This window comes from Ensifer sp. Root423 (assembly GCF_001426275.1).
GTDB classification, from domain to species: Bacteria; Pseudomonadota; Alphaproteobacteria; order Rhizobiales; family Rhizobiaceae; genus Ensifer; species Ensifer adhaerens.
On the sequence record NZ_LMEG01000046.1, the window covers coordinates 171,647 to 223,785 of the forward strand.

At 58.7% G+C, this 52,139-nt stretch carries 46 protein-coding genes and 11 pseudogenes (1 of these 57 cut by a window edge); 16 read left to right on the forward strand and 41 right to left on the reverse strand.

Going from position 1 to position 52,139, the window contains the following annotated elements:
* The 6 genes from ASD01_RS32920 to ASD01_RS32945 all read right to left on the reverse strand — a co-directional run.
* On the reverse strand, nucleotides 1-3,329 hold the 5' portion of the coding sequence (locus ASD01_RS32920; protein WP_162251062.1) for a PAS domain S-box protein. It extends 46 nt beyond the left edge of the window; the window shows 3,329 of its 3,375 coding nt (coding positions 1-3,329); it begins with the start codon at nucleotides 3,327-3,329; the stop codon falls past the left edge of the window.
* A gap of 285 nt (nucleotides 3,330-3,614) precedes the next feature.
* Nucleotides 3,615-3,869 carry a hypothetical protein gene (locus tag ASD01_RS32925; RefSeq protein WP_156623725.1) on the reverse strand — a complete coding sequence of 85 codons (255 nt, stop codon included), beginning with the start codon at nucleotides 3,867-3,869 and terminating at the stop codon, nucleotides 3,615-3,617.
* A gap of 267 nt (nucleotides 3,870-4,136) precedes the next feature.
* Nucleotides 4,137-4,535, reverse strand: coding sequence for a hypothetical protein (locus tag ASD01_RS32930; RefSeq protein WP_200954167.1), 399 nt, complete (start codon nucleotides 4,533-4,535; stop codon nucleotides 4,137-4,139).
* A 982-nt stretch (nucleotides 4,536-5,517) separates the two neighbouring features.
* Nucleotides 5,518-6,483: an HD-GYP domain-containing protein gene (locus ASD01_RS32935; protein WP_060644962.1), complete on the reverse strand. Its 966-nt coding sequence runs from the start codon at nucleotides 6,481-6,483 to the stop codon at nucleotides 5,518-5,520.
* A gap of 179 nt (nucleotides 6,484-6,662) precedes the next feature.
* Nucleotides 6,663-6,887 carry a hypothetical protein gene (locus ASD01_RS32940; RefSeq protein ID WP_060644963.1) on the reverse strand — a complete coding sequence of 75 codons (225 nt, stop codon included), beginning with the start codon at nucleotides 6,885-6,887 and terminating at the stop codon, nucleotides 6,663-6,665.
* Nucleotides 6,888-7,073: 186 nt separating this feature from the next.
* Entirely contained in the window at nucleotides 7,074-7,589 is a 516-nt protein-coding gene (locus ASD01_RS32945; RefSeq protein ID WP_060644964.1) for a YybH family protein, read from the reverse strand.
* Between the two features lie 86 nt (nucleotides 7,590-7,675).
* Here ASD01_RS32945 and ASD01_RS32950 point away from each other — a divergent pair, with 86 nt between their 5' ends.
* Nucleotides 7,676-8,632 carry a LysR family transcriptional regulator gene (locus tag ASD01_RS32950; protein WP_060644965.1) on the forward strand — a complete coding sequence of 319 codons (957 nt, stop codon included), beginning with the start codon at nucleotides 7,676-7,678 and terminating at the stop codon, nucleotides 8,630-8,632.
* Between the two features lie 1,152 nt (nucleotides 8,633-9,784).
* Here ASD01_RS32950 and ASD01_RS32955 read toward each other — a convergent pair.
* Nucleotides 9,785-10,786 carry an IS30 family transposase gene (locus tag ASD01_RS32955; RefSeq protein ID WP_060644966.1) on the reverse strand — a complete coding sequence of 334 codons (1,002 nt, stop codon included), beginning with the start codon at nucleotides 10,784-10,786 and terminating at the stop codon, nucleotides 9,785-9,787.
* Between the two features lie 194 nt (nucleotides 10,787-10,980).
* Here ASD01_RS32955 and ASD01_RS32960 point away from each other — a divergent pair, with 194 nt between their 5' ends.
* From ASD01_RS32960 to ASD01_RS32990, 7 genes are all read left to right on the forward strand, one after another.
* On the forward strand, nucleotides 10,981-11,439 hold the full coding sequence (locus ASD01_RS32960; protein ID WP_060645007.1) for an MgtC/SapB family protein: 459 nt from the start codon (nucleotides 10,981-10,983) through the stop codon (nucleotides 11,437-11,439).
* Between the two features lie 213 nt (nucleotides 11,440-11,652).
* On the forward strand, nucleotides 11,653-12,039 hold the full coding sequence (locus ASD01_RS32965; RefSeq protein ID WP_060645008.1) for a response regulator: 387 nt from the start codon (nucleotides 11,653-11,655) through the stop codon (nucleotides 12,037-12,039).
* Nucleotides 12,040-12,268: 229 nt separating this feature from the next.
* Nucleotides 12,269-12,448 (forward strand): hypothetical protein, encoded by a 180-nt coding sequence (locus ASD01_RS32970; RefSeq protein WP_060644967.1) that lies wholly within the window; start codon nucleotides 12,269-12,271, stop codon nucleotides 12,446-12,448.
* Nucleotides 12,445-13,245: an exodeoxyribonuclease III gene (xth, locus tag ASD01_RS32975; RefSeq protein ID WP_060644968.1), complete on the forward strand. Its 801-nt coding sequence runs from the start codon at nucleotides 12,445-12,447 to the stop codon at nucleotides 13,243-13,245. Before ASD01_RS32970 ends, xth begins: the two co-directional genes overlap by 4 nt.
* A complete protein-coding gene (locus ASD01_RS32980) occupies nucleotides 13,242-13,484 on the forward strand; it encodes a hypothetical protein (RefSeq protein ID WP_060644969.1) in 243 nt (80 codons plus the stop codon). The genes xth and ASD01_RS32980 overlap by 4 nt, the downstream gene beginning before the upstream one ends.
* Before the next feature lie 39 nt (nucleotides 13,485-13,523).
* Nucleotides 13,524-14,774 (forward strand): cation:proton antiporter, encoded by a 1,251-nt coding sequence (locus ASD01_RS32985; RefSeq protein ID WP_034803260.1) that lies wholly within the window; start codon nucleotides 13,524-13,526, stop codon nucleotides 14,772-14,774.
* Nucleotides 14,775-14,888: 114 nt separating this feature from the next.
* Entirely contained in the window at nucleotides 14,889-15,572 is a 684-nt protein-coding gene (locus ASD01_RS32990) for an alpha/beta hydrolase (RefSeq protein WP_244495329.1), read from the forward strand.
* A gap of 318 nt (nucleotides 15,573-15,890) precedes the next feature.
* Here ASD01_RS32990 and ASD01_RS32995 read toward each other — a convergent pair whose 3' ends face one another.
* On the reverse strand, nucleotides 15,891-16,286 hold the full coding sequence (locus ASD01_RS32995; protein ID WP_063979551.1) for a hypothetical protein: 396 nt from the start codon (nucleotides 16,284-16,286) through the stop codon (nucleotides 15,891-15,893).
* Between the two features lie 207 nt (nucleotides 16,287-16,493).
* Between ASD01_RS32995 and ASD01_RS37705 the strand changes: the two are divergent.
* Nucleotides 16,494-16,898: pseudogene (locus ASD01_RS37705) on the forward strand (transposase); the annotation flags it as partial.
* A 155-nt stretch (nucleotides 16,899-17,053) separates the two neighbouring features.
* On the opposite strand, the gene ASD01_RS33005 reads toward ASD01_RS37705, so the two are convergent.
* Nucleotides 17,054-18,916 (reverse strand): adenylate/guanylate cyclase domain-containing protein, encoded by a 1,863-nt coding sequence (locus ASD01_RS33005; protein ID WP_060644973.1) that lies wholly within the window; start codon nucleotides 18,914-18,916, stop codon nucleotides 17,054-17,056.
* Between the two features lie 118 nt (nucleotides 18,917-19,034).
* Nucleotides 19,035-19,440 (reverse strand): annotated as a pseudogene (locus tag ASD01_RS35145) (IS21 family transposase); the annotation flags it as partial.
* A gap of 176 nt (nucleotides 19,441-19,616) precedes the next feature.
* On the opposite strand from ASD01_RS35145, the pseudogene ASD01_RS37105 reads away from it, so the two are divergent.
* Nucleotides 19,617-20,561 (forward strand): annotated as a pseudogene (locus tag ASD01_RS37105) (PAS domain S-box protein); the annotation flags it as partial.
* A gap of 492 nt (nucleotides 20,562-21,053) precedes the next feature.
* Here ASD01_RS37105 and ASD01_RS33030 read toward each other — a convergent pair.
* The 18 genes and pseudogenes from ASD01_RS33030 to ASD01_RS35165 form a co-directional block, all read right to left on the reverse strand.
* The gene (locus ASD01_RS33030) at nucleotides 21,054-21,557 is read right to left on the reverse strand and encodes a response regulator (protein ID WP_082584729.1); all 504 of its coding nucleotides are present in this window, start codon (nucleotides 21,555-21,557) and stop codon (nucleotides 21,054-21,056) included.
* 90 nt (nucleotides 21,558-21,647) lie between these two features.
* A complete protein-coding gene (locus tag ASD01_RS33035) occupies nucleotides 21,648-22,079 on the reverse strand; it encodes a CHRD domain-containing protein (RefSeq protein ID WP_060645010.1) in 432 nt (143 codons plus the stop codon).
* A gap of 312 nt (nucleotides 22,080-22,391) precedes the next feature.
* Nucleotides 22,392-23,413, reverse strand: a pseudogene (locus ASD01_RS33045) (extracellular catalytic domain type 1 short-chain-length polyhydroxyalkanoate depolymerase).
* 123 nt (nucleotides 23,414-23,536) lie between these two features.
* Nucleotides 23,537-23,734 (reverse strand): hypothetical protein, encoded by a 198-nt coding sequence (locus ASD01_RS37710; protein WP_458574516.1) that lies wholly within the window; start codon nucleotides 23,732-23,734, stop codon nucleotides 23,537-23,539.
* On the reverse strand, nucleotides 23,679-23,867 hold the full coding sequence (locus ASD01_RS37715) for a hypothetical protein (protein ID WP_458574517.1): 189 nt from the start codon (nucleotides 23,865-23,867) through the stop codon (nucleotides 23,679-23,681). Before ASD01_RS37715 ends, ASD01_RS37710 begins: the two co-directional genes overlap by 56 nt.
* A complete protein-coding gene (locus ASD01_RS37720; RefSeq protein ID WP_457579605.1) occupies nucleotides 23,864-24,001 on the reverse strand; it encodes an oxidoreductase in 138 nt (45 codons plus the stop codon). Before ASD01_RS37720 ends, ASD01_RS37715 begins: the two co-directional genes overlap by 4 nt.
* Before the next feature lie 176 nt (nucleotides 24,002-24,177).
* On the reverse strand, nucleotides 24,178-24,408 hold the full coding sequence (locus tag ASD01_RS37115) for a hypothetical protein (RefSeq protein WP_060644980.1): 231 nt from the start codon (nucleotides 24,406-24,408) through the stop codon (nucleotides 24,178-24,180).
* A 44-nt stretch (nucleotides 24,409-24,452) separates the two neighbouring features.
* Complete coding sequence (locus tag ASD01_RS37120; RefSeq protein WP_244495331.1) at nucleotides 24,453-25,016, reverse strand: hypothetical protein; 564 nt, start codon at nucleotides 25,014-25,016, stop codon at nucleotides 24,453-24,455.
* A 79-nt stretch (nucleotides 25,017-25,095) separates the two neighbouring features.
* Nucleotides 25,096-25,374, reverse strand: a pseudogene (locus ASD01_RS37125) (Gfo/Idh/MocA family protein); the annotation flags it as partial.
* A 219-nt stretch (nucleotides 25,375-25,593) separates the two neighbouring features.
* Nucleotides 25,594-25,650, reverse strand: a pseudogene (locus ASD01_RS37725) (putative quinol monooxygenase); the annotation flags it as partial.
* A gap of 156 nt (nucleotides 25,651-25,806) precedes the next feature.
* Nucleotides 25,807-26,646, reverse strand: a complete 840-nt coding sequence (locus tag ASD01_RS33070) for a type 1 glutamine amidotransferase domain-containing protein (RefSeq protein ID WP_060645012.1) — start codon at nucleotides 26,644-26,646, stop codon at nucleotides 25,807-25,809.
* Nucleotides 26,647-26,729: 83 nt separating this feature from the next.
* Nucleotides 26,730-27,422 (reverse strand): annotated as a pseudogene (locus ASD01_RS33075) (type 1 glutamine amidotransferase domain-containing protein).
* Between the two features lie 143 nt (nucleotides 27,423-27,565).
* Nucleotides 27,566-28,129 (reverse strand): SDR family oxidoreductase, encoded by a 564-nt coding sequence (locus ASD01_RS33080; protein WP_156623727.1) that lies wholly within the window; start codon nucleotides 28,127-28,129, stop codon nucleotides 27,566-27,568.
* A 452-nt stretch (nucleotides 28,130-28,581) separates the two neighbouring features.
* Nucleotides 28,582-28,923 (reverse strand): hypothetical protein, encoded by a 342-nt coding sequence (locus ASD01_RS33085; RefSeq protein ID WP_060644982.1) that lies wholly within the window; start codon nucleotides 28,921-28,923, stop codon nucleotides 28,582-28,584.
* Nucleotides 28,924-29,572: 649 nt separating this feature from the next.
* Nucleotides 29,573-30,364: a hypothetical protein gene (locus ASD01_RS33090; RefSeq protein WP_060644983.1), complete on the reverse strand. Its 792-nt coding sequence runs from the start codon at nucleotides 30,362-30,364 to the stop codon at nucleotides 29,573-29,575.
* A 112-nt stretch (nucleotides 30,365-30,476) separates the two neighbouring features.
* On the reverse strand, nucleotides 30,477-31,793 hold the full coding sequence (locus tag ASD01_RS33095) for an alpha/beta hydrolase (protein ID WP_082584730.1): 1,317 nt from the start codon (nucleotides 31,791-31,793) through the stop codon (nucleotides 30,477-30,479).
* 14 nt (nucleotides 31,794-31,807) lie between these two features.
* Nucleotides 31,808-32,260 (reverse strand): annotated as a pseudogene (locus ASD01_RS33100) (hypothetical protein); the annotation flags it as partial.
* A pseudogene (locus ASD01_RS35165) lies at nucleotides 32,261-32,711 on the reverse strand (SUMF1/EgtB/PvdO family nonheme iron enzyme); the annotation flags it as partial.
* A 642-nt stretch (nucleotides 32,712-33,353) separates the two neighbouring features.
* On the opposite strand from ASD01_RS35165, the gene ASD01_RS33105 reads away from it, so the two are divergent.
* Nucleotides 33,354-34,379: an AraC family transcriptional regulator gene (locus ASD01_RS33105; protein ID WP_244495332.1), complete on the forward strand. Its 1,026-nt coding sequence runs from the start codon at nucleotides 33,354-33,356 to the stop codon at nucleotides 34,377-34,379.
* A 63-nt stretch (nucleotides 34,380-34,442) separates the two neighbouring features.
* On the opposite strand, the gene ASD01_RS33110 is transcribed toward ASD01_RS33105, so the two are convergent.
* The 5 genes from ASD01_RS33110 to ASD01_RS37130 all read right to left on the reverse strand — a co-directional run bounded on the left by ASD01_RS33110 (nucleotide 34,443) and on the right by ASD01_RS37130 (nucleotide 41,873).
* Entirely contained in the window at nucleotides 34,443-36,428 is a 1,986-nt protein-coding gene (locus tag ASD01_RS33110; RefSeq protein ID WP_060644987.1) for a mechanosensitive ion channel family protein, read from the reverse strand.
* 202 nt (nucleotides 36,429-36,630) lie between these two features.
* Nucleotides 36,631-38,073 carry a DUF1254 domain-containing protein gene (locus ASD01_RS33115; protein ID WP_060644988.1) on the reverse strand — a complete coding sequence of 481 codons (1,443 nt, stop codon included), beginning with the start codon at nucleotides 38,071-38,073 and terminating at the stop codon, nucleotides 36,631-36,633.
* 46 nt (nucleotides 38,074-38,119) lie between these two features.
* Nucleotides 38,120-38,389 (reverse strand): hypothetical protein, encoded by a 270-nt coding sequence (locus tag ASD01_RS33120; RefSeq protein ID WP_458574518.1) that lies wholly within the window; start codon nucleotides 38,387-38,389, stop codon nucleotides 38,120-38,122.
* Nucleotides 38,390-38,442: 53 nt separating this feature from the next.
* The gene (locus ASD01_RS33125; RefSeq protein WP_060644990.1) at nucleotides 38,443-39,189 is read right to left on the reverse strand and encodes a DUF2092 domain-containing protein; all 747 of its coding nucleotides are present in this window, start codon (nucleotides 39,187-39,189) and stop codon (nucleotides 38,443-38,445) included.
* A gap of 2,471 nt (nucleotides 39,190-41,660) precedes the next feature.
* Nucleotides 41,661-41,873 (reverse strand): hypothetical protein, encoded by a 213-nt coding sequence (locus tag ASD01_RS37130; RefSeq protein ID WP_082584738.1) that lies wholly within the window; start codon nucleotides 41,871-41,873, stop codon nucleotides 41,661-41,663.
* An 838-nt stretch (nucleotides 41,874-42,711) separates the two neighbouring features.
* On the opposite strand from ASD01_RS37130, the gene ASD01_RS33140 reads away from it, so the two are divergent.
* Complete coding sequence (locus ASD01_RS33140; RefSeq protein ID WP_034796848.1) at nucleotides 42,712-42,972, forward strand: hypothetical protein; 261 nt, start codon at nucleotides 42,712-42,714, stop codon at nucleotides 42,970-42,972.
* Between the two features lie 524 nt (nucleotides 42,973-43,496).
* Here the strand turns inward: ASD01_RS33140 and ASD01_RS33145 are convergent.
* Nucleotides 43,497-44,132, reverse strand: a 636-nt coding sequence (locus tag ASD01_RS33145) for a hypothetical protein (protein WP_244495333.1), incomplete at its 5' end; no start/stop codon positions are given.
* Nucleotides 44,133-45,197: 1,065 nt separating this feature from the next.
* Between ASD01_RS33145 and ASD01_RS33150 the strand changes: the two genes are divergently transcribed.
* Nucleotides 45,198-45,398, forward strand: a complete 201-nt coding sequence (locus ASD01_RS33150) for a hypothetical protein (protein WP_034800025.1) — start codon at nucleotides 45,198-45,200, stop codon at nucleotides 45,396-45,398.
* A gap of 395 nt (nucleotides 45,399-45,793) precedes the next feature.
* Here ASD01_RS33150 and ASD01_RS33155 read toward each other — a convergent pair whose 3' ends face one another.
* The 3 genes from ASD01_RS33155 to ASD01_RS35185 form a co-directional block, all read right to left on the reverse strand.
* Nucleotides 45,794-46,027: a hypothetical protein gene (locus tag ASD01_RS33155; protein ID WP_029742822.1), complete on the reverse strand. Its 234-nt coding sequence runs from the start codon at nucleotides 46,025-46,027 to the stop codon at nucleotides 45,794-45,796.
* A gap of 273 nt (nucleotides 46,028-46,300) precedes the next feature.
* Nucleotides 46,301-47,413, reverse strand: a complete 1,113-nt coding sequence (locus ASD01_RS33160) for an exo-alpha-sialidase (protein ID WP_060645013.1) — start codon at nucleotides 47,411-47,413, stop codon at nucleotides 46,301-46,303.
* A complete protein-coding gene (locus ASD01_RS35185) occupies nucleotides 47,397-47,684 on the reverse strand; it encodes a SemiSWEET family sugar transporter (protein WP_049811000.1) in 288 nt (95 codons plus the stop codon). The genes ASD01_RS33160 and ASD01_RS35185 overlap by 17 nt, the downstream gene beginning before the upstream one ends.
* Nucleotides 47,685-48,616: 932 nt before the next feature.
* Between ASD01_RS35185 and ASD01_RS37730 the strand changes: the two are divergent.
* Nucleotides 48,617-48,781 (forward strand): annotated as a pseudogene (locus tag ASD01_RS37730) (helix-turn-helix transcriptional regulator); the annotation flags it as partial.
* A gap of 162 nt (nucleotides 48,782-48,943) precedes the next feature.
* Here ASD01_RS37730 and ASD01_RS37735 read toward each other — a convergent pair.
* Nucleotides 48,944-49,147: pseudogene (locus tag ASD01_RS37735) on the reverse strand (site-specific integrase); the annotation flags it as partial.
* A 118-nt stretch (nucleotides 49,148-49,265) separates the two neighbouring features.
* Between ASD01_RS37735 and serA the strand changes: the two are divergent.
* Nucleotides 49,266-50,504, forward strand: coding sequence for a phosphoglycerate dehydrogenase (gene serA / locus ASD01_RS33165; protein ID WP_060644991.1), 1,239 nt, complete (start codon nucleotides 49,266-49,268; stop codon nucleotides 50,502-50,504).
* A gap of 261 nt (nucleotides 50,505-50,765) precedes the next feature.
* On the opposite strand, the gene ASD01_RS37740 is transcribed toward serA, so the two are convergent.
* Nucleotides 50,766-51,107, reverse strand: a complete 342-nt coding sequence (locus tag ASD01_RS37740) for a DUF982 domain-containing protein (protein WP_060529915.1) — start codon at nucleotides 51,105-51,107, stop codon at nucleotides 50,766-50,768.
* Nucleotides 51,108-51,198: 91 nt separating this feature from the next.
* Here ASD01_RS37740 and ASD01_RS37330 point away from each other — a divergent pair, with 91 nt between their 5' ends.
* The gene (locus tag ASD01_RS37330; protein ID WP_280138799.1) at nucleotides 51,199-51,327 is read left to right on the forward strand and encodes a hypothetical protein; all 129 of its coding nucleotides are present in this window, start codon (nucleotides 51,199-51,201) and stop codon (nucleotides 51,325-51,327) included.
* Nucleotides 51,328-51,388: 61 nt separating this feature from the next.
* On the opposite strand, the gene ASD01_RS33175 is transcribed toward ASD01_RS37330, so the two are convergent.
* The gene (locus tag ASD01_RS33175) at nucleotides 51,389-51,610 is read right to left on the reverse strand and encodes a DUF982 domain-containing protein (RefSeq protein ID WP_420829019.1); all 222 of its coding nucleotides are present in this window, start codon (nucleotides 51,608-51,610) and stop codon (nucleotides 51,389-51,391) included.
* 59 nt (nucleotides 51,611-51,669) lie between these two features.
* Complete coding sequence (locus ASD01_RS36370; RefSeq protein ID WP_167550739.1) at nucleotides 51,670-51,840, reverse strand: hypothetical protein; 171 nt, start codon at nucleotides 51,838-51,840, stop codon at nucleotides 51,670-51,672.
* Nucleotides 51,841-52,139: the final 299 nt, after the last annotated feature.

Consider the following 52,139-nt stretch of genomic DNA (forward strand, 5'->3'; position numbering starts at 1 on the left):
GCCTTTAGTATCATCGATGCCGTGAAGGGTTTCCCGATCGAGACGGTGCGCTGATCCGTTAATGATGAAACTGAATCATCACTGCCAGTCACGACGATCGGGATATCCAGGTCAATCGTGCGAATTTCACTCAGCAGCGACCGCCAATCCTTGTCTGGCATATTGGCATCAATGACGATCGCGTCGTATCTGCCTTGTGCGGCCCTCAATTTGCCGATTGCTTCAGTTGAGGTCGCCGCGGGTTCGGGATGATATCCGGCTGACGCCAGAGATTCTTCGGCAAGGACGCGCACGGACGGGTCGGCTTCGACCAGAAGTATCCGCCTGGCTTTCCCTGCATCCAGGAGATCGCGCACGCGCTCGGCCAGTTCCCGCGGGGTGAAGGGCTTGGGAAGCAACGCCACGCCGGCATCGAGCCGGCCGCCATGGACGATGGCATTTCGCGTGTACCCGCTCGTGTAGAGCACCTTGAGGTTTGGTCTCGTCCGATGAACTTCGTCGCTCAGTTCTCTGCCGGACATCCCCGGCATGACTACATCGGTGAACAGGAGGTCGACTTTTAGCGAAAGCTCCTCGAGTATGCGCAAGGCAGCCTTGCCGTCAGCCGCTTCCAGAACCGTGTAGCCGAGCTCGCGCAGCACTTCCGCGGAAAAAGCACGAACTTCCTCGTCATCCTCGACAACCAGGATCGTCTCGCCGTTGATGCCACGGCTTGCGGGGCCAGCGAAGTCAGCCGCCTCATCCGAGACGACGTCTCCCGTAAACCGCGGAAGATACATCTTGATCGTGGTCCCACGGCCTTCTTCAGAATAGACGCTCACGTGACCGCCTGACTGCTTGACGAAGCCGTAGACCTGGCTCAATCCCAAGCCCGTTCCCCGACCGACCTCCTTCGTCGTAAAAAACGGCTCGAACACACGGGCGAGGTTTTCCTTGGGCATGCCAATGCCGGTATCGCTGACCGCGACGACCACGTAGTTGCCTGGCGGGACCTCGGCATGCGCCGCCGCATAACCACTGTCGAGATGCGCGTTGGCCGTCTCGATGGTGAGCGTGCCCCCGTTCGGCATGGCGTCCCGAGCGTTGACCGCAAGGTTGATGAGCGCGTTCTCCATCTGGTTGGGATCCGCCTCTACCGGCCAAAGGCCGGGACTGGTCACGACCTCCAGTTTGACGAGTTCACCAAGCGATCTGTTGAGAAGCTCCGACATGCCGGAGACGACTTTGTCGAGGTCAAGGATCTTTGGCGCCAGCGGCTGGCGTCGCGAGAATGCAAGCAGGCGCTGGGTGAGCGTTGCGGCACGTTCGGCGCCCTTCATCGCATTCGCCATGGCGCGTCGGGCCCGCGGCGCGCCCTCCGGGTTGTCGAGCGCACGGGCAGCCATATCCATATTGCCGGTGATGATCGTCAGGAGATTATTGAAGTCGTGGGCGATCCCGCCGGTGAGCTGGCCGACCGCCTCCATTTTCTGCGACTGGCGCAGTTGCTCCTCGACCGCGCGCTTTTCCGTCAGATCGCGGGTGATCTTCGCGAATCCGATGATCTCGCCACTCTCATCCCGGATCGCGTCAACGACCACGCTTGCCCAGAATTCGGTTCCGTCCTTGCGGACGCGCCAGCCTTCCGCTTCGAATTTGCCGGTCCGGGTTGCTGTATCGAGCGTGCGGGCGGGCATGCCTGCCTCGCGGTCTCGCTCGGCATAGAATGTGGAGAAGTGCTGCCCGATGATTTCGCTGGCGGAATAGCCTTTGATCCGCTGCGCACCCGCGTTCCAGTTGGTGATGATGCCTTGCGGGTCGAGCATGTAAATCGCGTAGTCCGTGACGCCGTCGACAAGTATGCGAAAGCGCCGTTCAGTCTCTTCCAGCCGGTCGAAAGCGGCCTGGATCTCGCGCGTACGCTCCGCGATGCGGCACTCCAGCGTGGCGTTCAGGTCCTTGAGCGCTGCCTCGGCCTCTCGCTGCTCTGTGATGTCCGTGTGGACGCCGACCCATTGCTCAATCTGGCCGTTATCATCCATGACCGGTACAGCGCGAATGCTATAGTTGCGCCACACTCCGTCGCGGCGCTGCAGCCGGTGCTCGAACACAAACGGTCGTTTGGTTGCAACCGACGCATTCCACGCATCGACGGTCGGCTGCGCGTCATCAGGATGAACCCGCCTGGCCCACCCATAGCCTTCATACTCTTCCTGGGTTTGACCCGTAAGTGCGGTCCATCCAGGCTGCTCACCTTCCATGCGGCCCTCAGGCGTGTTCGTCCAGAGGATACCCTGGACCGCCTCGACCGCGGCTCGAAAACGTCGGTTGCTTACGCGGAGCTCCGCTTCTACGGACCGGCGCGCTTCCAGTTCCTGCAAGGAAAGACGGTTCAGACGCGCATTGTCGATCGCCGTGGCCGCATGGCCAGCAATTCCCAGCACGATATTTTCGTGCTCCTGCCCGAACTGCCCCTCAAGCCGGTGGCCGAAGAACAGCCCGCCATGTACCTCGCCCGACCGGGAGACGACAGGCACTGCCAGATAGCTCGCCACCGGCAGATGGCCATCGGGCATTCCTTTCCAGGGGCTGTTCTGTCCATAGCGAGGGTCCAGCCGGATATTGTCGGAGCGGACGACCCCATTCCCGGCAAAGGTAGGCGCGAAAACGGCGGTGTTGCGCGGATGCGGAAATTGGGAGAAAGCTTCGCGGGGAACGCCGGAGAGGCTGTAGAGCATGTAGCTCTCGCCTTGGTCGTTGACCTGGTTGTAGAAGAAGGCTCCGAAATTCGCGCCGGTCAGTTCGACGCCCGCGTCTGTCACCATCTGGACGATGCGGTCAAGCTCGCGCTCCGCCGCGACTTGGGCGCCGACCCGATTGACGATCTCGAACGAGTTTTGCAGTTGGAGATTACCGATTGCCGAGCCGACGAAACCCGACAGCATCCCGAGCATCGATACCGCCTGCGGATCGGGCTGACCAACGGTTTGCCAATAGGCACCTATTGCCGACTTGGATCCGCCCGCCACGACAGGGAAAATCGCCATGCTCCTGACGAAAGTCGAACTGTACGCAGCTTGTGGCACCCGTTCGTCAGCTCGGATGTCTGCGATGATTGCTGGTTCGTCATGTAGCATCACCCAGCCGGAGACGCACTCCGCCAGCTTGAACCTTTGCCCTTGCCATAACGGCTCGATCGCATCCTCGGCGATATAATGGCATTCGTCGCCCTCAGCGCGGACAAAGGAGATGCCGTCCGCTCCGACGATCTCGCGCGAAGCGGAGCGCACGATCTCAACGACCTGATCGAGATCGCGCGCCCGCGCGAGGCGGTCGGCGACGTCCAACAAGGCAAGCAGTTCTTCTGTTTTTGATCCCGGGCTCATAAATTCCGAATATCACCAAAGCTCTGGCATTGCGCAATGCGTGCGTACGGTTTCGGCAATAAATTCACATGATTAAGTAAGCTCCGGGCTTGAGGGACGGCAAGGCGCCGCCGAAATCTCCATTTCTCGACAAGTGCAACCGTTCTTCGCCATGCGGTCGTTGTGAGGACGCCACAAATTTGTTACGGTCCCCGATGCTAGTTTGTACGCCGGGGCGGCCCCAATCCCTCCTGGCCGGATCAGGTATATTCATTCGACAGCGGTGCGCCTGACGATTGATTGTGGCACCAGATCTAGAGTTGTTGAAAAGCCGAAGTAATATCCCTGCAACTCGCTGCAACCCTCCTCGGTCAGAACCGCCATTGCTCGTTGATTTCGACGCCCTTTGCCAAAAAACCTTCTTGCCAAACCGGGGGCATCCACATACGCCCCGCCGCGATCCGTTCCACAGACTTGGAAGCTCGTCTGCGCAAGGTCGATCGCAACTATATGCACCTGTGCCATCTGCCTTCCCTCCGTGAGCGCCACCATGGCGTTAGGTAGGCATCATACGCCGATGCCGGCGGGAGGAGCATCCCCTCCATCAGTTCCCTTAGCGCAAATCCAACCTCCCTAGATTGCCTGATCCAGGTACGTCGCCGGAGCGCAATGCAGGGGCGCGCGCTTGAAGGAGTCAAGGGTTGGCAAAAGCACCGGAGCTGCTGAACTAGTTCCGTGCTCCTGTTCAGGGAACACGGAACCATTTTGAGTTATCAGGAGCACAGCCTAGGGTCAGGACTCGTTGATCAGAGCCAGAAGATGACGGTTGCGGCCAGAGCGAGGGCGGACGAAGGCGGCATTTGCGGTCAGGAATAGCGAGGTCGCATCCATCAGCTCTGAGAAGATCGCGACATCGCCGGGATTGACGCCGAGACTTGCGAAGCCCTTGACAATCGCCAGAGCTGACGCGCCACGGAAGCTGTTGTTGTAGACATCGAGCGCGCGTGTGAAGTCGAGCGCATCGTATACCTTGTTGGCGGTTTCGGCGGTCGGGGCGCCATCCTTGAACTCCAGTGTCCCGATACGCGTTTGCACCGCATCGGGTGCGCCAAGCGATAGCACGGTCTCGGGTGCTACCTGTGCAACGGCAGCGCCTGAAGACAGGGCGGAGGCAGCAATTAGTATGGTCAAAGTCGATTTCAGACAGCGATTCATGATTTTCCCTCGTCCCAAACGCACTGCGCGGAAATCTCAACCATTGCTAGAACGGTGTCCAGATGAAAACTTCTCGCAGTCTCCTCTTCGTGGTCGGAAAGGTGCTGCCCTGACGACATACGATGGATGCAGATCGCGCTTCTCAACGGGTGACCGCAAGTTCGTATCCCATCACGACGCGAGGATCGAACCGCGTGACTGTTGGCTTGTCACCACTCATGTAATTGCTCCGCGGCTCGACTAGGCGATCTCGGTGCAGACGAAGTGCCGATCGGATAAGTGGCCTTGAGCGCGTCGAGGACCGCAAGTCACAGCCACAGGGTTCGGTCCGAAGGGCAAGCGGCCCCTGATTAGTTCCTGGCGGCTTTCACGTGGATAAAGAAATGGCGCAGAGAGCGGGGACCGGGGTCGGCATAGCGCCAATCGGCTCCTTCCGGGGGTAAAGGGAGCTTGGCCGAGACGTCGGGGTTGGGCTCAGTAGGAGGGCGTTGAACCTGGTGTGAAAAAGGTTCCGGCAACAAAACAAAAATAGGCCACGCCAGTTGGCAGGCCACGCACGTGGGCAGGGCCGCCGTTGCGAAGCCTAGTTCCGCTTGCAGTGACAGGGTTCAGCGTCGTCTACGAGGAGCCAATCGGAAATGCGGGTGAGGTCGAGCGAATACTCGTTGTCGAATCGTCGCAATATAAGTCTGCCGCCGTCACGCCCTATCAAAGCGCCCACAAAACAGCGTATTCGATCCGCTTCGTCTACCACTTCGAACACGTATCTCAATGGAACAATCCATTAAATTTGGAGCAATACAGATAGTATTGATCGGATATCTTGAACGAGGCTTACGCGGCGGCGTGACAGATTTTACTCTGGAAGCACTTGTTGCACTGTCGCTACTACCGTCAGCACCGCTGTTTTGGTGGTGCCGCGGCTACGTTGCCGCACCGCCAGAGGCGCGTGTATAGTTCAACAGATGGCTCCAGAGATTATCACCTCGGAGACGAACCTCCTCAGGAGATCGGGATCGAAGTGGTTCCTGGAGCGGAGCATGACATCCGTTGCTTCCGCTTGTGAAAGGGCCGGTTTGTAAGGCCGTACACTTGTCAGTGCGTCGTAAACATCGCAAATCGACGCGATCCGTGCGGGATAGGGTATTTGCTCACCCGCCAGGCCACGGGGATACCCTGAACCATCGAACTTTTCATGATGATAGAGGCAGATGTCGAGCACCGGAGCGGGAATTTCCGCAGTGTTCGCCAGGAGTTGATAGCCCCGTTCCGGGTGCGTGCGAATGACTGCAAATTCGGGTGGGGAAAGCTGGCCAGCTTTCCGCAGCAACGCCACGGGGAGCGTCATCTTTCCCAAGTCATGAACAAGACCGCCAAGTCCGAGATGCCGAACAGGCCCATCCTCTAGCCCAAGGGTGCGGCCGAAGGTGATCATCAAGGCGCTGACCGCCAGGCAATGAATGAAGGTCTCTTCGTCCGCACGTTTAAGTTTCGCGACGCCGATCAGTGCGCCAGGATTCGTCGTGGTTTCGACCATAAGCTGTTCGACCGCCTGGGTGGCGGCATCGAGCTTGAAAACGCCCTCCATCCGGGCGCTAGACAAGACCTGGCGGATGTGCGGTCTCGTTTCCTCGATTGTCTTTCTGGCCAGGGCAATTTCCGCGACAGTGAACTTAGTTGCGAGGTGGGTTTCGAACCTGGTGGTGTCGAATACGTTCGACCGTTGAGTGTCACGATCGACATCTAAGCCTTTCCGGGTATCGATGATGACGCTCATCGCGTGGCTTTTGAGCATGCGATCAAGGTCTTTAGTCGACGACACCAGAAATCGTCCAGACCGCCGGGGTAGCTGATGTGCCGGTCCTTCCAATTCTTCGATAAACATACCCACGCGAACTTGATGAAGCCGGATTCTTTTTCTCATTGCCCCCGCCCGAACACAAGATTGCAACCGGCAATATATCTAGGAGCATTGTCTTAATAACATTCTATCGAACTTGCCGCTGCCTTTTGCTTGCCGTCACTGTCGTACAACTAGGACGGATTTCGATCCCGCGGGCGCGGAACAGGTGGTGACAGCTGGGTCGCGAAGGTTAATCGGTTCTACCGGATCGTCCGGGGGCTAACGTTCGCCAGCATCGCCAGGACATCGTCTTCCAGCCGCTGGCAGAGATCTTCGTATTCCTCGATAAGGTCTGGGTCAGAGACCGGCTGTCCACGGAGCTCATCACGCTTCACTGCGGCCATGCCGTAAGCCTCTAGGAGATCGGTGAGCGCCAGAAGGTTCGTATCGGAAATCTGTCTCCGATGCCGTGGTAAACGCATCATGATACGGGCTCTGCCGGCCTTGTGGAAATCCATAGCTGCTGTCTCGGACACTGTTGGAGACAGTCTCCCTCAATAGCGACTATGGGACAAGCAGGTTCAACGGTGGCCAAATATTACTTCGCGCCAAGTGTTCCAGGGCGGCAGTGTGACGCCGGCAGGAATGTGCCCTCTAAACGGGGTTGACCTTCAAGAGCCGCGTGCGAGCGCTGCCGATTGTTCCAATGAGATCGCGTGGCGGAGCGGATCCGCATGGCGATGCGCAAGGCGCCACTGCCCGTGCTCCCGACGATAGACCAGGGTCACACGCAACGCCCAGTCCTGAGCGGGCAGGTCGCCGACTTCGACACGAGCGTATTCGATCAAGGCGAGTACGATCATGTCGGTGCCAGAATAGGTCTGGACGACCTCTTGTTTCAGCGTTCCATTGCGGAAAAAATGGCTGATTTCCTCCCAGGTTTCTTCGGTAATATCAGGCTCACGCGACGGCCTACCGCCGAAGGGAGACATCAGCGTGAAATCCTCCGTAAGTGGGACGAACTGCCGATAGGTGGCCACATCGCCACGCATCAGTGCTGCGTTGGCCTCTTGCGACAGGCGGGCGAGGCGGCAGGCTTGCGCACCGGTTTCTCCCTCGATGAGCCCCGTGGTTGGCGCGTGATCGTTCGCAGTGTTAGTCAAAACCGGCAACAGTGACTTTGACATAATAGGCTCCTTTCCGAGCGAGAGGCTGAGCGACTTCAGAAGTGCCTCATTGATGTTGCTGAAGCCAATGATATGATTTCAGCAATATGCTGAGTGAAATCGATCTTTCTCGCGCCGACCTCAATCTTCTCGTGCTTTTCGAAATGGTCTACGAGGAGGGGCATGTCGGCCGTGCTGCCGAGCGGCTGAATGTTTCGCCGTCAGCGGTCAGCCATGGGCTTGGACGACTGCGGCGGATGCTGAACGATCCGCTTTTCCTGAGGACGCCCAAAGGCGTGATAGCGACGGCCCGCGCTGAAGAACTGGCAGAACCGATCGCCGAGATCCTTGCTCGCACGCGAAATGTCATAGCGATGGCCGAGCCATTCGATGCAGCGACGTCGAGGCGGCGCTTCACGATCGGGGCTCCGGACGGCGTTTCGGCTGTGTTCCTGCCTTCTCTGCTTGCCGCTTTGAAGAGAACGGCGCCACTTGTCGATCTCAGCATAAGGCAGCTGTTGCCGGAGCAGCGAGAAAGCTCGCCCGCACGGGCGTGGCGCAACGCGCTAGTAGCCCTTGAGGCTCACGTCATGGACATCGCGGTCGTGCCCGTCGATGAGGTTCCCGCTCGCTTTCATGCGGTGCCTCTCTACGACGAAGATTTCGTTATCGCCATGCGCGCAGACCATCCGTTCGGAATGAATCCGACGCTGGAGCGTTATGTGGAAATGCGGCATCTCGTGGTTTCGTTAGCCGGCGATCCACACGGATTCGTCGATACGGTGCTTGTGCAGCAGGGGCAGACGAGACGGACGGCCATAACGGTCCCGAACTTCATGTTCGCGCTCGCGGTAGCTGCTGAAAGCGAGCTGCTCGTCGCAATCCCACGGCGCTTCGCAGCAATCTACGCTCATCGCTTCAACCTCGTGACCGTCGATGCCCCCTTGCGACTGCCGCGGTTCAGGCTGAATGCTGTTGCTCCGAGAGCCGCGACGATGGATGCCGGATTGAGTTGGCTGTTAGGGATGCTCGTATCGGCCAACGAGCTTGAACATCCGCTTTGAAGGGCCTGACGGGCGCGTGTCGTGTTCATGTGACGCGAAGCGAGACAATTTGGACAGCTTTTATATCCGGCCAGCGGTATTTTTCCGTTCGATGTCTTCCACGGATGCTCGCGAGCGGGCCGATTTCGTGTGCACAGGCGAGGCCCGTCGCCGTCAATGAGCGCCAGGCCTCTCACCGCCTCCTCCCCGTCCGAAGACGGCTGGTGCTCGCTATCACAAGGATCCCTGCACCTCCATTGGCCCATCTGGGCCCTGTGGCTTTCGAGGATATGGCGACGAACCTTCAGGAATCTCGACGAATTGCTTGACAGGTCCGCAGATCGCTCAAGTGCAAGGCAAGGCGTTCGCGAGAACTTGATTGCGGAGGTCGCCGAAGTGTTCCGGCCAATCGACTGTGGAAGCGATCGCGACGGCACGCTTGAAACTGAGTGACGCGTTTGTTCATGAATTTGCAGGTTTGGGCTGCAAAAGCGTGCCCCCAGATCGGGGGCAGTTTCTGTTCTTGTCTTTTCGACCGTTTCTAGGCAGACCATCAGGTCTGCTCAGTGGAGCGATTTAGTCGTCGCAATACCGCTTGCGCGTGCGGCTTGGCTCTCAAAAAGAGATCCCTCTCGCCACATGGCAGCTTCGAACAGTGCCGTTTCTTCTCGATTGCCTGCCCGAAACTCGTTCATCAGGTAGTGGGCAAGAAGGTCCGCGCGCGCGGCATCGGATGCGAAAGGAGATATCACTGCGTGGCGCGCTCGATTAGCTGCCATAGATCGCATGTGCTTATTGGAACGGGACATAAATGGGCGCGAACACATGCGAGGCTGTAATCGGCGTCGGGCGACCTTAGCTGTCACCCGCCCTTTGCTTCCACTCTGTAACATCGTGAGCTACAGCCCTCGGAGGCAGTATCGCCCGTTAACAATGCCGGACCGGTTGAGAGAAAGTCGATCAGCACCGAATGCCTCCTGTCGGGCGGGCGCGATGATGGCGTCTATGACCGACATGGAGGCGCAATGCTGCCGTTCACAGACTTAAGCGTGGACGTCGCCTTAGGGACGGACAGGATCCTGCTCCCACGAACCCTGCACGGCTTGTTGCTGTGATGTTCACCTTCGGGAGATCCTAACTGAAGTGCAACACGCCGGTTTTCAGGGTAGGGGTTCAGCCTCCCTCTTGCAAATGTGCCCGGAACACTTCGGCGGGTGTTCTGTAGTCGAGGCACTTTCTCGGCTGGTCGTTGAGATGGCGAGCAAGCTGGATGAGCTTGCGTTGCGACACGTCTGCAAGGTCGGTATCGCCTGGCATGTATCGACGGATGCGCTTGTTGATGTTTTCCACGGCACCTTTCTGCCACGGCGCGCTGGGGTCACAAAACCAGCTCCGCGCGCCGATGCCATCTTCCAAAGCCCTGAAGCCGGCAAACTCCGTGCCGCGATCAAAGGTGAAACTCTGCCGGGCAAAGGCTGGCAAGGGAGAGAACGTTTCGATGATGTTGTCCATGATCGGCCGCGAGTGGCGGCTCTGGTTCTTGATCATGACGGTGTAGCGGCTCTTGCGCTCGATCAGTGAGGTTAGGTTGGCGTTGCCCAAATCACGTTGGAAGATCAACAAGTCGCCTTCCCAATGCCCAAACTGCGAACGATCACCAATGAAATCAGGACGTTGCGATATCCTGCAGTCAGCGGGAAAAGTGCCGTCGCGCGGCTTCCTCGAGCCGCGGGGGCGGCGTTTGCGGCGGCCTTCCGACAGATGCTGATAGAGCTCCAGCGCCTGATCGTCCTTGCCGTAGATGAAGCGATAGATCGTCTCGGTACAGACCCGCACGGCGCTCACGCCATCGGCGAGCAGACGACCGGCGATCTGTTGCGGGGACCAAAGCGCCTTCAGCTGCTCGATCACCAGTTCGCGCAATTGTGGGTGCCGCACAAGCTTCCTCAAACGCTGCCGCCGCTCTTTGCGGATATCGTCAGCAACGGTCGGGAAGTAACCGCTATAGTCGGGCAGCTCGCGATCGCGGAAGGTGTTGCGCCGGATCTCACGATAAATCGTCGATCGATGACGACCAACTTCGCGTGCCATTTCTTTGATCGGCAGTTTTCGTTCGACGAAGTGGAAGAGGCGGCGTCGATCGGCCAGATTCAGCTGCGAATAGCGTCGGGGCATGCCAAAATCTCCAAGGGGAAACCATTGAAATCATTGGCATGTCGCACTTCAAATTAGAATGTACCTTCTGGGCCAGGAAGATCGCATAATGTATCGACTGGAAGTCTGGCTTCGCCTACGTTGCCAGGGCCATCCGCTTGATGTGTTGGTCTGCGCTTCTATGTGCTGTCGACAACAACGAGGGAGGATGGAATTTGATCGATCAGCTTGCCGCACTAGGAGTAACATTCGATGTCATTCCACATCTTGGCGCGCTCGTGGGCGCATATTTACTGTCGCTTCCTATCGGATGGGACCGGGAAAAGGGCGAAAGAAGCGCGGGGTTGCGCACATTCCCACTCGTCGCCATAGCGAGTTGCGGATTTATACAGGCCACCGAACGCTTGACCACGGGAAGCCCGGAAGCCACAGCCCGGATCGTCGAAGGGCTGATCACTGGCATGGGGTTCATCGGAGGCGGAGCTATCCTTGTTGTCAAAGCAAGCGTGCGTGGAACTGCGACAGCAGCGAGCCTTTGGGCGACAGGCGCGATCGGCACCTCCGTGGGTCTCGGCGCTTACGACGTAGCAATCGTGCTCTCAGTCATGACTTTCCTCACCCTTCGCCTCAATGCCAATCTCAAACCAGACGGCCCCGAGAACAAACCGGATTGAATTGCCTTCATCCGGAGCGACAACAATTATCGCTGCCCCGTTTTACCGCGACCGCACAGGGATTCTCTGGTTCTTCCGTACAAGCGCGCCGGCATGGCAGGGGCGAGCGACGATCGTTGGCATTTTATTAAGTTTGTTGGCAAAGAGTCCAATTCACGGGCGCCCTTTCTTCGTGGGGAGCGCGGTGAGAGCCAACGAGCTTCGGAGGCGAGAATGTATCAGCGCACCGTCCTAGTGGTAGACGATGAGCCGTTGATCCGGATGACATTGGGGGATTTCCTCGCAGACGAAGGATTTGCAGTGCTAGAGGCGTCGAATGTCCTGGAGGCTGTCGCGGTGCTGGGTCGGCATCGGATCGACGCGCTGATCACCGACGTGGACATGCCCGGCGCGTTGAACGGCTTTGATCTGGTGAAACTGGTTCACAGCTACACGGCAGGTGTCGCCGTGATCGTCACTTCGGGTGGCCATACCGCGGCTGAAATCGACGGACATCGCGTCTCCTTTCTGGCGAAGCCCTACCGGATGGATGCCATTCTGGAGGAACTGGAGAAGCGGATGCCACCATTCCTGCATTCAGCGACGGCCATGAGCGGCTGACGAGCGTTTGCCAAGGCCTTGAAAGCGGGAAGCGATTGCAAGCTCTAGCCAGCGCTCACTCTTCTTTCGGAGCGGGGCTGGAAAGGTCGAGAGGTAGTTGAGAGCGAGGCCGGGGATACACAGGCCTGAACGCGTCGAGATGAACCCGAGTTTGCCGTTACACCCAACGCGGTCGGGCTGTAACTTTTCCTCTTTCCGTGCGTTTCCATCGACAACCAGGGAGGCACGCATGTCAAAGAGAGAACTGATCGATACCGGAACCGACAAGCGCTACGTCCGGCGGGACGAAGACGGCAAGTTCAAAGAATCAGTGGATGTGAGTCGATCCTTGTCCGCTGACAAACGCCAAAAGGCGAAACACGACGCAAAACCCGGGGAGGGCGACAAGGGCGATCATGAGTCCAAGTGAAAATCGCGACTTACAACGTCAACGGTGTCAACGGGCGCCTGGAAGTGCTGTTGAGTTGGCTTGAACGGGCCTCGCCTGACGTCGTGTGTTTACAGGAGTTGAAGGCCCCTGACGCCAAATTCCCCGTCAAAGCTATTGAGGCGGCAGGCTACGGTGCCATCTGGCACGGTCAGAAAGGTTGGAACGGGGTAGCAATCCTCGAAAAAGGTCGCGAACCGCTACTTATCCGTAGGGGACTTGCCGGAGACCCCGACGATTTGCATAGCCGCTACGTCGAAGCGGCTATCGACGGCATGGTGATTGGCTGTCTCTACTTGCCGAACGGCAATCCCTACCCAGGGCCAAAATTCGACTACAAGCTCGCCTGGTTCAAGCGCCTGGCGGAGTATGCTGACGAACTGCTCGCCCTGAAAGTCCCCGTCGTTCTTGCCGGCGACTACAACGTCATGCCTACCGAACTGGATGTCTACAAGCCCGAGCGATGGGTGGATGACGCGTTGTTCCGGGTAGAGGTTCGCGATGCATACCGGGAACTCGTCGAACAGGGGTGGACTGACGCACTTCGCCATCTGAACCCGGGGAAGCGGGTTTATACGTTCTGGGACTATTTCCGGAATGCATACGGCCGGGATGCAGGCTTGAGGATTGACCATTTCCTTCTCAGTCCCGGGGTTGCCGAAAGGCTCGTCAAGGCGGGCGTCGATAAGGACGTCCGAGGCTGGGAACACACCAGCGACCATGCCCCGGTTTGGATCGAACTCGCAGATGACATGCCGAAAAGAAGGAGGAGAAAATGACCAACCATACGCACTCCAGGGAATGGAAGGATGACCTCAGGCTGAAGCTGGAAGAACTCATTGATACGTTCGTAGTCGAAGGTGTCCGACAGGAAGACATCTTCGACGCCATCCGCGATCAGCTCCCAGGCCTCCGTGACGCGCTCGCGCGTGATCCCGATCCGGCTGAAGACAGTTCTTGCGGTATCCTCGACGAGCCGTCAAACGACTGGCCAAGTGCCATTTCAGGGAAAGATTGAGGCTATCGCGTCTTCGGGTTCCAGCAGAAAGCAGGATGAATGGACGCCTACATCGTTACGCTGACGGTCCTCGGCTTCGTTGTCCTCCTGACGGCGTGGCTGCCGATGGCGTTCCGGCGTCTTCCTCTCTCGCTCCCGATAGCCTGTCTCGCCATCGGCACGCTGTTGGCCTTGTCTCCCTTTCCCCTGCTGCCGCGCTTCAATCCTCTGGAAAATCGGGAGTTCACCGAACGGATGACCGAGATTGTCGTCATCGTCGCGTTGATGGGGGCGGGGCTGAAACTTGACCGTCCCTTCGGTTGGCAGCGCTGGGGGACAACCTGGCGTCTTCTAGGTTTAGCGATGCCTCTGACCATTGCCGCACTCGCTTTCCTCGGGTTTTGGATACTGGGTCTCGGCCTTGCGTCGGCGCTCCTGTTTGGAGCCTCGCTCGCGCCGACAGATCCCGTGCTCGCCAGCGACGTCCAGGTCGGACCGCCGCGGTCAGGAGAGGAGGACGAGGTTCGTTTCGCCCTGACGTCGGAGGCGGGCCTGAACGACGGGCTTGCATTTCCGTTCGTTCACCTTGCCGTTGCCATTGCACTGGCAGCGAAGGAGGGGACTGACGTCCTTGCACACTGGGCCGCGCTCGACGTCGCATGGCGGCTCGGTGCGGGCACCGCTTTAGGTTGGGGGCTGGGCAAACTGTTTGGAGTCCTTTCGTTTCGAATGCGTGGCGGCGGACTTGCGAAAACGCAGGACGGGTTTGTCGCTCTTGGCATGACGTTCGTTACTTACGGGCTTACCCAGCTCGTCGGCGGATACGGCTTTGTCGCGGTGTTTCTCGCGGCCGTGGCGTTCCGGGCGAGCGAGCGGGACAACGACTTCCACGAGCAGCTTCACGATTTCGCCGAACAAATTGAACGGTTGTTGATGATGGTACTTTTGGTATGCCTTGGATCGGTCGCCGTTAGCGGTCAGCTCTTGGCTGCCGTCGACTGGCGCGTAGGCGTCGTTGCGGTGCTCGCGCTCCTGTTGGTCCGACCTCTTATCGGCTGGCTGTGCCTGGTCGGGTCGGGGCATTCGCCAGGAGAAACCGCGGTGATCGCAGTCTTTGGGATCAGAGGCCTCGGATCGATCTACTACCTTGCCTACGCAACGGGACAGGCGGAGTTCGATGGATTCGAGACAATCTGGGCTACGGTAGTACTGATCGTGCTGGCTTCAATCGTGGTCCACGGCATAACCGTAACTCCGACGATGCGCTGGATCGACAGAAGAGGGCCTTCGTCCAGTGGGGAGCCGTCATGATGACGCCATGGGACACTTGCGCTATCTTCCGCCCTCGTCGGGCTCGCTGTCCTGTTAGCCGCCATCGCAATTTCACTGGACGCCGAAGCTTCGGCGTGGCCGCATCGGATCGCTTTGAAGTCGACTTCATCCGACAACCCGAACTCAACCGTCCAGTATGTCGAAAGCGTCGTGAGCTCGCGCGATGCAAACCGCAAGGCAGAACGTCCTCGTCATCTGGTGATCTTCTTTCACGGTATCGGAGCAAGAGGCACGCAGATGGGCGGTCTGGGCGGTTCCTGGAAGTCCACTCTACCCAACACGGTTTTCGCATACCCTGACGCGCCGTTTCCAACCAGATCGGGTGGTCGGCAATGGTTTGCCGTCGATAACGACGTCATGCGGCCGGAGCGTATCGCGGCGGCCCGGCGGGCATTCGATGACCTCGTTTCCGAGATCGTTGAAAGGCAAGGCTTCGAGAACGATTTGAAGAACGTCGCATTCGTCGCCGTTTCCCAAGGCGCGATTATGGCTCTCGACGGCGTCGCCTCCGGTCGATGGAAGATTGGAGCACTCGTGAGTTTCGCGGGAATATTGCCGCTGCCCCCGACATCCTCTTCGAGAGCCACGCCGATCCTTCTAATGCATGGCGGGGCTGATAGGACAATTCCCCCCGCGGCCGCTGCGGCTGCATCGCGGCAGCTGAACGCGGCCGGATTCGATGTCACGTATAAGCTCTTCCCGGAAGTCGGTCACACGATCTCCGCCGAGGAGGCCAAGGAGGCCGCTGACTTCCTGCGCGGCCGCTTCAGCCGATAACTTATCGGCGTCGGAGAGACGGAAGTCTGGCCGCGGCGGTTCCGAGATCAAGCCGTTCATGCGTGAGATCCTCCCGCCTCGCGCTCGTAATCCAGGTCTCTGGTGAGCGGCCGCCTCTAGGGGGCGTTTCGTGGCGTGCCAGGCTAATCCGGCGTCGCTATGGCAGAATGGCTAGATGGAACCAGCGGAGCAGAACGAAGATCCCAAACTCAAGCGGAAATATCGCCCGCGGCGCTCCGCGCTCCGGGATGTGCAGCCTCATGCGCTAACATTATCGATAGGGTCTAACGGAATATTTCCGGTTTCGGCCCGTCATTTTCACTGCGTCTTCTCGGTCCCAGTCGGGGCCACCGATTGCGAATCGCCGCCGGTTCCGGATTCCGCCGTGGGATCGCGGTCCGTGGGCGCGGTCTGCTGGGCTTCCCCGGCGGGAGGGGTGTTGTCGATGACCTTCTGCTCGGTCGGTGTCACCCTGGCCTTCGTATCGGTCGTCGTGGCCTGGTTCGATCCGGTGGCGGCGTCGTTGTCGACAGCTTCGCCATAAAGCCCCGCAATAGCCCAGGCGATGACGGCAAGAACAAGACTGCCTATCAGCACCATCAACACTGGCCTCCCAAGCAAACCCTGCCGGGCTTGCACGGGCGTAGTCTCCACGACCTTCTGGGTCTCCACACTCGAAACTCTATCGCCGCGTTCGTCCTTGTAGGTGCTCATAGGATATTCCTCGCGCTCACCTGCCATAACCGCCGGCCCGGTTGAATGTTCCGTCCGCACGCTTCGCGTCACGTCCGCTGTAGAGCGCCCGATCCGCCCGGAAGCCAGGTATCACCCGGTGCGATGGAGCGAGCGGTCACCGACTGAGGGCGCGTCACGCCTTGCTACAGCCGCTTGATTTCTAGTGACCTGATGACAATCTCAGCGCCTTTGCGCCGTGATCGGCGATCGCGTCTGGAAGGGCTGCGCGCGGGCGACGGCCGTGCAGTCCCCACGCACATTAAGGCGCAAATCTCCCGAGAACTCGATCGTCTCTAGTTGGTGCTGGAGCAGGTCAAGGCAGTAGAAGCTGAACGGGATGCGCTTATCGCCGAGCAGACGACGAGTTTGCCGGCGCCGCTAAAGGCGCTCGTCGGCATCAGGGTCGTTGGCGCGGAGTTTGCGGCCGTCCTTCATTCTGAGGGCTTGTTCCGGCATTTTGACAACCGCCGTCAGGTTGCCGCCTACGCGGGGCTGGCGCCGTCACCTTGGCAGAGTGGTGCGATCAATCGGGAGCAGGGCGTCTCGAAGGCGGGTAATCCACGGCTGCGAACGGCGATGGTTGAGCTTGCCTGATTATGGCTGCGCTATCAGCCGGACTCCAGGCTGTCGTGCTGGTTTAAGGAGCGTGAAACAAGTGTCAAGACGGCGGCCGGCAACTGTTCTTGCCTTAGCAGAACATTTTTGGGTCGTCAGCCGCAGGATCTCGTCGAAGGTGTTGCTGGTGGCTATCTGGGCAAGCTACTTGGAAGCCCGGCACGGCGAAGGTCCGCGGCGCCCCTTTCGAGGACTGAAGGATCGCGGAAGTTCCAAGTCTGTCGCCAGGACTCTATCGTTGCGGTAGGCACTGTCTTCAGCATCTTCACGACCGCAGCTCTGGCCTCCGCATCGCGTCCGAGGCGCACGTAGGCGATGGCAAGTTGCAACGGAGCGTCGGCAAACTCGGTGGCCTTCAAAGCCTCCACGGCTTCTTCGTTCTTGCCCATCACGATGTAAATGAAACCGCGCACATAGTTGAAGAACCAGGACAAGCCAGGGTCCCGCGCGGCCGCAGCGTCGGTCAACTCGAGCGCCTTTTCTGTTTGACCGGCTTGGAGGAGGATGCTTCCGGCGTCAGTAAGGGTGAACGCGTTGTAGGGTGCTGCGGCGAGCGCCCTGTTCATTGCAGCGACAGCGCCATCATGATCCCGTTTGAGTGTGAGTAGCCAAGCGTTGAGCCAGTTCGCCAGCCTCGTGACCTGCGGGCTCAGGTTTTTGTCTGCCAGGACCTGATTGGCCAATCGCCCCGCTTCCAGGAGGTCAAGCTGCGGCTCAGCACTGTAGAGCAGCGCAACGTTTAACCAGTGAGTCCATCCCAGTTCCACGGTCAGAAGCGGCGAGCCTGGAAATTCCTGCAAACCTTGCCGACAGATCTCACCTGATCGCTCGATGCCTTCCTTCGTGAACAGATTTAACTGGCTTTCCGCGCGCAGGTAATAGTCGTACTCAGCGAGGTTGGTACCGTCCTTGCCCCAAGCCTGAGTGTAATCGGCTTTGCGAATGGCTCCAAATTCACCCGTCATCGCCCCCACGATCTTTCCGGTTAATTCGTCTTGGAGCGCCCATGGATCGGAGCCCGCCTTGTCGAAGCGGTCTGCCCAGACATGGTCGCCCGTGTTGGCGTTGACCAAGTGCGCGATGATGCGAACCCTGTTGCCTTCCTTGCGCACACTGCCTTCGACGACATAGCCGACGCCCAGCTCTTTGCCCATCTGTCGGATATCGCCTTCCTTGCCTTGGTACGCGAAGGACGATGTTCGCGATACGACCGCAATGTCAGAAAAGCGCGACAGGATGGCAATGACGTCGTTCGCCAGGCCTTCTCCCAAGTACGCCAGACTGTTGTCGGCGCTCAGATCCTTGAAGGGAAGTACGGCAACAGACGGGATTGCGGAGGTTCCACCAGAGGAAATCGATAGCGGACCATACGAAACGACCCATATGGCCAACACGGCCGCCCCGATCGCTGCCGGAACTCCAAATACCCACCTGAGCCATCCGGGCCCGCGCTTGTGCAGGCTGCGCCGGCGCGGCGGGGCGTGGAGGCGCACGTGATAGACTTCGATAGGTTCTTCGATGTTCTTGACCTTCTGCCGCCCTGCGGAGTCGAAGCCAAACGCGAGCTTTTTCTCGACCTCCTTCGCTACTTTTCCTGAAACACAGATCCCTCCGACAGGCGCGAGTTGCTCCAGTCTGGCAGCGATGTTCACACCTTCGCCGTATCGATCCTCGCCGTCGACAATTACTTCTCCGATATTGATGCCGATCCGCACGTCAAACCTCTCCTCCAGGGGGACGGCAGCATTTCGCGCGGCCATTCCGCGTTGGAGAGCGACTGCACACTCGACGGCGTCGACAACGCTTCCAAACTCCGCAAGCAGCCCATCACCCATGAGTTTGAAGACGCGGCCGTGATGCCCGGCAATCTCGGGCTCGAAGAGCTCAGTTCGTCGCGTTCGAAGCCGCTCAAAGGTTGCCGCCTCGTCTTGCTCCATGAGTGCGGAGTATCCGACTACGTCGGCTGCCAGGATTGCAGATAATCTGCGCTCCATGTCTTAATCCCCGAACATGAATTCTCCGCCGAAGATTGTACCCGACTCTGCCGTGTATTTCACGTCTGACTAAAAGATCTCAGGGACTTTCTCGACAGGCGCTTGTCCGTGTCGCCGTATCACCGGCCGCGTGATCCTGCCGCATCGTCACAGGCAGCTTCATTGCCCAAGCGCGGTAAAGGTCACAATGCCGACGTAACGATAGCCGTCCGGATAACGGCTGATGTATTCGTCCCAAAGGATCTGCAGCGTCATGTGCTTGCGCTTGAGCTCGCGATGGACCTGCGCCCAGTCTGGCTCAGGGCTCCGACGGTGACCCGCCTTCGTCCCGGCCCCCTTGTAAAGCGCCGCTTCCAGGACGGCATCGCTGACGTCGTCACCCACGGCCACGATAGCCCTGCAACGGCCGCACGCCGCAGCGTCTCGCGCACCGTCGACGGTGCAGCGCCAACCCTGACCGCAATCGACTTGCAGCCAAGTCCTTGTTCGAAACGATATCTCAATATCTCGCGGACACGCCGCATCTCCAAGTCTCTCCGCAGGCATCCCGTTCCTTCCTCGTCACAGTCGAAGGAAAAAACTTCACACCAGCAGAACCCCATGCCAGACGCCGTCCGAAGGGGCGGCATCATCTTGGAATCAGGGGGCGGATTGCCTCGGAATTTGCAGCCTCCTCGACATGCCGCTGGGCAAGGCGCAAATGCCTATTGATCATACCGCATTCGAGAACTTCCAGTTGCCGCGTAACACCGCCATTTTTGAGCCGACGTTTCGCGGGATCGGTGTCGTGCGCTCCGACGACATCCGGGCTGACCCGCGCTATGGCAAGTCGGCTCCTTACCACGGCATGCCACCGGGACATTTGCCAGTCGTCAGCTATCTGGCGGTCCCGGTGGTGCCGCGCTCCGGCGAAGTTTATGGAGGTCTCTTCTTCGGTCACGACCAGCCGGGCGTGTTCACCGCCGAAGCCGAGCAGTTGGTCATCTCGATCGCTGCCCATGCCGCGATTGGGATTGACAATAGTCAGTTGCTGAAGGCGGCCGAGCGCGAGGTCATCGAACTGCGTCAGGCCGAGCGGGTCGCCCAACAGCTTGCCTCGATCGTGGAGTCTTCCGAAGATGCGATCCTGTCGATGGACCTCGGTGGTGTGATTACCAGCTGGAATGCCGGCGCTGGACGGTTGTACGGCTACACGTCCAACGAAGCGATCGGCCGACCGGTCAGTTTTCTCATTCCCGAAGATCGTTTGGGCGAGGAACTCGAGATTCTAACCCAAATCCGCGCGGGCGAACGTGTCGATCATTTCGAAACGATGCGGCGGTGCAAGCACGGCGGCCTCGTTCCGGTCTCGCTGAGGATCTCTCCGTTACGCTACGACGCTGGGGCGATCATCGGTGCCTCGAAGATCGCCCGCGATATCAGCGAGCGAAAGCGGGCTGAGGAGCAAAAGGACCTGCTGGTCCGCGAGATGGCGCACCGCGTGAAGAACCTGTTTATGGTGTTGAGCAGTGTCGTAGCGCTCAGCGCGCGGTCGGCGAACACCGCCGATGAACTCGCGACGGGCGTACGCGCGCGACTGGAATCGTTGGCGCGGGCCCATGCGCTTACATTGCCCACCCCCGGTAATCCGGGCGCCACGGAAGCCCACGTCACCCTGAAAGAGCTTCTTGGCACACTGTTGTCGCCCTACAGCGGCGATAATGGCCACGGGCATCGGGTGTCGTACGAGGATGCGAGTTCCAGCTGTCGCGCTCGGCAATTACGGCGCTCTCTCTGGTTGTGCATGAATTTGCAACGAACGCCGCCAATACGGCGCTTTGTCCATCGACTGCGGACAACTGGACATCAATTGTGTCGATCATGGCGAAACGCTGGAGCTGGTCTGGACCGAGACAGGAGGGCCTACCGTAACGCAGACCGAAACAGAGGGTTTCGGGACGAAACTTGGCAAACTCACGCTCGAACAACAGTTCCGTGGCGAACTCATCCGCATCCGGGATCCGCAGGGGCTCATCCTGCGGCTGAGCATTCCGAAGGATCGATTGCAGCACATTTAGCAGGCCTCCGTCGATCGCCAGCGAAGGTTGTTTGTCGGCGTCATGGCTCGGCCGCTTGCTTGCGTCGGGTTGCCGGTAATCTAGAGAGCCTTCAGCATCTTGATGAGCGCCTCCGGGGTGTACGGTTTCGGAAGAAAAAAGACACCGCTGGCAAGATCGAACGGCCCGAGCGCGATGTGGGCCGAGGTGACCACAACCCTAACCTCCGGGGATTGTGTCCGGACTCGATCCATCAATCCCAAGCCGTCAATCTGGCCAGGCATGTTGACATCTGTAAAAACGGCGTCGACTTGATGGCCACGCAATAGCACGAGTGCTTCGTCAGCACACGAAGCCTCCAAAACCTTAAACCCCGCCGCCTCAAGCGCGTCTGCCGTAGCGAAGCGGATCAGGGCTTTGTCTTCGACGACGAGAACCGTGACAATCCGTGTCCCGAGGGGTGGCTCATAGCTACGGTTGCCTTTGGTTTCCCATTCCGCCACCGCCCGATACCAGTGTTCACGATCCTTTCCGGATGGGCAGCCCTCCTGTTCCCAAATCTGGTGGGCTCGTCGGCTGATCCAATTATAGGCGTCCTGATCCATTTCACTTCCCGACCATGGGTACTCGCTGGGCCGGACAGTCGTGATACCGCTTGCACGCAAATCGTTCAGGCCGTGATCCTCGTCGGGTTTCTATTGTGCTTTTTCCACTTGGCCCCGGATCTCTCCATCAGGGAACTTTTGGGTGTGGACGTTGAGATACCATTTTCCGGACTCTAAATCCGCCCGTTGCTCATCGGTGATTTCAGCCGATCCCGAAGCTATGGCCTTAGAGATGTCGACCACTGGCCCGGCATTCTCTCCAGGAGCCGCGGGGCCATGAAAATGCGCGGCCGTGGCCTCCCCGGACATACCGCTAGTTGTCACTGTCCATGTCAGCTTTTTGGTGGCGGTGTCGAAGGCGACCTCACCCATACCGTGGCCGGCGCTGTCGTTTGGCGGCACTTCGCTTGATCCCTTTAGGTCCGCCTTGAATCTTAAAGTCTCCCCCGAAACGGCGCTCGTAGCCATTAAAGCAGCTACGGCGAGGCCGGCCAGGAGCGTGCTTTTACCGATAGATGTCATCGCGAATGCCTCCATATCTAAGTGCATTTTCAGGCAGCCATCCAACCCTTGAAACTGGCATCGGTTCCAGCGGCAATTCGAGCGGGGGTTGGCTGCGCTTCTTTTGGCGACGGCGGAACGCCCACGGTTACAACGAGCAGAGGCCGAGCGCGCAAACCGCCACTTCGAGGATCGCGCAACCGTCCCGGCTGCAGGCGTAGAGAAGTACGGCGATCATGACGCCCAGAGGTGGGAGATTGTCTCCTACCTCTGGGCGATGGGTCGGATGATGGAGCAGATCGGCATGGCGATGCAGACCCTCCGTTATTTCGATCATACGGGTAAGCGTTTCAGCCCCCAGATGCGCATAAGTTCCTTCGGGCCTGAAATGCCGGCGTCGATGACGTAGGGATCGGCGGCGCGGCTCGAATTGCTCCGCGCAGCACTCACCGGCAGGCCGTGTCCGAAGTGTTTCAGCTGATACAGTGATATTTGCGTTTTGCTCGACCCGTCCCAACGCGTAAGCGTGCCCCACGGCTTTTGCTGTGGCCGACCCGTCGCGGCCTCGATCTTGAGAACGTTCAGCCATTGTGAAACGCAGGCTTCTGCGTTCTGAGGGGCAACGACCCTGTCACCGGTACCCTGCCAAATGGAAATGGGCGGCCAGATTTTCTGGGTCGGCGACACGGCCCGTACGAAGTCACCCCATTCAGCCGGCGATCGGGAACTGCCCGATTTCATCAGACGCATGGCCGATACCGCGTCCCTGGCCGCGCCATACGGCATACCAGCAAATATCGCCACGCCGGCAAAAAGCTTAGGATAGCTCACCAGCAAAGCCGCAGCGAGCGCGCCGCCGGCGGAAAGTCCGGCAATATAAACCCGGGAGCGATCCACGCCGCGGTTCCTGCATGTGTGCTCAATCATTTGTCGGATCGACATAACTTCACCGCGGTCGCGTGTGACTGCGCTCGGGCGAAACCAGTTGAAACAGCGCTGCGTGTTGTTCGTATCGCGTTGCGCGGGTACAAAAGGATAAACCCCCTTTCCGTCGCGAGCCTGGAAAAGCCGCTGGCGTCTGCTAGGCTTTCAGGCGTCTGACGACACCCGTGAAGAATGACGACCAGTGCAGGGTTTGCGGCTACCCGAGGGGGCACGAAGAGCTTCATGGAGAGGCGCCCGGGATTGCTGCCGAATTCTGCAACAGCCATGAGGGCGGCGCGGGGAGCTGCGGCGCGCGGGCGCTGCGTGGACCTGGACTTCTGTTTAAGGTGCAGCGACGCTTCGACGAGGCGTCCAAACTTCTTCTGCGCTCGCAATATTTTCGACAGTGGCTTTGAAATCTTCAAGGTCATGTGCACTTCCTCTGAAGTCTTTCCGTACGGCGCTGATCCGCCGACGAAAGTGGGTAATCCTCCCAACGGCTGAACGATCGCCAGGTCATTTCCCTGGTGTAACGGGCTGCAGCAGCCCCGCTGCTATTGATCCGCGCAGTAATGGTCGCCGCGAAAACCTGCGGGCATTGGTGACGATCCCCGGCTCGCCTGATCCATGATATGAACACAGGCAAGATCGCGCTTCGAAAGTTCCGTCGCGATATGGAGATAAGTTTCCTCGATCTCAGGGTACAGTCCCATCTGGAACAGCTGCCCATAGGGCGACAGACGGATCGCCACACGGTTCGATCCGATCCGGCCGATGGCCGCCTCGACGGTTTCCAGAAGGAAACGCGTTCGATCTTTGAAGCGTCGAGGCTCCGCAGGGATCGGTGCGGTCGTTGACCGTCGGATTGACGAACTGCTCAATCAGATAGCCATTGGCGCCCCACGTATCTCGACGCCGTCGAAGCCGGCCTTGATCGCATTCGTCGCAGCACTGGCGAAGTCGTCTACTACGCGCCGCACTCCCTCGGTTTCCAGGGCGCGCGGCGCGCTCGTCTGCACGAAACCGGGTTGCCGTCCTCATCGAAGGCGAAAGCCATGCTGTTTGCGTCGCGCGCCGGATTGCCAGTGGAGCTGACGGGTGCCTTACCGCCGGGCTGCAAGGAGGTATGAGAAGATGCGGCCGACATGCCAGATCTGGGCGAAGATGGTTCCGCCTTCCGCATGCACTGCATCGGTTACGCCCGCCATGCTTTCACCTGTGCGTCGGACCGGGAACGAAGGCGAAGCCCTGTCCCTCCCGCGAGATCGGCGTTCCTTCTGTCACGATCCAGCACTTGCACGCTGACGGAGTAAAGGGCGGTTTCAGGGTCGGCGATGCCGTCTTTGGCGCGGGCGCGGGTCATGGGGACGAAGCGGTTGTGCAGGGTGCGCCACGCCAGCTCGTAGGGTTCGAACAGGCTGTTCATGGATTTCTCTCTTGTTGTGTTTCAGGTTCAGCGCGGGAGTGGGCTCAACCCCGCGGCTGGATTTGCCGCCAGATCGCGTCGAGGAAGCCTTGCGTCTTTGCGGTCGCTGACAGCCAGGTCTCGCGCGCGGTATCGTCGTCATTGCGGATCAGATCGGCGAAGCTATCGACCATCAGGCCATGCTGCGATTTTTCGCCTGGGGTCTCGATGAAGGCGAAGTCCTTTCTCGTGGCCATACCGGAGCGATGGATGAAACCCGTCGGAATGTCGGGATTGTCGAAGCCGAAGCCGCTCTTCCAGTCGAGGACGAAATCATCCTGTGTCAAGATGCCGGAGGTACCCGCCACCGTGAGGTCCATCACGGCAGCGCCTGCGGTATAGCCGACATCGAAGGTGGCGGTCTTCCCGGCATCGAATTTCAAGACGCCGGTTGCACGGATGACCGCGCCGGACTGCGGGTCCCGCTCGGCAAAGACCTTGATATCTTCGAACGCGTCCGGTGCGAGATATTCGACGACGGCCCGCATCGAATACCCGGCAGCGCCCATCGGCTCGTTGCTCGGGTCGAAGCGGATGTTTTCCCGGTCCGAGAAGGGGAAATAGAACATGGTGTGCAGCGAACGCGAGGGCGAGTGCCGACAGGCGCTTGAAAGATTCCGATGAGTGCAGCGGTTTTTCGATCAGCACATGCTTGCCGGCGGCCAGTGCGCGGCTTGCGACGTCTTCCTTCGCTGACGTCGGGGTCGCGATATAGACGGCGTCGACATCGTCGCGGGCGATCAGCCGGTCTGCACCCTCGACGGCGACGGCACCCGGATAGCTGGCGACGAAATCTTCGGCTTTCGCAAGTGTCCGGCTCGACACGGCGGCAAGCCTCGCCTTGCTGGATGACTGGATTTCCGGAGCGAGGATCTTCGCAATGAAACCCGTCCCGATGATTCCGATCTTCACTTTGGTCATTGTCATGCCTTCCGCCGTCTCAGGCGATATGTTCGAGGGGATGGATCTCGATGTGGGCGATTGTTCCCGGGGGCAGTTGCGCGTTGAAGACGCGGATGGCTTCGCCGGGCATGTGCTGTTCCCAGATCCGGCGGGAGGCCCATTCCTTAGCGAAGACGTAGACCCCTTCTGGTTGAGGTTGCGATGAAGGTGATAGAAGTGGCATCCCACTTCAGCCCGCGTCGCGACCGACAGTTCCGCGGCATATTTTTCGAAGGCGTCTTTCCTGCCGGGTGTGGTCATGACGCGTGCCACGTCCTGATGCTGCTGGTCATTTGTCTGTCCTGTCAGGCTTGCTTCGGCTTGCGATATGGAGCAACGCCCAAGCTGCTGACTGGGGGAAGGAAGCCGAGGCGCCGTTCCCGACCGGGAGCGCCGCTGGCCAATCGTCTGGCTGGTTTATTTCAAGCGCTTGAGCAGCTCTGCCGCTACGGCCGGAGCGGAACCAGGGTTCTGGCCGGTGATCAGTTCACGGTCGGTTACGACGTTGGAAGACCACGGTGCGTCATTGCTGACGAAATCGCCTCCCGCCGCCTGCAATGCCGTCTGTGGATAGAACTTCATCTCCCCGCCATTGAGCAGGCCCTTGGCAATTTCTTCTTCCTGATTGCTGATGACGGTCATCTTGTAGCCCGCATAGATCCAGCCCTCGGCCTTGGCCGAGCCGCTTGTCTCCAGTTTGGTGGTGAAGGCCGTCGCATCGGGCAGGGCCGAGAGGAGCGCGATGGGGCCGTGGCAGGCAAGCGCCGTGGTCTTGCCCTTCGTATGGAAGCCGGCGAGCAGCTTGCCCAGTTCGGGGCTGACGAGAAGATCCTGCATCGGGGCATGACCGCCCGGCACGTAGACCGCATCGAAATGGTCGTAACCGATCTGCTCGACGCGGGCGAGGCTGACGACCGGCGAGGCGTTATCCGAGGTCAGCCTGAGTTTCTCAAGCATGGCGATGCTTTCCTGCATCGCGGCCTCCTCGCCGCCGAAATACATCTTGTCCACGGAGGACTTGTCCAGCGTCGGCGCCGTACCTTTCGGGGTCGCAAAGGTTATGTCGTGACCGGCCTCGGTGAGCGCCTTTACCGGCTGCATCAACTCGTTGAGGTAGAAGCCGGTCTCGAAAACCTTGCCGTCCTTGAGGTCGAGGTGATCGGAATCGGAAAGGACGACCAATACATTGGCGGCCTGTGCGCTGAAGCCACTTGTTCCAAGAGCAAGCGCGAGAGCGAGAGTGCGGATGGGTTTCATGTTTTTCTCCATGCCAAGGCCATTCCCAAACCGCACGGTCAGGGATGGTTGATGATCCGTTATGAGTGATGCGGGGTATTCGGTTATGCGGTCCGCAGGTCGCGGAGCGCTTCGCCGACGCCAGTCGCCGATTGCGGGTTCTGACCGGTGACCAGCCTTCCGTCGACGACGACCTTGGCCGTCCAGTCCGCGGCCGGATGATGATGCGCGCCGCGCGCTACAAGCGTGCTGGCAAGCAGGAAGGGAACCGTCTTGTCCAGCTTGACGACCCGCTCCTCGTCATCGGTGAAAGCCGCGACGTTCTTGCCGGCGACAAGATGCGCGCCGTTGCTCAGCGTAATGTTGACCAGTGCCGCGGGGGGCGTGGCACACGGCGGCGACGACACCGCCCGCCTCGTAGATATTGCGGGCGACGTTGTTGACGGCCAGACTTGTCGGGAAGTCCCACATTGCGCCGTGACCGCCAGCGATGAAGATGGCGGCGTAGTTTTTCGGATCGACGTCGGAAAGGCGAGACGTGTTGCGAACGGCGTAGCGGAAGCCTTCGCTGTTCCAGTAGCGGGCATTGGTCGTGTCATTGAGGTCGAGGCCGTCGACGGGCGGCTCGCCGCCATCGATCGAGGCGAACTCGACCTGGATGCCGGCGGCATCGAGGACGGCGAGGGGATGGGTGACTTCGCCGAGGTAGAAGCCTGTGGGTTCGCCGGTTTCGCCTTAACGCCATGGCTGGTGAGGACGAAGAGAACGGGTTTGATGTCCTGAGTTGCGCTTGTCATGATTTGCTCCTGAAATCGGGGACGAGGTTAGATCGCTTTGGTGGTGTGAACGTATTAAACCTGGAAAGGCGGATAAATGCGCCGCCCGGGAATTCATTTGTTCGCACGGGGACAGAATGGCGGTGAGCAGCACGCAGCGGCGGCTAAGCGAATGGGCTCGCTGTCCTCCTATCGGGTTCGTCCGACGCGAAGTGCCTCAGAGCAATGCCCCTGCCGATCGATGCACCGCCGTCGATAAACAGCGTCTGGCCGGTGATGAAAACAGCATCTTCCGACAGCAGGAACTGGATTGCAGCTGCGACTTCGTCTGGCGTGCCGCCCCGGTGCATGGGAACGCCGGCCAGATACCGTTCTTCGCCCTCGCTCCCCGCAGGATTGCTGGCCCGGAACAGTTCTGTTTCGGTCGGGCCGAGCGCCACAGCGTTGACCGTAATGCCAGTTCGCGCGAGTTCGAGTGCCCATGTCCGGGTGGAGCTCACCAAAGCCGCCTTTGCAGCCGCATAGGCGGTCCACTCGTCGATGCCAAGACTGGAATTATTGACGATACGTCCCCAACCGTTCGTCCGCATCCGAGGCAACGCCGCCTGCGCGGCCTGAATGGCGGGTTGCAGGTTAAGGCGAAGGACCGCATCGAGTGCCTCCGGTTCGACATCGGCAAGGGCTTGCGGAACCCTCAGACTTAAACGTCGCGTGGTCCGGCGTATCAACTGCGCGCCGAGACGAGTCTCGAGACGGGTAATCGCCCTGCTGAGGAGTGATGGCGTCGTCGAAAGCCCGACCGCCCCTCAGTCATCGAGCCTTTTTCAGCAACGGTGACGAATGCCTCAACGTCGCCCAAATGATCAAACCGCCGCCCTATTAGCCCCTTGCGAATAAGTCCGTTTCTTCCGAGCAGGTGTATCCGCGATTTTGGCAGCATCCGGAAAGTCTGCTTTATTTCGTATGGAACAAAGGCGCCTTGCGCCGTCCGCGCTTCGCCTAACCTCGAACCATTAAGCTGTGTAATGTTCCAGGAAGGTTTGCCCGCCTGTCCGGTCCCGCCGTCCCTGCGTAACCATTCGGTCTACCAAATCGTCTCCGTAGCCAAAGTGCACAGGTCGCAAGCGAAGCCTCTCACCCTATCACGCCGCCTCATGTGTCAGGGGCATGACCGCGCAAGTCATGGAACTGGAGTAGGATAGGTGGGGTATATCGCGCCCTCTCCGGCATTTCCGGCCGGAGAGCCCTTCGCCCGAACCTCCGTCGCGAGATGATCGAGGTATTCTAGCGCTTCGTGAGTGGCGATCAAAGACGTCATACTCTCGTCCGTGCCGGCACGTATCAGATCGTTTCTAGCATTCTCCACGGCATCATGGATGAACCGGTTTGGATCATTGCATTGCTCGGCAGCCCAACGCAACAATTCACACAGCAATCTTTCGTTGACGCGCATCGCCGTAACGGCCTGGCTCAACATGAGGATAATTTTCTGGACCTTGTCATCTTTGATCCTGCGGGCCATCGGAATTCTTCCTGATCTACTTCTACGCATGCCTGCGGCCGTTCGAAAGTCCAACGGCGAGGCGAATACATTTGTTCCGCGCCAGAACGCTGCTTGAGCGACGAAGCTGGCGCCCCCTTCTGCACGTTCATCCTGGCCACTCATGATTGAGGCGAGCTGCAACAATGAAACCGGCTTGTGGGACATGGCGCGAGGCGGAGCCTCGACCCGATGCTGACCGGGCCCAGTTGGCTCCGTCCCACTTCCTTCTACCCGGGGTCTAAACAAGAACTGCTCGAATTCGTGCGGTAATTCGAACAGAGTTTGAACATGGCAACGCGCCGAACGTCCAGCGGTGTTTGCCTCGCGGTCAATAGTGCCTGCGCTTCCGTTGGCGAAAGCGAGGAAGATCGTTTGTGACTCGAGCGGATGGCCAGCCGTCCCCAACTGCTAGCAGCCGGGCATTAGTCGTCTCCCGGCCGAAACGCAAGGGATGTTTGAATGATGGAACCATGATGGCTAAAGTCTGATGTGATCTTTCAGCATTTTGGCGCCTCCCCAGTATCCGGTATAAAGCATCGCGGCGTCGACAGCGTGCGGTTCGAGTTCGACATAGCGATCCGGCTACAGGTCGAGGTCGATCCGCTCCAAAGGCTAGAAAGTGCGTGCCTCAGAACCGCACTATGAGCCCCAGCATCGGACCCTGCTGAGTGACATCGAACACGAATCCGTCATTGCTGAAATCCACGCCCAACGCGCGGTAGCCGGCAATCGCCGAAATCGTATCGTTGAACCGGTAACCAATTGCTGCCGCAACGTCCCAATCGAGATTAGCGCCACCAGCACCGACAAGGCCCCAGCCGATTAGGTAGATTTCGGATGTGAGCGAATAGGTGCCGCGGAAGCCGGCCAGACCGTCTACCCAGGTTGCCTGATCGATTCTGGTGCGCCCATCGAGAACGCCGCCGTGGAAGGAAAGCTCGCTTTCGACGGACCATACGCGCATGCCAGCAACCAGGTCTAACCGCGCTGCATCGCTGTCGATAACGGAGTATCCCGCGCCGAGCAGCGCGGCGAAGGTTTCCGATGTGAGCTCGACGTCTGTCGCAAGCACACCTCTTGGCGTGCCCGACTGCCCCGAAATCTTCGTATACATGACATCGGCAAAGATGCTGTACGGACCGTTGCGGGCTTCGCCGATCGCCATCGCACCGAACTCAAGATGGTCGAAGATGTCGCTGAAACTGGCATCGACATCCACCGCCGGCAGCCCGAACTGCGCAACCTCCCCCGACAATCCGGCCGCCCAGAAATAGGGGGCAAAGGAAAAGGTCCATCCGCTTTCGGTGGTCGTCTGCTGAAGCTCGGGCGTCATTGGGGAATAGATGTCCGTGGCCTTTGCCGTCCCAGCGACGAGGCAAGTTCCGATTGCCGCTAGAGTACGAACGATGCAAATCCTCATGATATCTCCTGTTAGGGCCGCTCTTGCGAGCAACCTTGTTGTAGGTCTTCGTTCAACCCGGCGTGAGACCGCGGCCTGATCAAGTGTCTTTCGGGTGCCGTTTTCTATCGGGCTATGGGTTGCATTTTCCGGATCTCGTCTGATTTTCCTTCCCGCATGCGCTATCGGTCGTGTTCGATCTTGCTCTGCCGGAGGGTCCGACGAGTGTCTCCACATGATGGGCATAGTTTTGCCGGGTATTTTGATCCACGATCGCAGCTGGAGCAGCAACGACCAGGCCCGCAGCGGTACCAACCGTTTGTGCGGCCCCGGCAGTGGCCGCGACGATATGGTCGCCCAGCCCCAGTCTGCTGTCGGTCAAGGTTTGGCCGCCAGACAGACGGTTACCAATCAATTGTACGATTTCGGGCGACTCTGCGAACTTGGTATGGTGCAGATTGTCACCTGCCTTGATCTTGGTGAGATCCACGACGGTGATCCCATCCGCCGCCAGTTCCTCTTTGTAGGGCGACTGCTCCGGATCGATCGCTCCCAACCGGGAGACATTGCCCCAGACGCGCCGAGAAACGGCGAGCGCACGGTCATCGCGGGAAACGAAGAGTGTGAATCGCGGTCGCCGCTTGCCCATGTCGGCAATCTGCGAACCGAAGACGTCGACGTCGACGTCCGGCGCTGCCAACATGACATTCTTGAACTTTGCCGGCAGCCCGTCGTTGCGGATGGCCATCTGGCGCAAGGATTCCAGCGCCAGCCAATTGCCCATGGAATGTGCCAGGATGGAGACTTCCTTGACCTCGGGATCACGCGCCAGATATTGAAACAAGCGTTCTACGGCGTTGCGCGTATAGTTGGTGCTTTCACGATCGTAACCATAGGCCAACAAACTCCCGCGCGACGGCCAGGTCGCGAGCACCGGCACACTGCGCGCGCCCGAGTCGTGGACGATTTGCGCGAAACGGAAAACTGCGTCCTCGAAATGGTTGTTGAACCCGTGGATGAAGACCAGGACACTGCCGTCCGGGCTCTTGCGCACATGGCTGTTCAACCATTTTTCGGCGGCGACGCGGTCAATTTCCTCAGCCTTCAGCGCGGCGAAATCCGTCGCCGGATTCGGTGGAAGCTTGCGCGGCCAGGCGACTTCGCCCGCCTTGCGGACCGTGTCAGGCGGTATCGACACGGTAATGTCGGCGAATGTCGGGCTGAGCGCGCGCTCGCCGCTGAACATCTCGCCCGGTTTTTCCGCCCGGCCTCGGGTCGTCGTGACCAGCATTTCGACTTGAGCGGTCGAGGGATTGGCCGCTACCGGCGCGAGCACCCCTGTCGGACGGCCCGCACATGCAGGGAGCAGCGTCACGCATAAGGCGACCGACGGTAAAAACGGCCAGGATGGTACGCCGCCCTTGGCGTTCCGGAAGAGGCACAGCGTCAATTTAATCGCTCCCGTTAAGCACAGTATGCACGTCGGCAGAAAGAAGAGCGGCGATCGAAACGTCGCCGCGCCAAGGCCCCGAGCGTGCCATCGCTCACTTCAAATACTCGATCTTCAAGCTTGCAGTCTAAGTATGCGAGGGAGACTGGAGTGTAGCTGTCTCTGCCCACATCGAAGGCGTCATTCGCCGAAAACGCGAGCGGAGCGGAGCGCGGCACGCATCCCTTCGCTATCTTTTTGCCGTCAACGCGGATAACGGCGTCGAGCGGTGCGTCGTGATTGTGGCCGGCCTTGCGTGTTTCGACCTCTATGTTGATCTTTCCGTTCGGCAACGGATCGGACGATTCGAGGCGCGTCCGTTCGATCTCGATCAGATTGTACTCGCAGATGAGCTTGCCGTTCTCGACCCACAAAGCGACACCTCCCGAAAACGCACCCAGAGCGTAGAGCACGCCCTCGGAGTCCGGCCCGTCCGGCAGGGCTAAGCCCCACGCATATTCTGCGCCCTCGAGCCCGCCCCTGGCAGCAAACTCCCATTCGGCCTATGTTGGAAGATCCGCTCCACCGCGCGTATGCGAGGGCATCCTGGTCGGAAACATGAACGACTGGATGGTCATCCAGTCCTTTGATGTTGCTTCCGGGGCCGTATGGATGACGCCAGCAGGCGCCTTTCACAAAGGACCACCATCGAGTCCAGTCTTGGAGACCAACGGTTCCGTTCGGCTGTTGAAATACCAATGAACCGGCATACAGAATCTCCAGCAAAATACCGGGATAGTCCGCAGATTCGGGAACGGCATCGGCGAACGTGCGATAATTAGTGGCCGAGGCAAACTTGGAAAACTGGGCGTTGGTCACCGGCGTCTCATCGATGAAGAACCCGTCGACCGTCACGCGATGGGCCGATCCCTCCATCATGCCATCGCGCGGAGAAGTTCCTGGCAATTCGACGCGAGCCGATTGAGAATGCACCGGCGAGTCCCCTCAGTGTGCGTACAAGGAGTACAAGGGCAGACCGCTGCTCCTGTTCATCTCAGTCGTACCTACAATGAAACCAGGCGACGAACTTATCATTTGACGCCACGTCCGGTCTCAGCAACCTTGTTTCGCTAGTGATAAATACCACTTTTGATTGTTTTTCAAAGCGCGAATATTCGGAGCTTCGGCCGAGCTTGGCGTAAAAGGATAAGACGCGACTTCGCTTCCGTTGCATCTTCAGAACTAGATGCCGTGATGATGAATGGGGCGCCCCACGGCTTTGGTGGCCGTTCTCGCAACAGCCCGTCGCAACCGCGAACGCTATTGGTTCAAAGGATTACTAACGGCATGCTGTGCCTTGAAAGCCTGCGGCAAAACTTCCGCCCCGATAAGGTGGGCGCCGTCATCTGCGTATCGAGGGAAACGGAATGATGCGTGCGCGCCTTATATCTATACCGATCTGCGGATACCACTTGCCAAATATACCGGCGGTCGAATATGTGAGAACTATTCATTTTCCGCCAATATCGTTTTCAGGAACCATTTCAGATCGCACCGATTCCCGTGATCTCGAGCCATGTCTTGCAAGGCTTGCCCGCGTTCGTTCGAAGCGAGCTCGGCGAGCGAGCGTTGCTGCGTGCCAACCGCGCCGCGGGCTTCGACTTAGAGCTGATCGAGGATCGCAATGTCTACATTCCTCAGCAGTCCGTGGTGGGCTTCGTCGAAGCCATGGCGAGAGCAGTGGGCGACGCGAATCTCGGTCTCCTGCTCGTGCCCAATATGGACGTTTCCGCGTATGGCAGCTTCGGGCGTTTTATCACTGAAGCGGACACGCTCGGCGAAGCGATCAAACGAAGTATCGTGGCACTGCAGTATCACAGTACTTTTGACAATTTGACGGTCACCACAACGAAGGAGGAACTACGCTTTGGTTACAAATTCGCTCTGGCCGGGTCTCGGGGTTATGAGTCGGTCGCATGTGCTGCTGCTGGCGAACTGCTGAGTCTCTTCAAGGCATATCTGCCTGACCATTGGCACCCCCTTCGCATCGAACTTGACATCCCGACCCCGAGCCATACCTCGCTTTTTGAGAACGTGTTTCAATGCCCGGTGATATTCAATGCGCCAGCAGTGGCGGTGGTCGTTGAGCGGCATCGGTTGATGGCTGCGTCGCGACGAACATCTCGGTCGATCTTGACTCTCGAGGACGTGGCTCGCGATCGTCCAGGGGGTGCACCTCGGAGTTTGTTGGAAATCGCCACTGCACAGATTCGGGCACAACTCCTCGCGGGCGATGTGTCGATCGAGGATGCTGCGCGGACAATGGACACGAGCGTTCGGACGCTGCAGCGTGAACTTCGACAGGCAGGCGTCGACTTTCGTAGCCTGACCAGTGCGGTGAGAATGCAACGTGCGACGGAAATGTTGCGTGATGGGAACGTCTCGATCACCAACATTTCGGAGGATCTGGGCTATTCTTCTCCCGCTGGTTTTTCCCGTGCTTTTCGAAAGGCTACCGGATTTGGACCTCGCGAGTTTCGCGTCAAAGAGAACCTGTCCACTGCTGATCCTGACAGCGAATCCGCAGCACGGAGTGGCGGTCTATAGTCGAACCGCGCTAAAGGCAGTTCCTCTTTCTTCTTCACGTGGCTTTTTACGGAATCGAGCCGGCTAGACGGTGTCCGGCGTAACAGTCTTACCTGGACGCTGCCGCACGGCCAGCGTCGCGGCGGCGGTTTCCTTTTCGTCACCGCTAACTTGAACCACCGGCTGTGCAAAGTCGATCCCATTGTCATGGAAAGCCTGCATCAGCATCGCGTAAGCCTTCCGACGGATCACAGTCTGTTCCCCCGGCTTGCAGGTGAAGGCGATACCAAGTTCGATTCCGTATTCACCGATCTGCTCGACGCCTTTGAGCTTGAGCGGCTCGATAAAGAGCGATCCGAGTTGCGGATCGGCCTGCAATTGGGCGCCGATTTCCTTAATCAGCTTGCGGACTTTATCAACATCGGTTTTGAAAGGGACACGGATGCGGAATTTGTCGACAGTCCAATCGCGGCTGGCATTCTTGATCGCGCCAAGCGAACCGAACGGTACGGTGAAGATTGGCCCACGGTGGTGCCGCAGTCGCACGGAACGAAGGCTGAAGGATTCCACGACGCCTGTATAGTTTCCGGCTTCGATGTATTCCCCAACCCGGAAGGCATCGTCCAATAGATAGAAGATACCGCTGACCACATCCTTGACCAAGGTCTGCGAGCCGAATCCAATTGCAACACCGACCACGCCCGCGCCTGCGACGAGCGGGCCGATTTTGACGCCCATCTCCGAAAGAACCGTGAGCCCCGCGACACACAGAAGTGCTGCTGCCAAGGCGTTGCGGAAAACAGGGAGCAAAGTGCGAAGCCGGCTTTCTCGCGCGAGCGCGTTCGACGTCCCTTCATCGCCAACGTCGCTCAGCTTGCTTGTAATGTAGGCTTTTGCCAATTGCCAGACGAGGTCGATAATGAGCAGAATCACGACGCTGTTGAAAGCCCCGGCAATGATCGTCCGGATCAGTGTCACTTCACCGGAAACAAAAGGGAAATTGTGGCGCCAAACGAATGCGACCCAGTCGACCGCTGCAATAAGGATAATAGCCCGCGTTCCGCGGACGAGCAGCACCGACTTAGCGTCCGGTAGGCTTGAACGCGAGGGCGAGAATGAAAGGGTTAGACTGTCGGCAATCGACAATGCGCGGGGCACGAGGGCAAGCATCATGCCGAGCCAGAATAAAGCCAGGAAGTCGCCGCACCAAAGCAGCCACAGGACGACTGCACCCGAGATGCCCATCGCGCGAGAGACACGGCCTTGCAAAGATCCGACATCGCTGGAGCGCTCACGCCAGATCATCGCGACTGCTATAACGACAAGCGGAATGGACAATCCAATAGCAAGAGCCGATCGAACGTCAGCTGCAACTGCAAGCCGCTCGCATATGGCCGAGAATGCCATCGTTGCCGCCAGCAGTGCGACGAATATTTGGGTCCGCGAATAGGAGCGGGCCGACACTATGGACGCGGCCAGCGCGATGCGAAAGAGCGCGGTCGCGAGCCTCCAGGCGATCAATGCGACGAGCGAGTAGAGTAGGACCACACGCATGAGTGGCGGCCAAGTGAACAGGAAAAAGAAGATCGCAACGCTCGCCGTGAATATGGAGAGCGTCAGAATCTCCGTGTAGGCCTGCCCCCGGGGGAGGGCCTCTTGCAGTGAACGACGAAAGATCCATTCGGTGCTAACCGCAATCCCTGCGATGATAACGAACATCAGCGCCGCGGGCACCAAACCGCTGCTCCGTGCCTCTTGCCGAATCGCAGACACGAGTCGGGAAAGTTCATCGCCGACCCGAGGCACTGCGGCAAGAAGTGCATTGAAACGGGCACGTGAGCGGGCCTCCCATTCCTCGATGAACCACACTGCCTCATTGTGGCGGGGCTCGGAAAGGGCGTCTTGCTTCCGCTCTAGCCAGACCCTTACGTCCTCATCCTCGAGAAGACGCAGCAGTTCGTCTATCTTGGACGGTTGCGCAATTCGGGCCGCAGGCGTTTGCGCCTGTAGGTTCGTAAGCCCACAAAGGCACAGAAACAAACTGAATAGCAAAGGCCGAAGAATGTACATAGAAGCTCGGTCCACTAGATCAGACCCCATTTGTCAAAAATTGGTCTCCAAAAACCAAAGACAGGGCCGAAACTAACGTGGTTTCGTTCATCATGGCGCGGTGTATCTCCATCGCACCATGCTTGCACTGATGGACGTCGATAGGTCGTGTTTGCAGCCGCCAAGGACCGGAGCCGTGGCAGCTGCATGCACGCTGACAGAATCAGCTCACCTTCTTCACCGGCGGGATCGTCCAAGAACCATCAATGATGGAGGGATTGCTCTCGTTGGGCCAGTAGAGCCGCATCATGAGGATGAACTTTCCCTTGGGCGCCGGCAGCCAGTTTGATTCCATGTCCGCTCCCGGAGATTCATGTTGGATAAACAGGTCGATCGAGCCATCCGGATTGGCCTTCAGCGGTTGGCGCGCGCTGATCGAATAGCGATTGAGCGGATTGTCGACAAAGAAGTAGCCCGCATCATACATGGTCAAGGACCAGAATCCCGAAACCGGTGGCGTAAGTCCCTTTTTGAACGTGAGAACGTAATTCTCGGACCCGTTGTATGCCCGCTTGATTACCCCGTCGCCGGACTTCAGCGAGGTCGGATAGATCGCATCCTGCGGCCGGTTCGCCCCAAGACCGATCGCGGTGATCAAGGCACGCTGGACATAGTTGGTGCCGTAGATGCCGGTCTTGGTCGTGAAGCCCCAGCCGTCGATGTCCTGTACGTCGCCGTCGCTGAATTTGAAATGCGTCATGATGCGCGCGAAGCCGAGCTGAGGGACGCGCTTCACAAAAGCGGGATCGAACTTGGCCTTGTCGAAGTCCTGGCCCGGAACGATGCCAAGTTCGGCGAGCTTGGCGACCATAGGTGCATCCGCGTCGGTCGGCGGGTTTCTTTTCAGGAGCTCGGCAAAGAGGGTGAAGTACGCGATGGCGTCCATGCTGTTGACTTGCTCGCGAACGGCAGTCTCCATATCGATGGCCGGATCGACCTTGCCCTTGGGGGCGGTCCACTCCTTGCCCCATGCGCTCAAGGGATAGAGCTTCACTTCATCCTGCAGCTTATGAACTTCTGCGTAGTCCTCCGGCGTCCCCGTGCAATAGATGCGTCCAAGCAGCCAGACGATGCTTGTCGGCGACTTGTATTGGGTCACGCCTTCGGGAAGTGTTCCTTCCCAGCCTGGTCCGGTAACAACGAACGTCTGAGCCTCGGTGCCTGTGGTACGTTTTCCCGGGACGTCGAAGACAGTTGTCCAGCCATCCAGCATCGGAAATAGGGCATACCGGTCTTTCAAATCGGGCAGGCTCACCACCCAAGGCTCGTCCCCCACATCAAAGAAAGCCGTCGTATAGAGGGTATCGGCGTTCGGCGCCGTCACGTCCCGAAACTTCGCGTCTGGATACTGGCGCAGCTTGATCAGATGCCCCATGGGGCCACGGGTTCCCTCGGGCTCCGCGACGTTGGTAATCACGCGCCGGGTCATTTCCATCGTCACGAGGGGGTAGGCGTAAATGTAGGCTTCGACTGCGAGCGCGAACTCATCGAGCCCTTCCGGCAGATCTGCCACCAAACCGTCGGCGGCACCAGCAGGCCTAGCGAGAGAGCCTGCCGCCAGTACTCCAAGACCGGCGGCCGTCAAGTCACGACGCGTAATATCCATTCTGTCCCTCCATCAAAAAATTGAGTTGCGATGTAATGCACTGAGTTCAGTCGATGTAAACGAGGACGTAACGCCCGCCGTACGGTTGGTAGTAGACCCCGCCGCAATGCCACACCGCGGTGCCATTGACACTAGTGCTGACGCAGCCCGTGGGAAGTGCGGCGACATACATCGCGGAGCGGCGGATCACTCGGCGCGTGGTACGGCGGGCAACACCGGCGACACTTCCTGGTGTCAGCGGGCGTCCCACGACCGCCTGCGCCTCGGGTACAATCGAACCGAACGGCGCGGGAACGAGAGTGTCTGCCGCAAGCATCGCTAGGCCGGCGATGGCGACTGAAAGGATCTTTCCTTGCAGCTTGCTCGTCGTCATTGCCCCGTCTCCAGAGAAAGCTCGCCGGTGACATCGGCGTGGACGTGTTCCAGCTTGTTGGCAGCCGCTGGCGGCGTGAATTTAAACTGCGCGGCGTCGATTCCATCCCACTTCCAGTTGCTGAGCCGCAGCGTATACTGCGGCGCCCCGGTCGTCCATTTGGTCGTGATCACATATTTGAGCGGCAAAGGCCCGCTGCCCTTGCTGATCCAGATCTGCCAGTCGACGATATCGGTCCTGAAGGCGAGCTGATCGCACTCCACCCCGTTGACGAATGCCGATCCGACAACGATTCCTTCTGTTACGCCGTCAGTGAGGACGGCATAAGGATCGCCTGATAGAAATTCCGCTCCCGGAGCGTCAAGTCCGGTGGTGGCGCGAAGCTCCTCGGCTGCATCTTCCACACTTTGGCCGGGGCTCTGCAACTGCGCGTAAACGTTCCGTGTTTTGTCATGCAGTGATATCGTATCGCCATCGAATATCACCTCCGCGTTCGCAAGGGGGCCCATGCGCTTCATTCGAAAACCTTGTGCGCGATCGACGGCGATGGAGCCGGAGGCGCTGTACTGGATCTTCTGACCCTGCAGATTGACGACTTCCTGATCTGCGTCGTAGGCGACACTAAGAGTCTGCGTCGACTTGAGATTTTCGCTCATTGCGGCGAGGATCCGCTCGGCCTCCGGCTCGATTCTGTTCTGCGCCGATACCGGCCAAGCCACCACACTACCGGCAACCACTAACATCCCTGTAAATCGGCGCCGCCAAGCCGCGCTAAGTAACCTCAGTCCGCCATTCATTCGCTCACCCTGAAGCCTCGTTGATTTCGCTTGCCGGCCAGGACTCGCAACAGTTCTTGCTCCTGCGAACAACTTGGTTGTGAAGGCCCCCCAGCCCGTGGCATTACTGCTGTATTAGCCGCGTTTCTTCTTACCATTTCACGCCAAGTTGCACTTTCAATGTTACATTCAGCGCACGCTTTCGGAATAAGGTTAAAGGGGTCGGGGCAGCGGACGTTGCAGCGACACGCAAATCTGCGGTTGATTTTGAGGAGTCTGATCGCGTCGCAGTGAGGCGATCCGGCTTGCGTTCAAATGTCAGGAATGCGGGGCCAGAGGAGACCGCAAGCAAGTCTCGGGCGCCGAATACGTCGGTATTGGCATGACTGCGCAAATCATTGACTTGGCGTGTGACAGGTTGGGGTACATCGGTGCCCTCACCTGCATTTCCGATTGGAGAGCCCTCCGCCCATATCTCCGTAGCGAGGTGATCGAGGTATTGGAGTGCTTCGTGAGTGCAAAGACGTCATACTGTCATCCACACCAGCGGCAGGGGACTTCACCCCTCAAGCGCCCGTCATCCGGCTTCCTCCGCTCCGCGTTCGTTGCGAGCAAGCAAGTGCCCGCAGGAAAAGCGATGACCGACAGCAACCGACGCCTGGGAACCGCCCGAATGGTTTCGGTGACGTCAACCATTACTCGGGTCGGCTGCTGATTGGTCAGCCGTCCGTGGAGAACCATTTGCTGCTTGGCGAGTTGGATCCTAGCGAAACCCAAAGAGTGGCAGCATCGGGATTGGTAAGAGAATGCGGTGCTCCTTTTCCAAATCGCCGGGGAACGCGCAACAGATGAGGAGGTCTCTGTGTCAATTTTCGTTCTAATCAGTGCCGCTTGCATCGTGCTCGGCGTACTTCTCCTTTGCTGGGAGGCACTTGCGGGGCGCCCATTGAGCCGTCCGCGTACTTCCGACGATGGCGCACCTCCGACACTTGAGCCAAAAGGACAAGGCCTTGGCTTCCTCGGTCCAACGAGAAATTGGGCGGGGCTCAGCCTGATTGCGGCAGGCATGATCATATTCCTCTTGGTTCCTTGATGAACGATCGACCTGGCCGCGTGCGGCCCGAAAGGGGGCAGTACCGCGGACGGCGAGATCGCTCGATAGTGAAGGCTTGACCCATCGAGGTTTTATCGCCGCGCGCTGATCCGTATCGCCCCAAATCGAGGACTGGCCGGTGGTCGATCGTTTGATTCTGCAAGCCGGCGTCACCGGACGGGTTTGAGTCCGAGAGCCGATCTTGGACACAGATAACATGAAAATGTTTGCCTTTTTGCAGCGGCGCAGAGGAGTAAATGACGAATGGCGCAGTGTCGCTGCGATAAAGCACCGAGACCGCGGAACATTTCCGTTCGGCTGTGTTTGGACGCGTACACCAGCCGAGTGGACGGTGGTGCGCCAACCGAGGAGAACGAAAATGCCAAACCAAGGCGGCCAAGGCGGCAGCAGCGAGCAAAATCGAAAAGCTGGCGAGCAAGGTAGCAAGAACGAAAACAAGCGTGCATCCAGCAGCCGAGAAAGCGGAAGCGGGAAGAGCTCCGGGTCTGGGGGCAAGAAAAGCGGATCCAGTGACGCCTCCGGCGCGAGCCGTAGCAGCGATCGAAAGAGTTGAGGTCTTTAAGATGGCAAGCGGACAAGGACGCGAACGACCTGATGATCCCGTGGGCAATGGTAATGGTGTTCGACACAGCGATGAGCAGGATCCACGAAAGCCCCTCCCCGGATCTGATGAAGAAAACGCAGATGAGGAATTGGACGACGACGAAGAAGATGAAATCTCCCCACGGGAGCCGGAGCCCGATGAGGAAGATCCCAATCTGCCGGCTCGCGAGTAGAACCCGCTGGGTTTTCTGACGTGAAAAAGGACCGCCCGCCAAAGCCGCGGGCGGTTCTTTTTTGCCTAGCCTACCCTGAGAGAACGTCGGAGCTGGGAAAGATTGGGGCCCGCAGCAATCCATGACCAGAAACTCGCACTTGGAAACGGCGGTCGAAAAAGTACGAGGTGTGCGATGAGATGCTGCGTTTAGCTACTACTGACCGATTAACAGGCTCGCGGCCCTTCTGGCTGTTGGTAGGCGTGCGGGTGCAAGGGTGGTTGCTCTTCGCGATCGATGGTTTATGGACGACTGCGGAGACGGCTTTATCGACACGGATGGATTATGCCCCACCGGCGCCGACATGCGCGGGAGTGATCGACTTTCACTGACTGTTTCACGAACGATCTGGCGGTTCGCTGTCGAAGCCGACGTCCCATTCTTTTTTCCCGGGCATCCTGAGAGCCGGTGATGACGGTCGGTTCGCGCTGGCAACCCCGTAGGCCTCGCGGTCCGCCTGGGATGGGGCGAACCCCGCCTGGGACGCGGCGAACGCTTCAGTCTCACGTTTATTCTCCACCGCGGCGTTCCTTCGCTTTCAAGGCGTGGGAGGGGCGGTTGCGCTCGGGGTCCTTGTTTGTCTCGCCCACGGCGTCACGTGCCGTGTCGGGGTCGTCTTTGGCTGGTAGATAGCCACGCGGCCTAGACTCTTCGGGGCCCTCCCAGCGGGGGGATTGGTCGGTCGTACCGGGCGCGCCGTCCCGAGGTTTGTTCATACCCATAGTCACGTCTCCTTTCCGGTATTAACTGCTCCGTCTTCTCAATGTTCCCTTTGTTAGGGCAATCCTCCCGTCTTGGGTGAGGCGGGGCAACAGGTTTTGACTCTCGAGACACGAAGCGCAGAAAAATCGAGAGGATCACGGGAGCAGCCCTGGACAGGAATTCTAGATTTCAATTCTGGAACCGAACCAGTATTTGGGACTGCCCGCATGTTGTCAGACCGTCGTCGCGGCACTGCCGTGGCTCCGCGCAAAGCTCCGGAGAAAAAGGAGGAAAGACCGTGATCCCGAGAGAGTAGGTGTAACGCCTTGGCGGATAGGCCGCCAAGGCGCACGGGCAACGGCATTTCAGGCTCATAAGCATGCTTTGCAGAATCCCCGCTGTCGCTATGAGGCACAGACGGATAAGACCGTCGCTTCTATTTCGAACATTGCCGGCGGGTGGCAGAGGCCGTCCAGGGTAACGAGGCCCAAGTCGTGCCCTACCTGCATGATGTTGTCGAAAGGGGAGGGGATGGACCCTCGACCGTCTACCGGAGGAGGGATTCCCCGAGATCCTGGCGGCCGTCAATGCGATGTTACGCCGCGACCACGAGGCCTAGGGAGGATGCCGTTCGCCGGGCGGCGGCGAACGCCTTGTTTCGGCGTGTCAAACAGGCCGATCACGAGGGCAACCTCGCGCAGGTCGAGACGCTGGGGAGAATGGCGCGAAGTACGCAGAGAGCCTTGTGCTGCTGAATACGCTACGAAAATCACGAATAGCGAGGTGCTCCACGGAACCGACGGCCGGCCCCAAAAGTTTGTCACTCCATCGGAACCACTGCTAAACGGGAGGAATCCAATGAGCAGTTCGACGACCACCGACCATGACGTAATCCGTAAATGGGTTGAACAGCGTAAGGGCCGGCCCGCTGCGGTTCGCACGAAGGGCAAGGGTGGCATTCTTCGGATCGACTTTGGCGAGAAGGACGAGGACCTTGAAGAGATCAACTGGGATGAGTTCTTCGAGATTTTCGAGAGCAGCCGGCTTGCCTTTCTTCATCAGGAGAAGACGGAAGGCGGCAAGACTAGCCGCTTCAACAAGTTCGTCGAGCGTGAGTAGACGGACTAGATGGCTCGCCCCGGGTCTGATGAGAGGAATTCCTGGGTGAGGATTCCATCTGCGCGGAGAAGCGATTGCCAAGCGACGCATCGTGCGTTTTGTCTGCCCCCGCTGGATACCGCCTCTTTTACGCGGGGATAGCGATGTGCGAGGTAAATGGCGACGAAATCGGGTGGCGTTGTTGCAAATGAAGGAAACCTCTGGACCAGTCTGATATGGTCGCCATTGCCTGCCGACGGGGCGTCGCGAGCATGACGCTCGTTGACCGGGAAGTCGGCGCGTTCTACTCGAATTGTCACCGTGCTTACGTCGGGGACTGGGAGCGGCCCGTCCGCGACCAGCAGGAAAGTTCCACAGACGGCACTCCTATCGAAGGAGACCGTCGCTCCCGAATTCGTCCCATCCGCTCAAGCCGGTCGCGGCTTCGTCGGCTCGCTCGCTTGGTTTGACTTTTTCCTTTTTCCTCAGCGACCGCGTCAACTTCGCCTGATACGCGGCCCGCCTGCGATTTTCCGCTTTCGCCGCTATATCTTCTTCTCGCCACTCATCCACGGCGCCACGGTCGAGTAGATCTTCGACGACACGAGGATCGAATATGTGAAAGGTGATCTTCCTTGCGCTTTTTCCTTTTTCTTCAGCGACCGCGTCAACTTCGCCTGATACGCGGCCCGCCTGCGATTTTCCGCTTTTGCCGCTATATCTTCTTCTCGCCACTCATCCACGGCGCCACGGTCGAGTAGATCTTCGACGACACGAGGATCGAATATGTGAAAGGTGATCTTCCTTGCGCGTCCTTGTAGCCTCACCGTTCGCGTCCCGGCGCTGGGCAGACGACCGTCTGCGAGCCAGCGCTTCCGCTCTGATGCCGTGATCGTCAGAATATCCTCGATCTCTCGAGGAATGATCGGAAGGTTTGCGATGCCGTCCAACGCGCTGGAGACGGCCGATGCCGTAGCTCTGAAGGCTGTCTTCGAAGTCTCTGGCATGACGAGGATCAGCCCGCCTGGCTGCATATCCAGCGACTTCCGGATCGTGGATGGTAGCCGGGACCGGATTTCCTGCAGAATACCCTTAAGCCTGACACCAGATCCGAGGGTCGCCACCACGGGAAGCGGCCACTCCCTGATCAGTTCGGGATCGTCACTTTCCTTGCTCTTTGTNCAGAATACCCTTAAGCCTGACACCAGATCCGAGGGTCGCCACCACGGGAAGCGGCCACTCCCTGATCAGTTCGGGATCGTCACTTTCCTTGCTCTTTGTSTTCGTCTTGGGCATTCCGCAGGAGATGGTGTTGAAGKGGCCGCGCGTCAACGGAGCTTGGGATGATTTGCCASGTTCCCTCCTCATATCTGTGTCGATGCCGAGTTGGTTTCCGGTCATGGGACCGCAAAACCCCGTTTAGAACTGAGGAGATGCCCAGGTTCCGGCGGACGCGTTCCCTCCTCATATCTGTGTCGATGCCGAGTTGGTTTCCGGTCATGGGACCGCAAAACCCCGTTTAGAACTGAGGAGATGCCCAGGTTCCGGCGGACCGCCGGGACCGACGCCTACCTCGGTCGATCGGCCGTTACATAAAGCTGGCTGCGAGCCGAGGCGGCACCAGCGCTGACATTGACGCCAATCAGCAGCATGGTATCGCCTTCCGGGCTGTACTGCTCAAACCAGTGCCGAGCGAGCTCCCGGATCGTTTCAAGCCGGACACCTTGCGATTATCGCTTAGTCTCCTTTTCCGGCCAACGCGCCGCTGCGCCTCAGCTTCGAAATTTCAGCGTCTGGACTTTTACTTGGAACGGGCGAGTTTCATGCGTCAGGACTTTTACCTTTCGCTCGCAGAGGGCCAGCCAAACTGACTCGGCACACGCCGGCGATGATACGCGGCACATCTCAGCGAGCCGGGCACGGTTCACCGTCCAGCGGCCGGTGAAGAACATGAAAGCGGCGATTGAGCCGATAACAATCCGGAGCGCAGCGATAGGCAGGCATAGGGATTCCAGGATGGCGCAAGATCTAAAGCGCCCGCGCGACTGGTTCGTGATCGTCGAAAACGATTATGTCCTTCAGCTCTGATGAGCCGGCGTGGGCTAAGCGGCGCGCGCTGTTATCCTAGCGCGCAGTGCTGGCTGTTGAGGAGGCCAGCATCACTGGAACCAATTCGGTGGCACTCGAGTTGGTGCTTCGACGGATGCGAACCGTACTACAGCCCTCTTAAGTTTGAAAGTCTTGCCATGCGCTACGAAGACACCAAAGAGCAATACAGTAAGGTAGTGCGTGGCTGGAATGCGCGTTACGACCTGAATGAGTTTATCGCGCAGCATGGGCTCCAACCACTGGCCGCGCGCGAACTCTTTGCAAAATTCGGACCGTACAAAGTGGATCTGGATCGCAAAGTCGCAGAGCTACGGAAGGAATGGCACAAGAATCGCTGATCCGTCAGCGGAGCATTCTTGCCGAGACAATGGCCAGACGACGTTTCGTGAACTCACCGGCCGCACCTGGGGTCCCTGTCTAACCGATCCCGAAAAAGGCTAGAATTGCGATCACAATAACGACGAGGCCGACGAGATAGATAATCTGGTTCATGTCACCTTCCTTTCCCCGAATCAACGGCTGCCAAGCCAATAGGTTCCTCGGGCCACGTTCGGGAATGGTTTGCGAAGTTGAGATGCGTCTTATGCAAAGCGATCACACCCGGTATTGATGATTGCGAGCCAGGTTTCATCGATCCGCGCGGGCTGGAAAGACCGAGCGCGGTCATCGCCTGGCTGTTGCCAAGTCTGCGGTCCCAACTCCTTGTCAGGCGCTCCTTTCCCGTGCATCCATCTCACCGGTTGCGTCTCTTCCACTCGCGATATGGCGCGAGCAACTGACCCGGAAATCGCTTTTCAATTTCTTCTTCGGTTATTACAATGCGCGCCAACACCTCGTCGCGTTCCGCGCCTTCGACACGTTCACTCGCAGCCTCCAGATCAGTCATGACCGAAAAGACTTCGTCCTTTGTCATCGCCTCAAGTCGGTAGGCGAAATCTGCGACGGGAATGTTGTTGAAGTTCGCCATGGTTCACCTCCAGCCTTCCCAGCCCTAAAGCTAAATTCGCCTCGAAAGTTCCCGGAGGCCTACCGCAAGGGCCGTCCTGACAAAATATCGATGTGGATTTCCTTTTCGTTTCGATTTCACTGTGGCTGGAGCTCCCTTTAAGCAAAGCCAAGCACGATGTGTCCCGATTAGACCTCGGGCCGATGCGATACTGTCACAAAGTCGCACGACGCTGCGACCTTCGTCTGAATCCCCATGCATGCCAGTCCGACGGGGGCCCAAATGGATTGAGTCTCAACTTAAGGTTGGTACTTCTAGGATAGAAGCTGCGATAAAGCGCTCCGGGCCATCTCGATCGTTGAAGTAGTATACAACAATAATCTTGCCGTCCTGTCTAACCAAGGCGCATGGATAACCTAGGTCCGCATCGTCACCATCATCGCGGAGAACCGCCGGTTCGGACCATGTTCCGCCCCTATCGCGGCTGACGACAGCGCTTAGTCCGAAGGGTGGATCTCGAAAACCGTAGAGCAGCACCAATCTTTCGTCGGGCAGAGCGACAAGCGCAGGCGGATTGCCCATGATTCCCGTATTCCGGACAGGCGTACCGACACAGCACCAAGTCCGCCCCAGATCCGCTGACCGATATGCCTCCAGCCAGAACCGATCATGGGCCCTACGACGAACGACTGTGTAAATCGTGCCGTCTGCGAGGCGCGTGGACGACGGCATGATGGCGTACCCCGTCTGTTCATCCCAGACGAATCCTTCCGAGGAAAAACTCAATCCTCCGTCCTGCGTGCGGGCGCAAAGGATACGACCTTCTGTCCCATCGGCTTTCGGCGCGGTGAGCATAAACAAAGCGTCGTGTCGGCCCAGCGTTATGATGTCGGTACGCGCAGAGAGCGCCTCTTCGTGAGACTTCAACCCTTCGAACCTAAAAGGCCCATTCCACGAGCGAGCACGGTCCTTGCTGACGTAAAACCAGCTCACTGATCGCCCCGATATCCCGGTGCGGGCTGCCATGACGACTTGCTCGCCATCGGCAAAGTCGATCGGGGTGGGGAGAGTAATGAGATCAAACGCCGGGTCCACATTGGGTCCTGCTTCCAAGTCCTTCGTGACATGTTCGTCCGCCGAAAGACTGCGCGCACCCGGTACGCTCCCACAGAATGGTTCTGCCTGCCAAGTCAGGCCGCCATCGAGGCTTCTCGCCTGAACCGGAGTGAACGCGTGATGCTGATCTTCGAGATGAAGGTTTTCGCTTTCCCTTCCTAGACGGCCTGTGGCGAAGACGCAGACAATTTCGTCTCCCCACGCCCACACGCCGTAATTCGCGGGCCATCCCGCGAATGCGCCGAGTCTCCGATATACGATGGTATGAATCGCTTCAAACCTTGCGGTCATCTCTTCTATTCCCGCGCTCGCAGCCTCCAAGCTTCCGCAAAAGGATGAATGCTGAAAGGCAAAAGCAAATCGCATTGGCGATAATTATCGGCCACTCTCCTTTGAGGACACCAAAGACAGTCCACAGCGCAAAACCGGTAACGGTGAGAACGTACATCCGGGCAGAGAGCGCCGAGGTATCGCCTGTTTTTACGACCTTCCATACCTGCGGAACGAAGCTACCCACTGAGCAAATTGAGGCGAGATAGCCGATGAGCAGCGTTGCTTCCAAGTGTTCTCCATAAACGTGCGACCAGGATTCTAGCCGGGCACCGCCGCAGCCGCTGTGACTGTGAGCAGACCGAACAGAGAGCCTTGCGAAATGTTCCTCGCATAGGACCGGCCTTGGTCGCGGTGAGCTAGCGAAAGGCTGGCAATACTTCGCGTGCCATGTCCGCCGATCGATATTGTTTCCTGCCGCAGCCAGAATGCACTGCTCGCACCGACTTCAAGATCCTCTGCACTTTCTTCGATAGGCCATCGAGCGCGGCATGCGGTTAGTCTGCGACGGGGAAGCCAGCCAAGGTATCGCACACCCAGCAAATGTTGCAGTTTCGTAATCCGCGTTATGTCATTAACAAGTTGTTTGCTAATGCGTTTTTATGGTTTGAGAATACGCGAATTATTTCAGTTCCCTACGGATCCCGCGATCGGTGAGGCCTTCGCGATAGCCGATTAATTGTGTCATCCCCTGACGGAGCGGGGTACTGCTACCGGAACGGTTGGTCCCTGTCGGCCGAGACTTTGGATAAAAAGGGCACATAGGCTTCTCGAAATTCCAATTGCCCGAAGGACGTTCCCTACTGCTGTGTTGCGCCCAACCCCGCGAACGGTGTTTCGCGCGTCGCACACTGTCGATTCCTACAATTCGAGCTGCGATATTCTGCCGTTAGGATCTAACCCCGGTGCCAAGGCGGGGGACGTCATGTCCGAATTTCGAAGCGCTCGTCTGAGGGTCGACCATCGCATACTGTCCCTGTCGTTGAGGACGCTACGGGCTGCGAAGTATCAGGACACCTCTCGCCCGCTTTGAGTAAGCTTTGCGGGCGATACGGCGTGTCTCACATGACGCTTCTTGTCTGAGCCGGAGGAGCTTCTCATTCGTACCCGTATTATTGCACCACCTATCCAGAGGCCTGGGTTACGACCTATCTCGAACCGGGCTACTTTGACGTAGATCCGGTCCTCGACATTATCCGGTGGGGGCTCCTGCCCGTGGACTGGTCTTTTCGAGCACCGGTCAGATCCGTCCGCACGCATGGCATAGGTTCTTATGGCTTGACCATTCCCATCCGTGGGCCAAATGGCGAACGCAGCCTTTTTCCGTGACTTGGCGCCTTCCCAGACAGCAATGGACACATTGCGAACTTCTTTCATTCACGAAATGTAGGTCCTTGCAAGCCATCTCCATGAAACTGTGTTTGAGGCGGTCGGTTTTCGAAGGCTCAGCCGTATTCGCAAACTCTCGCGACGAGAATTGCTCGCAATGGGCCGGATCGCTTCGGGGAGGGGCATGCCGGGGCGGGCAGCCTCAGTAATATACCCGATCTCAATCCGTGAGCCGAGAACCACGTTGGGTCGGGGGCAGGCCTGCTTGCACCGGCATTTCGGGATTAGATGGACCGACTGGGGCGTGAGCGCCCGTCGGTCGATGCTACGGAACCCCGGTCCTTCACCGGTGCAGGCCTTAGCAAGCGCCGCAGTACCTTGAGTTTTTTTGCCGTATCAGTGTGTTGATATTTGCCTGTCCGGCCGCTTAAATCTTCAAAGACGCTGAAGCCACTTCGACCTTCCGGACATCGGAGCAACATTTATGACCCGCCAACTTTCTCTCCCACGCGAGCGAATTTCCGTGCTTCTCCTAGAAGGTATTAGCCAGACCGCTGTGGACTACTTTTCTTCGTCCGGCTACACCAACCTCGTTCATTTACCGAAGGCGCTCGACGACCAGGATCTTAAGCGCCACATCGCCGACGCTCATATCATCGGCATTCGTTCCCGCACGCAGTTGACGGACGAGATTTTCGAATCCGCCAAGAAATTGATCGCCGTCGGCTGTTTTTCCGTCGGTACGAACCAAGTCGATCTGGATGCTGCGCGGCGGCGCGGCATTCCGGTGTTCAATGCACCTTATTCAAACACGCGATCGGTGGCCGAGCTTGTGATCGGCGAAATTATTATGCTGACACGGCAGATCTTTCCGCGCTCGGCTTCGGCGCATCAAGGTGGGTGGGAGAAGTCCGCTGTCGGCAGCCGGGAGGTCCGCGGCAAAACGCTTGGAATTGTCGGCTACGGCAATATCGGATCGCAACTCAGCGCGCTTGCCGAAAGCATGGGCATGGTCGTGCGCTACTTCGATCTTTCAGATCGGCTGCGCCGGGGCAATTCGGAGTCGATGGCCTCGCTCGGCGACCTTCTCGAGACCTCTGATTATGTGACAATGCACGTTCCCGAAACACCCTCGACGCATAACATGATCACTGAAACCGAATTGCGCCGCATGAAGAAGGGCGCCATCTTCATTAACAATTCTCGCGGGACGGTGGTCGATCTCGATGCGCTTGCGAAAGTCCTTAACGACGGGCATCTGGCGGGTGCCGCGGTGGACGTGTTCCCTAAGGAGCCGGCATCGAACAAGGAGCGTTTTGAGACGCCGTTGCAAGGTTTGAGCAACGTCATTCTGACGCCGCATATCGGCGGCTCCACTGAGGAAGCCCAAGAACGCATCGGCGGAGAAGTTTCAAGGAAGCTGGTCGAGTATTCCGACATCGGCTCAACAATGGGCGCCGTCAACTTTCCGCAAGTGCAACTGCCCGAGCGCCCGAACGGCACGCGTTTCATTCACGTGCATGAAAATCGCCCCGGCATGCTCATCCAACTCAACGAGATCTTCTCGTCGCGCGGGCTGAACATCGTCGCTGAGTTTCTTCAGACGCTTGGCGACACGGGCTATGTGGTGGTCGAGGCCGATGGCATTTCCGAAAATGCCGACGAAATTCTTCAGGCTCTACGCGAAATTCCTGGAACGATACGAGCGCGATTAGTCTACTGACAGCTGTTAGGGCCGATCTGTTGCGGGGCTTTATCGCAATAAGGTGTTTTCGCGGGACAAGTGAAGACGTCCAATGCTTAGAATGCTCGATTCCAAGGGCTCGAGCGTTTCTGCCTGGGCAGACTACCGAATGCGACAAGGGAGGGTCGAGCTAACGCGCATATGGCCAACGTATGCTGGCCGGGTTCGCGAGCATTCGCCCAAAAATACGCACCCATTGATGGTTTGACGGAAGAGTGGATTGGCAGAGCATGAGGCACGTCAGGCCGCTGCGTTTGAGCAGATGGCAGCGGAAACCGCCCCGCAGGAAGTCTGGAGGACGCGCCGATGACCGACTCTCCCGAAATGATCGTGTTGTTCAACAACAGCCACTTTGGCCTCACGAGCTGCGGCAAGGAGAGCCAGTCTAGCCCGCGTTGGAGAGCATTTTCCTTCGGTTGCGCGAGCGCAGAAGGCGAGGGCGCGCTGAAAGGCCGGGCCGTAGGTCACCGGCCATCTCTCGGCCAGGACGAACTGGGCGTTTCGAGCGTCTTTGATTTCTATCGCACGGGACATTCCCGGAAGCAAAATTATAAGGGTGCTCTCCCAGGTCGCAGCAAGCATTTCGAATTTCCCTGTCTCACCGGGGCTATGAATGCAAATTGTGCGCAGGTGGTTCCGTGTTTTTCGATGAAATTTTTAAGAGGCGGACGGCGTGAACGAGATGACACTTCTCACGGACGAACTCGCCGAGCTCGAAGCTCAGATCTTCGGCATCGGGATCAGCATCCACTGTGTCGATGGCGTGAAATCGCAGAAGCTGGCGGTGATCCATTGCCTGTGACCGGAGCAATCGATCTCTGGACTCCCTCGAAAAGCGGGTGGGCAGCATGACGAGAGTCAATTCAGCGCAATCTTGTAACCTTGGCCTCGGCGATCGCCGCGACGAACGCTACTCGGGCTTGTTCCCATGGGTAGGCACCAACCATCGCGTCCCTGCATTTATTAACGGCGTCGAAGTAAGCGACGCCCGAGGCGGCAGGCCAGTTTTCACCAAGCAGGACCGTGGCCTTGTTCGGTGTCCAGACTATCTGCGCCCCGTCGAGCTCGGGAAGTTCGATGATCACGCACTTGTTCCAGCTCTCAACCACGGCTGTTCCTTTTCTTTGTGCGTGCTCCCCCGCCGTCAGGCGTTGAGCTTCGGTGGCGTGTCGTTCTCATCCGGGTTCGGGTTGGGAACTTCGTCAGGAAGGATGTCGGGCTCCGGTTCCTCGATTGGTGGCTGTGGCACGTCCGGGGGCATGTCCGGCGGGAAATCAGGTTGGGGCGGCCTCGGGATCGGTTCGGTAGGCATCATGATGGACTCCTGTTTAGGAGGGCAACTGATCTCGCGTTGGGATTGTTCCGATCTTTCGGTCAAGGTGCCAGCATGATCAAGCTTCACCTCCCATACCCGTCGGTCTGGGGCCTATACGACGGCTGGGGCGCGAAGCGCCGGCTGTTGCGCGGCGGCAATCAAGGTGAGATTCAGCGTCAATCAGGATGAGACTCGGCGGGGGGGGTGTGACGAAGGGAGGGCGTAGCCCGACCGGAGTTACACTCCCGCCGCGGCGCAATTTTTAGGCGTCTCATGATCGCGGTCGGCCCGCTACGGTG

What these genes read in the sequence shown, in the direction of transcription:
- ASD01_RS33030 (WP_082584729.1), bottom strand. Translation starts at nt 21,557, where the DNA reads ATGGATCAGGACGCCTATAATTGGATCAGCCGACGAGCCCACCAGATT.
- ASD01_RS32935 (WP_060644962.1), bottom strand. Translation starts at nt 6,483, where the DNA reads ATGAGAAAAAGAATCCGGCTTCATCAAGTTCGCGTGGGTATGTTTATC.
- ASD01_RS32925 (WP_156623725.1), bottom strand. Translation starts at nt 3,869, where the DNA reads ATGGCACAGGTGCATATAGTTGCGATCGACCTTGCGCAGACGAGCTTC.
- ASD01_RS33005 (WP_060644973.1), bottom strand. Translation starts at nt 18,916, where the DNA reads ATGGAGCGCAGATTATCTGCAATCCTGGCAGCCGACGTAGTCGGATAC.
- ASD01_RS32980 (WP_060644969.1), top strand. Translation starts at nt 13,242, where the DNA reads ATGACCAACCATACGCACTCCAGGGAATGGAAGGATGACCTCAGGCTG.
- ASD01_RS32995 (WP_063979551.1), bottom strand. Translation starts at nt 16,286, where the DNA reads ATGAGCACCTACAAGGACGAACGCGGCGATAGAGTTTCGAGTGTGGAG.
- ASD01_RS33085 (WP_060644982.1), bottom strand. Translation starts at nt 28,923, where the DNA reads ATGGCCCGCAGGATCAAAGATGACAAGGTCCAGAAAATTATCCTCATG.
- ASD01_RS33120 (WP_458574518.1), bottom strand. Translation starts at nt 38,389, where the DNA reads ATGCTTGCGGCAGACACTCTCGTTCCCGCGCCGTTCGGTTCGATTGTA.
- ASD01_RS37130 (WP_082584738.1), bottom strand. Translation starts at nt 41,873, where the DNA reads ATGGGTATGAACAAACCTCGGGACGGCGCGCCCGGTACGACCGACCAA.
- ASD01_RS37115 (WP_060644980.1), bottom strand. Translation starts at nt 24,408, where the DNA reads ATGAACAGCCTGTTCGAACCCTACGAGCTGGCGTGGCGCACCCTGCAC.
- ASD01_RS33090 (WP_060644983.1), bottom strand. Translation starts at nt 30,364, where the DNA reads ATGAGGATTTGCATCGTTCGTACTCTAGCGGCAATCGGAACTTGCCTC.
- ASD01_RS33035 (WP_060645010.1), bottom strand. Translation starts at nt 22,079, where the DNA reads ATGACATCTATCGGTAAAAGCACGCTCCTGGCCGGCCTCGCCGTAGCT.
- ASD01_RS36370 (WP_167550739.1), bottom strand. Translation starts at nt 51,840, where the DNA reads ATGATGCCTACCGAACCGATCCCGAGGCCGCCCCAACCTGATTTCCCG.
- ASD01_RS37120 (WP_244495331.1), bottom strand. Translation starts at nt 25,016, where the DNA reads ATGTTCTATTTCCCCTTCTCGGACCGGGAAAACATCCGCTTCGACCCG.
- ASD01_RS33110 (WP_060644987.1), bottom strand. Translation starts at nt 36,428, where the DNA reads ATGTACATTCTTCGGCCTTTGCTATTCAGTTTGTTTCTGTGCCTTTGT.
- ASD01_RS32965 (WP_060645008.1), top strand. Translation starts at nt 11,653, where the DNA reads ATGTATCAGCGCACCGTCCTAGTGGTAGACGATGAGCCGTTGATCCGG.
- ASD01_RS37740 (WP_060529915.1), bottom strand. Translation starts at nt 51,107, where the DNA reads ATGCTTGCTGCGACCTGGGAGAGCACCCTTATAATTTTGCTTCCGGGA.
- ASD01_RS32970 (WP_060644967.1), top strand. Translation starts at nt 12,269, where the DNA reads ATGTCAAAGAGAGAACTGATCGATACCGGAACCGACAAGCGCTACGTC.
- ASD01_RS33115 (WP_060644988.1), bottom strand. Translation starts at nt 38,073, where the DNA reads ATGGATATTACGCGTCGTGACTTGACGGCCGCCGGTCTTGGAGTACTG.
- serA (WP_060644991.1), top strand. Translation starts at nt 49,266, where the DNA reads ATGACCCGCCAACTTTCTCTCCCACGCGAGCGAATTTCCGTGCTTCTC.
- ASD01_RS32945 (WP_060644964.1), bottom strand. Translation starts at nt 7,589, where the DNA reads ATGTCAAAGTCACTGTTGCCGGTTTTGACTAACACTGCGAACGATCAC.
- ASD01_RS32985 (WP_034803260.1), top strand. Translation starts at nt 13,524, where the DNA reads ATGGACGCCTACATCGTTACGCTGACGGTCCTCGGCTTCGTTGTCCTC.
- ASD01_RS33140 (WP_034796848.1), top strand. Translation starts at nt 42,712, where the DNA reads ATGAGCAGTTCGACGACCACCGACCATGACGTAATCCGTAAATGGGTT.
- ASD01_RS33125 (WP_060644990.1), bottom strand. Translation starts at nt 39,189, where the DNA reads ATGTTAGTGGTTGCCGGTAGTGTGGTGGCTTGGCCGGTATCGGCGCAG.
- ASD01_RS32940 (WP_060644963.1), bottom strand. Translation starts at nt 6,887, where the DNA reads ATGATGCGTTTACCACGGCATCGGAGACAGATTTCCGATACGAACCTT.
- ASD01_RS33150 (WP_034800025.1), top strand. Translation starts at nt 45,198, where the DNA reads ATGCGCTACGAAGACACCAAAGAGCAATACAGTAAGGTAGTGCGTGGC.
- ASD01_RS32955 (WP_060644966.1), bottom strand. Translation starts at nt 10,786, where the DNA reads ATGCCCCGACGCTATTCGCAGCTGAATCTGGCCGATCGACGCCGCCTC.
- ASD01_RS33160 (WP_060645013.1), bottom strand. Translation starts at nt 47,413, where the DNA reads ATGACCGCAAGGTTTGAAGCGATTCATACCATCGTATATCGGAGACTC.
- ASD01_RS33070 (WP_060645012.1), bottom strand. Translation starts at nt 26,646, where the DNA reads ATGAAACCCATCCGCACTCTCGCTCTCGCGCTTGCTCTTGGAACAAGT.
- ASD01_RS33155 (WP_029742822.1), bottom strand. Translation starts at nt 46,027, where the DNA reads ATGGCGAACTTCAACAACATTCCCGTCGCAGATTTCGCCTACCGACTT.
- ASD01_RS32950 (WP_060644965.1), top strand. Translation starts at nt 7,676, where the DNA reads ATGCTGAGTGAAATCGATCTTTCTCGCGCCGACCTCAATCTTCTCGTG.